Source organism: Mesorhizobium sp. M0139 (assembly GCF_040322455.1).
In the GTDB taxonomy this organism is placed as follows: Bacteria; Pseudomonadota; Alphaproteobacteria; order Rhizobiales; family Rhizobiaceae; genus Mesorhizobium.
Genome location: NZ_JAMYTN010000002.1, coordinates 224392 through 279489, shown reverse-complemented (window position 1 = coordinate 279489; position 55098 = coordinate 224392). Strand labels below are relative to the sequence as shown.

At 62.5% G+C, this 55098-nt stretch carries 56 protein-coding genes, 2 tRNA genes and 1 pseudogene; 30 read left to right on the top strand and 29 right to left on the bottom strand.

The genetic code is table 11. The annotated features are described in order from the left end of the window. Positions 1-114: 114 nt before the first annotated feature. The 4 genes from NKJ58_RS03880 to NKJ58_RS03865 form a co-directional block, all read right to left on the bottom strand. Complete coding sequence (locus NKJ58_RS03880) at positions 115-414, bottom strand: DUF1236 domain-containing protein (RefSeq protein ID WP_023669226.1); 300 nt, start codon at positions 412-414, stop codon at positions 115-117. Positions 415-797: 383 nt separating this feature from the next. Beyond that, the gene (locus tag NKJ58_RS03875) at positions 798-1064 is read right to left on the bottom strand and encodes a hypothetical protein (RefSeq protein WP_198020701.1); all 267 of its coding nucleotides are present in this window, start codon (positions 1062-1064) and stop codon (positions 798-800) included. A gap of 643 nt (positions 1065-1707) precedes the next feature. Beyond that, a complete protein-coding gene (locus NKJ58_RS03870) occupies positions 1708-1938 on the bottom strand; it encodes a hypothetical protein (protein WP_023751432.1) in 231 nt (76 codons plus the stop codon). Between the two features lie 403 nt (positions 1939-2341). Next, on the bottom strand, positions 2342-2518 hold the full coding sequence (locus tag NKJ58_RS03865) for a hypothetical protein (protein WP_023708898.1): 177 nt from the start codon (positions 2516-2518) through the stop codon (positions 2342-2344). A gap of 881 nt (positions 2519-3399) precedes the next feature. Between NKJ58_RS03865 and NKJ58_RS03860 the strand changes: the two genes are divergently transcribed. Together NKJ58_RS03860 and NKJ58_RS03855 are read left to right on the top strand one after the other, a co-directional pair. Further along, positions 3400-3690 (top strand): hypothetical protein, encoded by a 291-nt coding sequence (locus NKJ58_RS03860; RefSeq protein WP_352852788.1) that lies wholly within the window; start codon positions 3400-3402, stop codon positions 3688-3690. Beyond that, positions 3683-4870 (top strand): site-specific integrase, encoded by a 1188-nt coding sequence (locus NKJ58_RS03855; RefSeq protein ID WP_352852787.1) that lies wholly within the window; start codon positions 3683-3685, stop codon positions 4868-4870. Before NKJ58_RS03860 ends, NKJ58_RS03855 begins: the two co-directional genes overlap by 8 nt. A gap of 45 nt (positions 4871-4915) precedes the next feature. Here the strand turns inward: NKJ58_RS03855 and NKJ58_RS03850 are convergent. Next, a tRNA-Asp gene (locus NKJ58_RS03850) sits at positions 4916-4992 on the bottom strand. Between the two features lie 218 nt (positions 4993-5210). On the opposite strand from NKJ58_RS03850, the gene NKJ58_RS03845 reads away from it, so the two are divergent. Further along, positions 5211-5286 (top strand) — tRNA-Val (locus NKJ58_RS03845). A 42-nt stretch (positions 5287-5328) separates the two neighbouring features. On the opposite strand, the gene NKJ58_RS03840 is transcribed toward NKJ58_RS03845, so the two are convergent. After that, positions 5329-6189, bottom strand: a complete 861-nt coding sequence (locus NKJ58_RS03840) for a toll/interleukin-1 receptor domain-containing protein (protein WP_352852786.1) — start codon at positions 6187-6189, stop codon at positions 5329-5331. 530 nt (positions 6190-6719) lie between these two features. Next, the gene (locus NKJ58_RS03835; protein ID WP_031203220.1) at positions 6720-7283 is read right to left on the bottom strand and encodes a hypothetical protein; all 564 of its coding nucleotides are present in this window, start codon (positions 7281-7283) and stop codon (positions 6720-6722) included. A gap of 87 nt (positions 7284-7370) precedes the next feature. Here NKJ58_RS03835 and NKJ58_RS03830 point away from each other — a divergent pair, with 87 nt between their 5' ends. After that, a complete protein-coding gene (locus tag NKJ58_RS03830; protein WP_352852785.1) occupies positions 7371-8192 on the top strand; it encodes a M15 family metallopeptidase in 822 nt (273 codons plus the stop codon). Here the strand turns inward: NKJ58_RS03830 and NKJ58_RS03825 are convergent, their stop codons facing one another. From NKJ58_RS03825 to NKJ58_RS03805, 5 genes are all read right to left on the bottom strand, one after another. Then, on the bottom strand, positions 8193-8963 hold the full coding sequence (locus NKJ58_RS03825) for an SDR family oxidoreductase (RefSeq protein ID WP_352596281.1): 771 nt from the start codon (positions 8961-8963) through the stop codon (positions 8193-8195). A 12-nt stretch (positions 8964-8975) separates the two neighbouring features. Further along, positions 8976-9971: an ABC transporter permease gene (locus NKJ58_RS03820; protein ID WP_023697543.1), complete on the bottom strand. Its 996-nt coding sequence runs from the start codon at positions 9969-9971 to the stop codon at positions 8976-8978. 158 nt (positions 9972-10129) lie between these two features. Beyond that, on the bottom strand, positions 10130-11170 hold the full coding sequence (locus NKJ58_RS03815) for a sugar ABC transporter substrate-binding protein (protein WP_352498171.1): 1041 nt from the start codon (positions 11168-11170) through the stop codon (positions 10130-10132). 41 nt (positions 11171-11211) lie between these two features. After that, positions 11212-11976 carry an ATP-binding cassette domain-containing protein gene (locus NKJ58_RS03810; protein ID WP_352498172.1) on the bottom strand — a complete coding sequence of 255 codons (765 nt, stop codon included), beginning with the start codon at positions 11974-11976 and terminating at the stop codon, positions 11212-11214. After that, the gene (locus tag NKJ58_RS03805; RefSeq protein ID WP_023694099.1) at positions 11973-13139 is read right to left on the bottom strand and encodes an ROK family transcriptional regulator; all 1167 of its coding nucleotides are present in this window, start codon (positions 13137-13139) and stop codon (positions 11973-11975) included. Before NKJ58_RS03805 ends, NKJ58_RS03810 begins: the two co-directional genes overlap by 4 nt. A gap of 212 nt (positions 13140-13351) precedes the next feature. Here NKJ58_RS03805 and NKJ58_RS03800 point away from each other — a divergent pair, with 212 nt between their 5' ends. Then, positions 13352-14533: a M24 family metallopeptidase gene (locus NKJ58_RS03800; RefSeq protein ID WP_023748552.1), complete on the top strand. Its 1182-nt coding sequence runs from the start codon at positions 13352-13354 to the stop codon at positions 14531-14533. A gap of 47 nt (positions 14534-14580) precedes the next feature. Here the strand turns inward: NKJ58_RS03800 and NKJ58_RS03795 are convergent. From NKJ58_RS03795 to NKJ58_RS03785, 3 genes and pseudogenes are all read right to left on the bottom strand, one after another. Further along, a pseudogene (locus tag NKJ58_RS03795) lies at positions 14581-14838 on the bottom strand (ABC transporter permease); the annotation flags it as partial. A gap of 93 nt (positions 14839-14931) precedes the next feature. Further along, entirely contained in the window at positions 14932-16215 is a 1284-nt protein-coding gene (locus NKJ58_RS03790; protein WP_023690221.1) for a M23 family metallopeptidase, read from the bottom strand. 165 nt (positions 16216-16380) lie between these two features. Then, positions 16381-16848 carry a peroxiredoxin gene (locus NKJ58_RS03785; RefSeq protein ID WP_023706427.1) on the bottom strand — a complete coding sequence of 156 codons (468 nt, stop codon included), beginning with the start codon at positions 16846-16848 and terminating at the stop codon, positions 16381-16383. Positions 16849-17032: 184 nt separating this feature from the next. Here NKJ58_RS03785 and NKJ58_RS03780 point away from each other — a divergent pair, with 184 nt between their 5' ends. Continuing rightward, positions 17033-20419: a YhdP family protein gene (locus NKJ58_RS03780; protein WP_352764993.1), complete on the top strand. Its 3387-nt coding sequence runs from the start codon at positions 17033-17035 to the stop codon at positions 20417-20419. 17 nt (positions 20420-20436) lie between these two features. Here NKJ58_RS03780 and tyrS read toward each other — a convergent pair whose 3' ends face one another. Further along, positions 20437-21690: a tyrosine--tRNA ligase gene (tyrS, locus tag NKJ58_RS03775; RefSeq protein ID WP_352811652.1), complete on the bottom strand. Its 1254-nt coding sequence runs from the start codon at positions 21688-21690 to the stop codon at positions 20437-20439. 254 nt (positions 21691-21944) lie between these two features. Between tyrS and NKJ58_RS03770 the strand changes: the two genes are divergently transcribed. The 4 genes from NKJ58_RS03770 (at position 21945) to NKJ58_RS03755 (ending at position 25623) form a co-directional block, all read left to right on the top strand. Further along, a complete protein-coding gene (locus NKJ58_RS03770) occupies positions 21945-22679 on the top strand; it encodes a glycosyltransferase family 2 protein (protein ID WP_023694104.1) in 735 nt (244 codons plus the stop codon). Next, complete coding sequence (locus NKJ58_RS03765) at positions 22672-23004, top strand: lipid-A-disaccharide synthase N-terminal domain-containing protein (RefSeq protein WP_023669132.1); 333 nt, start codon at positions 22672-22674, stop codon at positions 23002-23004. Before NKJ58_RS03770 ends, NKJ58_RS03765 begins: the two co-directional genes overlap by 8 nt. Positions 23005-23043: 39 nt before the next feature. Then, entirely contained in the window at positions 23044-24687 is a 1644-nt protein-coding gene (locus NKJ58_RS03760; RefSeq protein ID WP_352852784.1) for an ArnT family glycosyltransferase, read from the top strand. Positions 24688-24753: 66 nt separating this feature from the next. After that, positions 24754-25623 (top strand): phosphatase PAP2 family protein, encoded by an 870-nt coding sequence (locus tag NKJ58_RS03755; protein ID WP_352852783.1) that lies wholly within the window; start codon positions 24754-24756, stop codon positions 25621-25623. Between the two features lie 30 nt (positions 25624-25653). Here the strand turns inward: NKJ58_RS03755 and NKJ58_RS03750 are convergent, their stop codons facing one another. Next, positions 25654-26301: an FMN-binding negative transcriptional regulator gene (locus tag NKJ58_RS03750; RefSeq protein ID WP_023690215.1), complete on the bottom strand. Its 648-nt coding sequence runs from the start codon at positions 26299-26301 to the stop codon at positions 25654-25656. Positions 26302-26511: 210 nt separating this feature from the next. Further along, complete coding sequence (locus NKJ58_RS03745) at positions 26512-27186, bottom strand: alpha/beta hydrolase (protein ID WP_023669128.1); 675 nt, start codon at positions 27184-27186, stop codon at positions 26512-26514. Positions 27187-27442: 256 nt separating this feature from the next. On the opposite strand from NKJ58_RS03745, the gene NKJ58_RS03740 reads away from it, so the two are divergent. The 9 genes from NKJ58_RS03740 to sufA all read left to right on the top strand — a co-directional run bounded on the left by NKJ58_RS03740 (position 27443) and on the right by sufA (position 35108). Then, positions 27443-28606, top strand: a complete 1164-nt coding sequence (locus NKJ58_RS03740; protein WP_352852782.1) for a cysteine desulfurase family protein — start codon at positions 27443-27445, stop codon at positions 28604-28606. Between the two features lie 187 nt (positions 28607-28793). Next, positions 28794-30311, top strand: a complete 1518-nt coding sequence (gene sufB, locus NKJ58_RS03735; RefSeq protein ID WP_352852781.1) for a Fe-S cluster assembly protein SufB — start codon at positions 28794-28796, stop codon at positions 30309-30311. Then, positions 30308-30508 (top strand): hypothetical protein, encoded by a 201-nt coding sequence (locus tag NKJ58_RS03730; RefSeq protein ID WP_352518848.1) that lies wholly within the window; start codon positions 30308-30310, stop codon positions 30506-30508. The genes sufB and NKJ58_RS03730 overlap by 4 nt, the downstream gene beginning before the upstream one ends. Before the next feature lie 58 nt (positions 30509-30566). Beyond that, complete coding sequence (locus NKJ58_RS03725; RefSeq protein ID WP_352518847.1) at positions 30567-30716, top strand: hypothetical protein; 150 nt, start codon at positions 30567-30569, stop codon at positions 30714-30716. A gap of 54 nt (positions 30717-30770) precedes the next feature. Continuing rightward, a complete protein-coding gene (gene sufC, locus NKJ58_RS03720) occupies positions 30771-31526 on the top strand; it encodes a Fe-S cluster assembly ATPase SufC (protein WP_023748559.1) in 756 nt (251 codons plus the stop codon). Positions 31527-31566: 40 nt separating this feature from the next. Then, positions 31567-32835 carry a Fe-S cluster assembly protein SufD gene (gene sufD, locus NKJ58_RS03715; protein ID WP_352852780.1) on the top strand — a complete coding sequence of 423 codons (1269 nt, stop codon included), beginning with the start codon at positions 31567-31569 and terminating at the stop codon, positions 32833-32835. 137 nt (positions 32836-32972) lie between these two features. Then, positions 32973-34214 (top strand): cysteine desulfurase, encoded by a 1242-nt coding sequence (locus NKJ58_RS03710; RefSeq protein WP_352518845.1) that lies wholly within the window; start codon positions 32973-32975, stop codon positions 34212-34214. 21 nt (positions 34215-34235) lie between these two features. After that, positions 34236-34622 (top strand): SUF system Fe-S cluster assembly protein, encoded by a 387-nt coding sequence (locus NKJ58_RS03705; protein ID WP_023709315.1) that lies wholly within the window; start codon positions 34236-34238, stop codon positions 34620-34622. Between the two features lie 105 nt (positions 34623-34727). Further along, positions 34728-35108, top strand: coding sequence for a Fe-S cluster assembly scaffold SufA (sufA, locus tag NKJ58_RS03700; RefSeq protein ID WP_013532156.1), 381 nt, complete (start codon positions 34728-34730; stop codon positions 35106-35108). A 143-nt stretch (positions 35109-35251) separates the two neighbouring features. Here sufA and NKJ58_RS03695 read toward each other — a convergent pair whose 3' ends face one another. Continuing rightward, a complete protein-coding gene (locus NKJ58_RS03695; protein WP_352518844.1) occupies positions 35252-35749 on the bottom strand; it encodes a GFA family protein in 498 nt (165 codons plus the stop codon). Positions 35750-35832: 83 nt separating this feature from the next. Between NKJ58_RS03695 and NKJ58_RS03690 the strand changes: the two genes are divergently transcribed. Continuing rightward, complete coding sequence (locus tag NKJ58_RS03690) at positions 35833-36156, top strand: TfoX/Sxy family protein (protein WP_023669120.1); 324 nt, start codon at positions 35833-35835, stop codon at positions 36154-36156. 203 nt (positions 36157-36359) lie between these two features. On the opposite strand, the gene NKJ58_RS03685 is transcribed toward NKJ58_RS03690, so the two are convergent. After that, positions 36360-37277, bottom strand: a complete 918-nt coding sequence (locus NKJ58_RS03685; RefSeq protein WP_023834174.1) for a pseudouridine-5'-phosphate glycosidase — start codon at positions 37275-37277, stop codon at positions 36360-36362. Between the two features lie 70 nt (positions 37278-37347). Continuing rightward, positions 37348-38292 (bottom strand): carbohydrate kinase family protein, encoded by a 945-nt coding sequence (locus tag NKJ58_RS03680; RefSeq protein ID WP_352560700.1) that lies wholly within the window; start codon positions 38290-38292, stop codon positions 37348-37350. Between the two features lie 282 nt (positions 38293-38574). Here NKJ58_RS03680 and recA point away from each other — a divergent pair, with 282 nt between their 5' ends. Together recA and alaS are read left to right on the top strand one after the other, a co-directional pair. Continuing rightward, positions 38575-39678 carry a recombinase RecA gene (recA, locus tag NKJ58_RS03675; RefSeq protein WP_023669117.1) on the top strand — a complete coding sequence of 368 codons (1104 nt, stop codon included), beginning with the start codon at positions 38575-38577 and terminating at the stop codon, positions 39676-39678. Between the two features lie 261 nt (positions 39679-39939). Beyond that, positions 39940-42606: an alanine--tRNA ligase gene (gene alaS / locus NKJ58_RS03670; RefSeq protein WP_352511283.1), complete on the top strand. Its 2667-nt coding sequence runs from the start codon at positions 39940-39942 to the stop codon at positions 42604-42606. A 99-nt stretch (positions 42607-42705) separates the two neighbouring features. On the opposite strand, the gene NKJ58_RS03665 is transcribed toward alaS, so the two are convergent. From NKJ58_RS03665 to NKJ58_RS03655, 3 genes are read right to left on the bottom strand one after another with little or no spacing between them, the layout of a single operon-like run. Beyond that, positions 42706-43308, bottom strand: coding sequence for a demethoxyubiquinone hydroxylase family protein (locus NKJ58_RS03665; protein WP_352518842.1), 603 nt, complete (start codon positions 43306-43308; stop codon positions 42706-42708). Positions 43309-43322: 14 nt separating this feature from the next. Beyond that, positions 43323-43937, bottom strand: a complete 615-nt coding sequence (locus NKJ58_RS03660; protein WP_023684871.1) for a glutathione S-transferase family protein — start codon at positions 43935-43937, stop codon at positions 43323-43325. A gap of 10 nt (positions 43938-43947) precedes the next feature. After that, positions 43948-45159, bottom strand: coding sequence for an NADP-dependent isocitrate dehydrogenase (locus tag NKJ58_RS03655; RefSeq protein ID WP_023669114.1), 1212 nt, complete (start codon positions 45157-45159; stop codon positions 43948-43950). 217 nt (positions 45160-45376) lie between these two features. Between NKJ58_RS03655 and NKJ58_RS03650 the strand changes: the two genes are divergently transcribed. The 3 genes from NKJ58_RS03650 (at position 45377) to murI (ending at position 47849) form a co-directional block, all read left to right on the top strand. Then, positions 45377-46225: an RNA methyltransferase gene (locus NKJ58_RS03650; protein ID WP_023684872.1), complete on the top strand. Its 849-nt coding sequence runs from the start codon at positions 45377-45379 to the stop codon at positions 46223-46225. Positions 46226-46306: 81 nt separating this feature from the next. Next, on the top strand, positions 46307-46915 hold the full coding sequence (locus tag NKJ58_RS03645; protein WP_023822398.1) for a DUF805 domain-containing protein: 609 nt from the start codon (positions 46307-46309) through the stop codon (positions 46913-46915). A gap of 145 nt (positions 46916-47060) precedes the next feature. Further along, positions 47061-47849 (top strand): glutamate racemase, encoded by a 789-nt coding sequence (gene murI / locus NKJ58_RS03640; RefSeq protein ID WP_023684874.1) that lies wholly within the window; start codon positions 47061-47063, stop codon positions 47847-47849. Between the two features lie 84 nt (positions 47850-47933). Here the strand turns inward: murI and NKJ58_RS03635 are convergent, their stop codons facing one another. Further along, the gene (locus NKJ58_RS03635; protein WP_352560858.1) at positions 47934-48197 is read right to left on the bottom strand and encodes a hypothetical protein; all 264 of its coding nucleotides are present in this window, start codon (positions 48195-48197) and stop codon (positions 47934-47936) included. Then, the gene (locus tag NKJ58_RS03630; RefSeq protein ID WP_352560696.1) at positions 48197-49315 is read right to left on the bottom strand and encodes a ribonuclease catalytic domain-containing protein; all 1119 of its coding nucleotides are present in this window, start codon (positions 49313-49315) and stop codon (positions 48197-48199) included. The genes NKJ58_RS03635 and NKJ58_RS03630 overlap by 1 nt, the downstream gene beginning before the upstream one ends. Before the next feature lie 160 nt (positions 49316-49475). Here NKJ58_RS03630 and NKJ58_RS03625 point away from each other — a divergent pair, with 160 nt between their 5' ends. Next, on the top strand, positions 49476-49664 hold the full coding sequence (locus NKJ58_RS03625) for a DUF3008 family protein (protein WP_023684876.1): 189 nt from the start codon (positions 49476-49478) through the stop codon (positions 49662-49664). 83 nt (positions 49665-49747) lie between these two features. Here the strand turns inward: NKJ58_RS03625 and NKJ58_RS03620 are convergent, their stop codons facing one another. Further along, entirely contained in the window at positions 49748-49948 is a 201-nt protein-coding gene (locus NKJ58_RS03620) for a hypothetical protein (RefSeq protein ID WP_023690200.1), read from the bottom strand. Between the two features lie 386 nt (positions 49949-50334). On the opposite strand from NKJ58_RS03620, the gene rpsD reads away from it, so the two are divergent. The 4 genes from rpsD (at position 50335) to NKJ58_RS03600 (ending at position 53257) form a co-directional block, all read left to right on the top strand. After that, positions 50335-50952, top strand: a complete 618-nt coding sequence (gene rpsD / locus NKJ58_RS03615; protein ID WP_023669107.1) for a 30S ribosomal protein S4 — start codon at positions 50335-50337, stop codon at positions 50950-50952. Positions 50953-51059: 107 nt separating this feature from the next. Continuing rightward, the gene (gene ttcA, locus NKJ58_RS03610; protein WP_023739392.1) at positions 51060-51947 is read left to right on the top strand and encodes a tRNA 2-thiocytidine(32) synthetase TtcA; all 888 of its coding nucleotides are present in this window, start codon (positions 51060-51062) and stop codon (positions 51945-51947) included. Further along, positions 51937-52764, top strand: coding sequence for an inositol monophosphatase family protein (locus NKJ58_RS03605; protein ID WP_023726924.1), 828 nt, complete (start codon positions 51937-51939; stop codon positions 52762-52764). The genes ttcA and NKJ58_RS03605 overlap by 11 nt, the downstream gene beginning before the upstream one ends. An 85-nt stretch (positions 52765-52849) precedes the next feature. After that, the gene (locus NKJ58_RS03600) at positions 52850-53257 is read left to right on the top strand and encodes a UCP034077 family protein (RefSeq protein ID WP_352852779.1); all 408 of its coding nucleotides are present in this window, start codon (positions 52850-52852) and stop codon (positions 53255-53257) included. 63 nt (positions 53258-53320) lie between these two features. Here the strand turns inward: NKJ58_RS03600 and NKJ58_RS03595 are convergent, their stop codons facing one another. Both NKJ58_RS03595 and grxD read right to left on the bottom strand, forming a co-directional pair. Next, positions 53321-54589, bottom strand: a complete 1269-nt coding sequence (locus NKJ58_RS03595; protein WP_023697568.1) for a multidrug effflux MFS transporter — start codon at positions 54587-54589, stop codon at positions 53321-53323. Positions 54590-54707: 118 nt separating this feature from the next. Beyond that, positions 54708-55043, bottom strand: coding sequence for a Grx4 family monothiol glutaredoxin (gene grxD, locus NKJ58_RS03590; RefSeq protein ID WP_023669102.1), 336 nt, complete (start codon positions 55041-55043; stop codon positions 54708-54710). Positions 55044-55098 lie beyond the last annotated feature (55 nt).

Sequence of the window (55098 nt, the reverse complement as noted above, 5' to 3'; positions counted from 1 at the left end):
GGTTCGTCATGTTCATTGTCCAGCTGAGTGGCAATTTGAATTTGTCCGGCTGAGTAGCGTTTGAATGCACACACTCGCCACCCAAGGGTGGCGAGCGTGGGTTCGTTCGAAATCTCAGTCGTAAACTTTCACGATCTTGCGGGTGCCCGGATCGACCAGGACCGTGCGGTTGTCGACCACCACGTAACGGTATTTGACGTTCGGGACCTCGTGGATCTCCACAGTTTCCGGCAGAGCTGTCCCGACGTTCAATTCCACGCCGGGAAGGTTCACCGAAGCTAAGGGCTGCTTCTTGACATACTCACGGATGACCGTGTCCTGTTCCGGCTGGATGATAATGTCGTCAGCGGCGGCGGAGCCGATCCCCGCCAAGAGCAACATGGCTGCGGCGGTGTTCACAAAGTGCATCTTCATATCTTCTCTCCTGCAAGGACCGGCACACGACGATCATCGTCCCGCACTGCCCGGCAACCAACTTTGAACCGGGGTAAACGTTCCCGCCTACGCACCTTTGTCTAATCCGATTGGTCTAAAGTCCGACCGTACAACGCAATGGTCTTACCTTTGGACTAGGCGGAACGGATTAGGGCTTCAGGTTGTTGGTTCTCCACAATGGGAGAGCACAAATGGATCAAAGTGTTGGCCAGGCGCGATGGTTGCTCGCACCGATTTTTGCAACGGCCGTTACCTTTCTGGTAATGGCGGTCGTCCTTAGCTGACATGTCTTGGATCGGCGCAGCCAGGTCCCTTCCTGCGCTGATAGGATTCGCGAGTTGCTTGAGCGGCTGGCGAAACCTCTATTTTACCGTGCGCTGGGCCTGCTCCTTCAGCAGGCGGGGCGCTTCGTTCATCTCATGTAAGTTGGGAGGTTTACTATGGATCGGCGATCCTTTTTGACAGCGATATTTGGCGTTGCAGGGGCAGCAGCCTTTGCAGGCGCGGTCCGGCCTATCAACGCATTGGCCGGTGTTCCAGCGGCCAAAAGCGGCATTCTCGAAGAACTCGACGCGCCAGACGCCTTCGACAACGAAGGTACTCACGCGGAAGTGGAGCCGGTCAACCATCGGCGCTACTACGACCAAGATTACGACCCAGACTACGACCCAGATTACTACCACCGGCGCCGCCGCCGCCGGCGGGGCTGGAGAAGAGTCTGCCGTAGTTACTGGCGACACGGGCGCCGTCGGGTCCGGTGCTATCGCCGACGTGGTCCTTCGGTCGTCTTGCGATTTTAGCTAGTCGGCTGCTTCTGCCCATGGCCCGTTCCGGCTGACGTGCTGAGAACGGGCCGGTACGATTCCTTTTTCGTGGCAAACGCAATCCATCTGAGGGCACTCATCAGCAGCGCCGATGGACCTGACTTACAGCTTGGTGGTGTCGCTGTGGTGCGCCAGGAGCGGTCTGACGATCCCTCTTGTGCAGCCCTTCGGCTGCCGCCAGCCTGGGAAAGCTTTTCGGAACGTTTGGTTCTGGCCGTTAGGCCACGGGGCCAAGCTCAGCCATCAGGACACCCCGCAAGCGATGAGCAGCGGGGCCTGGTAAGGCCCGGCGACCTCCTTTTGACATACGGGGAGAAACCAAGAAGGGCGCCGAGCCTTACCGGCGCTGCTTTGAGGCAGACGACGCCGGACGAGATGAGAGTAGGCGATCATGCTAATTTCTGCGGACCATGCGAATGAGGGAAAGCCGTGTGCGATTCTTCGCTATCTAGCCACGAACCTCTGCCTTTCGGACATGGCGGTCCGTCGCTCGATCGATGATGAAGAACGCCTGATGTAGCTGCTCGACTTCGTAGAGCCCGACCCGGATCTCGAACCCTGTCTGGCCAGTGGCATCGAAGTCACCGGGACCAATGACAGGGAAGGCGACGACGATGGCGAAGCGGACGACGAGCGCGATGCCAACGATGCCGATTATGGCTCCATAGAGGGAGGGCAAGGCCTATAATTGTCCGGTCGAGAATGAATATTCCGCTGCCTCACGGTGGACTGGCTTCAGTTTTTGTGCGGCACGATGTAGCGACTGCTCACCGCACCCGCCCCTGTGCCCCGCGTGACGACAATCGTGCTATACCCGGCTGGAACGGAACCTGTAGCGGAGGGGTCGATCGAACTGCATCGCCCGACGACCCGTTGGGAGCGCCCTCGAGCCTCACGGCTAACGCCAACTGGCATGTGTCAAGGATCCGAACATGGCCGGTGATGTATCGAGTGGCTTGCAGACTCCCTGGGCGGGACTGCAAGAAAGCAAAATCATCACAGCTGCAGTTGCCGGATCCATTCGTGAAGCTCCGTTGTTCGACGAGCCTCAACGCAGAATAGCGAGCTTTGTTTCGTCGGTGCTAAAATACGAGTTTTCTGGTCTGGCTCACGGTGGCGGGCTTTTCATTGTCACAGCTTTCGCCTCTCAATTGTCCCGATCCCGAACGGTAAAACAGCCATCCGACGAGACACACCGAGGGGATTGCAATGGCCAGAAGGATGCCGCCGGCAATGTTCACCATCAACATGAAATCCATCGGACCTCTCCCTCTTATATGCCGACAGTCGGAAACTCGTGAAATCAACATGGGTGAACAGGTTGCGAACATGCTGCTACGGTTTTTGCAGAGCCACGACATGAGACGAGACGGACCAGCAGGACAGGGACTAGCTCTCGTCGCAACAAATTGACAGACAAGGACTGGACGGAGTCGAACGGCAAGGGCAGGGACGCCATCAAGCGAATTTCAAAACAGATGCCTTGGCCGACGGGTAATCGCTGATAAGATCAAGGTATGCCCTGAGGTGACGTCACAAGGCAGTGTGCTTGGGTGTCGATCGGGCGGGCGGGTCGGAGAGGAACGGCAAATTCGGTGATGTCGCAATCGTCGGCATCACGAGCCCGCTGTATGGCGCTTAGAGCTTCGAACTCCCGCTTCGGCGCGGTGTCCATTTCATTGCCGGAGCAAGTTCGTGACCTTGAGAACAGCTAATCGGGCGTCGAAAGAGCGTCAGCATGGCGACGCCGCAGGCTGGACGCGCCGCCGCCCCAAGCGAGGATGCTGTCTAAAGGCTGGTGATTTCGCCAGTGCACAGGGCGGGGATTCTGGCTACGCACAACTCAGACGCTGTCATGACGCATACCGGGTTGGCCGGGCGTAGCGGCTTCGAGGCCGCCGATTATAAGTATTCTCGCCCTGTGGCTGCCGATTCTGCGATTAAAGGACTGGAGGAATGGGCATGGGGGAGAAAGGCCGCTATTCTAAGCCTCATTGACGCTCGATGCAGGAATAACGAGATCACGGAGTAGGAACATCGCATGCTCTGCGGCGGAGGCTGACATTGGCGAAATTCACACCCACTCAACGACAAGCGCCCATCCGCTGTCCCGATGGACGGTGGATAGAGTTTTGGTGCCATGAGCCAAACCCACACATTACAACCGTCATCTATCCGCTTCCCGGTACAGCCGCGGCTCGTGCCGGCGATCAAGGCGGCGCGTTATCTCCACCTGACGCTACGGGAATTCATGGAATTGCTGCCCGCGTTGCAGGATCAAGGCTTTCCCAAGGCCTGCCCAATCACCGGCAACTACGACATGGTTGCGATCGGCGCCTGGCTCGATCGACGCTCGGGTCTTGCAGGATCGGGATCGGGCGCGCAGTCTAGCATTGACATTGCAAGAGCGAGGCTGGCGACCCTTGGGTAAGATCAAGTTGAAGCACTACGTCATCCGTAAGGGCAAATACGGCTACTGGCTGCCGACGCCGACAATGATCGAAGCTGGATTCAGATGCATTTCCTGTGGAATCGACGGGCCTGAGGCCTGGACGATAGCCCGGGAGTGGGAAGACCGCTGGCAGGAACTCCGCAAGGGCAGGGAGCCGTCGCGCCTGCATGTATGGCCAAAGGATTCCATCGGCGACGCCTTTGCACGCTACCGCCGCATGGATGCATGGAAGCGCAAGCCACCGCGCACCCGCGAGGATTGGGAGCGCGGCTGGACCTTCATCGAGCCGTACTTCGCCGACCTGCCGCCAGCCGACATCACCCTCGAGCTGCTCGACGACTGGTATGGCCGTCTGCTGCGGGTCAAAGGTGTCGACATCGCCTACCGTGCCGTAAAGACGTGGCGTTCGCTCTACAATGTCATGGCCGGCATGAAGCTATGCCCGCCCGGCTCCGACCCATCGCAGGCGATCCGCCGCCAGACGCCACCACCGCGCCACCAGACCTGGACGGCAGGCGAGGCGGTGCGCATGGTCAAGTGCGCCTGGCGCGCCGGCTACCGCGGACTGGCCTGCATCATCGCCGTTGCGTGGGACACGAGCTTCTCACCCCTCGACGTGCGCACGCTCACACCGGCGCAGGCAATGCAGACAGCGCAGGAATGGGGTTTCCTGATTGCACGCAGCAAGAGTGGCGAGGCGGCTTTCGGCACGCTGTCGTTACGCACGCAACGCCTGGTGCTGGCCTATGTCGAATCACTAGGCGTCACCCTGCTCGACGATGCGCCGATCTTTCGCTCGCGCGGTTTCGCGCCGGGCCCGAAGGGCGGCCGGCCGCGCGCCGGCGTGCCTTACACGAAGGATTCTCTGGTCGACGACTTTGCCGATCTGCGCACGCTGGTGTTCGGGACATCGGAGAAGCGGCGGCTGATGGACATGCGGCGTTCCGGCGCGGTCGAGGCGAATGCCGGAGGCGCGTCGGTCGAGGCAATCTCGGCCAAGATGGGCAATTCGATCGACGGGAACAAGGCGCTGCAGAAGACCTATATGCCGGTCAATCTGGCCGCCGTCCGCTCAGCTGACGCCAGCCGCCGCAAGGGCAGAACGCTGCTTGGCCTGGAACGGAACGAATACAGAAAGTTGAAACTCTCCGGAGAATGAGAGTTGAAACTTTTCAAGGGGCGGTAGCTAACCCCTTGAAATTAATGGCGCGAGTGACGGGGCTCGAACCCGCGACCTCCGGCGTGACAGGCCGGCACTCTAACCAACTGAGCTACACCCGCGCATTGGACGAGCACGTGTCAGCTGTGTTCGTCGTTGGGGCGGTGGATAAGGGGTTCGCCACCGGGTGTCAAGCGCAGCTGGACAGCATAAACGCAAACAGGAGAAGGTTTTTTGACGGGCGGCACTTTGCCCGCGAAAACCACTGTGCGGCTAAGCTCGCAGCTGTTCATTTGGCCTTGCGAAGCCGGTTGCGACCGCTTAAAGGTCCGGCCGGAGCGGGCGATTAGCTCAGTTGGTAGAGCGCTTCGTTTACACCGAAGATGTCGGCGGTTCGAGCCCGTCATCGCCCACCACTCAATTTCTTGATAAATCGGTGCTTGCCCGGAGTTACGGTCTCATATCCGGTTGTATGCGTTGTCGGCATTCTGCTTCCTGGCCTTGTCGCGTTCGAAAGGGGTGACGCAGACCAAGTCGCTCTCGAACGCTTCACGCCAGACGTAGCCGTCGCGGCAGGTGCTGTCGCCGTAAGGTCCGCCGGTCGGCGAACGATTGTTGCGGGCATTGGCATTCTGCGCCTGCACCTCGCCGTAGTCGGCAGGACTCACGCACACGCTGTCGCCGAAGATCGCCGATCGCCAGACGAATCCTTCCTTGCACCCTTTGGCCTCGATCGCTGCGGGCTCGATAGGCGACGGCAAAGGGGAGGGCCTCGGCCACAACGCCACCGTTGTCCCGCCGATGCCGAGCGCGATCATCGCGACCAGCCCGTACAGCAGCCAGAGCCTCGGCCGCCGCGCCGCTGGCTTCGCTATCGCCGACGCAATCGCCGCCATATCGTCGTTGAAGCGCTCGTGGCGGACCTCCATGGCTTGACGCTTGGCCAGGTCCTGCAGATCGGGTGGCAAGGCGCTTTTCTTTGGCATGCTGGCGCCGTTGACGAGCACGGGGATGACGCGCACCCCAGCCTGGAGTGCCGTACGGATCTCCTTGCGCACGAAGTCGTCGGGGGACTCCAGCCGAACCTGGCCCTGCTCATCGGTAAGCGCGGCCCACTGCGGCCCCACGATCGCCAGCATGATTTTGCAGCTGGCCAAACTGCGGGCAAGCGCCACCTCAAAGTCATCGCCGGGGTTGAGCTTGTCGACGTCCATGAAGATGGATGCATCAGGAAGCGCGCGGTTCAGATTATCGTAGACGCGGCCCGCCACGCCGGAATCGGTCTGCCGTCGGTAGTTGATGAATACGTCGCCAAGCAAGGCCTGCCTCTTCCCACATCAACGAGAAGGCCCCAAAATAGCATGAGCGGTGACCTCGCAGCTAGTCTGGCGATAGACTGGCCATTACTGCGGGTGCAGTCCGTTTCATGTCTCGCCAGAGGACACATGCACCGGCCCTTCGCGTCGCACGGTGGACTAAGTACAAGAGGCCATTACGGCGCGTCGCCAAAGCGGAATATGCACAAATGTCTTCCGTCTGGATGGCAGCTGCAGAGCAAGTTCGACCCACGCCCGCGACGATCGGCTCCGCCACTTCTTCCTGTTTCGGCTCGCAGATGCGGGCAAGCGTGTACTTGTCGACGTTGTTCGCATACGGCTTCGATATCGGCGTAGGTGCCGTGTCACCGTGCCGCGATAAGGGTTCACAGCGGTCGAGTTGACGATAGCGTTCTCAGCGAAGATGTCGGCGGTTCGAGCCCGTCATCGCCCACCATATCCGGCCCGCATATCCCGAATACCGGGCGCGGCCGCAATGAGCCGCACCCGCCGTTCTTTCCTGGCGCGCTAGTCTATCGCTTGACGTAGCAGTTCTTCTTCACGCGGCGGATGGGATCCTCGCCAAAGGCGTCGACGCTGCATGTGACGCCGTTCCTGAATACGCCCTGGACGTACTGGCCACGCGCCCCGTATCTCACCACTTTGCGGCCACGGAACTCGCAGAACCGCCCCTCCGAGGCGCAGGCCACCCATCTGCCGCGGCCCTGGCCGTAATCATTATCGCCGTAATTGTCATCATTGCCGTAATTGTCGTCGTCGTTGTCACCATAATCATTACCGCTATCGCGCCTCGCAATATAGCAGGCTTTGTCGCGGCCGGGCGCCGGGTCGCCGAAGACGCGATTCGAGCAAGGCACGGAACGACGATCGAAGAAGCGGGAGGTGGTCTGGCCGCGCGCGCCGTAGACCACTTCCGAGGGGTAGGGCAGGCGGCACGTGCCGCCTTCATCGGCGCATTTCTGCATGCGCTGGGCCGACGCGGTGGCGGGGAAAAGGATAGAAACTGACGAGGCCAGGCCGACCAGGCAAATGAATGTAAACGTCATCCGGATCAAAGCAGTGAAGGTTTTTGACATGATTTTGTCTCCCGTTCGATTCGACCAGCATGGTACAGCTGCCTTGTTAAATGCACGATGAATGAAAGCCCTCGCGGAGGCAGCACAATGATCGACCATCCACGGCGGCTGATGTTACAGCTGCTATTGGCATTGGCAATCTCTGGTATTGGGCGCTTCGCCTATGCGGGGAATGTGGGCGACGGCGTCGACCAGCCCGCCGCCAAGGCAGCCTTGCTCAAGGCCTATCCCGGCCTTTTCACCATTTCGGGCAATGTCCTGACCTGGACCGACGGCACCACCATGGTGTGGAACGACGGCAAGGCGCGCGACGCCGACGCGCTGCTTGAGAGCCCCGACATCGAAGACATGTTTCGCTACGTCTATCCCAGAGCAGCCGAGGGCGCGCTGGTCCCGGCGGAGGATTTCGATCCCGGCCGTATCCGCAATGAACCTTTCTTCGAGAAGCTCTACGGGGCAAGTGCCGCCGAGGTGGGCAAGCACATCGCCAACGTCAAATGGTTGCCGAAGCTCGGCAAGAAGACCGTGCAGGTTACCAAGGTGTTTGGCATCAACGACCGGCTGGGCAAGGTCTCCGCTGCGCTTGAGGCGATGCCCGCGGAGCTGAGCCGTTACGGGCTCAAGCCCGGCGGCGGCTTTGTCTGGCGGCCCATCGCCGGCACGGACCGGTTGAGCGTCCACTCCTTCGGGGCGGCCTTCGATATCAATGTCGGCTTCTCCGACTACTGGTACAACAACAGGAACAAAACCAACCCGAAGGCCCCCATTCCCTTCAAGAACCGGATCCCGCTGGAAATCGTGGAACTGTTCGAGAAAAATGGCTTCATCTGGGGCGGGCGCTGGTATCACTACGACACCATGCATTTCGAGTACCGGCCTGAATTGCTGCTTTACAAGAAATCCGGCTGATCACGGCGGCAGCAGCCGGAAATCCTTGCCTTCGGGCAGCAACTGGCCGCCGTCGACGACGATGGTCGTGCCGGTGATGTAGCTGGCATCGTCCGAGGCGAGGAACAGGAAGGCGTTGGCGACGTCGCGCGGGCTGCCGAGGCGTCCGAGCGGGATCGAATCCTCCATGTTCTTGATGTAGGCGGCGCCCCGATGCAGCTCGATCGCTTCGGTCAGGATGTTACCGGGCTCGACGCCGTTGACGGTGATGCCGTAGCCGGAAAACTCCAGCGCCGCGGATCGGATGAAGCCGTTGATGCCGGCCTTGCTGGCGGCGTAATGGCCGTGGCCGGGGCTGGTGACGTGCGGACCGGTGATCGACGAGGTGTAGAGCATGCGCCCGTAGCCCTGCGCCTTCATCGGCGCCAGCGCTGCCAGCGTGGCGTTGAAGGTGCCGCGCAGATTGACGGCCATCACCCGGTCCCAGTCGTCCGGGCTGGTGTTCTCGATGAGCTGCCAGGGATAGATGCCGGCATTCTGCACGATGATGTCGAGACGACCGTGGCGGCTCAGCGCCAGCGCAACCGCGGCTTCTGCGTCGGCAATTTGCGAAATGTCGGTTCGGATGAAGGCAGCGCCGAGTTCGTCCGCGGTCGCCTGGCCGGCCTCGGCCTCGCTGTCGGCCAGGACCAGCTTGGCACCTTCCTCGGCAAAGCGCTGCGCAATGCCTTTGCCGATGCCGCGTGCGCTGCCGACGATAAGCGCGACCTTGTTCTCAAGCCGTCCTGTCATGCCAGCCGTCTCCTATGCCAGTCTTTGGCGAATGGTTTGCTTGAAGGCGTCGAGCAGCACGGCGGCGAGCACCAAAAGGCCATGGATCACCTGGGTGAAATTCGCCGGCAGGCCCATCAGGTTGATTGCCGTGTTGATGGAGGAGAGCAGCAGCACGCCGGCATAGACGCCGGGCAAGGTGCCGACACCGCCTTTCAAGCTGACGCCGCCGATGACGACCGCGGCAAAGGCGTTGAACAACAGCCCGGTGCCGAGATTGGCGGTGGCGCCCGAGGTGCGGATGGCGAGCAGCCAGCCGGCGAGGCCGGCAATGGCGCCGGCAAGTACGAAGGCGATGATCAGATTGCGGTTGACGCGGATGCCGGCGCGGAAGGTCGCTGTCTCGTTGCCGCCGATCATCACGAGGTGGCGGCCGAACGGCGTCTTGGCCATGATCAGCGAGAACAGGACGAAACAGGCGACGGCGATCCAGGCGGTTAGCGGCAGGCCGGCCAGCCGCTGGATGCCGAACCAGCGGATGGCCGGCGCCAGATCCTGTGCCGAGCGGCCGCCGGAAATCACCAGCACCAGGCCGCGCACCCAGATGTAGGACGCCAGCGTAATGATAAAGGCGCTCATCTTCACCTTGACCACCAGATAGCCGTTGAAGGCGCCGATGAGGCCGCCGACGGCGAGCGCAACCAGCAGCGAAACCGGAACCATCAGCCACTGCGGATTGAGCTGTATGCCCATGCCGATGCCCGACGAGCAGAACAGGATGCCGACGGTCATGGCGCTGAGTGCGGCCACCGATTCTACCGACAGGTCCATATGGCCGGCAATGATGACCAGCGACAGGCCGATCGACATCACGCCGAGAACGCTCGAGGCCTCGATGATGTTGGCGAAGATGCCGAGCTGGAAATAGTTGGGGACGAAGATGGAAAAGACAACCAGCACAAAGATCAGCATGAACCAGACGAGGTTGTCGAGGACGAACTCCAGGGCTTTGCGGCTGCGCGGGTTCATGGGCTGATCCGGTTGGCGCCCCCGAGAAAATCAGGCTGAGAAATCAACTCGATTTCGTCGGGTTCAGGCGCGGGTTTAGGTTCGCCACGGCGTCCTGGACGCGGCGTCGTGAAGGGCAGGCTCCGGGCCGCAATGGCCCGGAGCGCTTCGCTAGGCGACTATTCGACAGACTTGATCGTGTCCGTCGGCGGCTTCTGGTTGCCCCAGAAGGCCGGATTGTCGACGTTTTCCTTGGTGATGGCGGCGCCCGGGATCTTGATGTTGGGGCCCCAGCTCTCCTTGGTCACGGTCGACTTCAAGCCGAGCACGTCATACTCGCCAGGCTTGATTTCCTGCTTGCCGGCGATCTTGTCCATGAACATGGCGACGGCTGCGGCCTGCGCGTAGAGCGGTTGCTCGACTTCGACATTGAGCCAGCCCTTGCGGATCAGGTCGAGACCGACCGGAGCGCCGTTCGAGCTCATCAGCATGACGTCGCCCGGCTTCTTGCCGGCGGCCTCGAGCGAGGCGACGGCTGCAACCGAGAGGTGCGCGGCATGGCTGAAGATCAGGTCGATGTCGGGGTTGGCGAGCATCTGGTCGGCAACGATCGTGCCGGCGTTGCTGGCTTCCCATTGCATGGCCGGCAGCGAGATGATCTTGACGTCAGGAAACGCCTTCAACTTCTCCTCGAAACCCTTCTGGATGTCGAGCGTGTAGGGATCGCCGGGATCGCCCAGCACCTGCAGAATCTTGCCCTTCACCGAGCCGTTCTTGGCGGTCAGAAGCTTTTGCGCCTGGTCGGCGGCGACGTAGCCGATCTCGACCGTGCCCGCGACCGACGTGAAGTCGGACGGGGTCGAGGTGATCTGGCGGTCGAACTCGACCACCGGGATGCCGGCCGCGCGGGCGGCTTCGATAGACGGCTTCAAGGCGTTGAAATCGACGGCGGCCAGGATGATCGCCGCCGGCTTCAGCGCGATGACGTCGTTCATCTGCGATTGCTGCGCGTCGGTCTTGTTGTCGGCGTTGAGTGTTTTCACCTCATAGCCGACCTGCTTGAGGAACAGCTCCAGCGCGCTCACCGAGCCGGTCTGGAATTCATCGAGCAGGGTCGGAACCATATAATAGACGATGCCCTTGGTCTGGGCCAATGCCGGCGTGAGCGAGGCAAGAGCCAGTGCCAGGATACCGAAGACAAGAACCAGTATTCGCTTCATGTCGTTCGCTCCTCTTTTATACCGGACCCCTCTTTTGTCCCTCAACTTGCCGGTCCGGCACCGGCAAGCGTCTCACCGGTGATCATGTTGATCACCGCATCGGGACTTGTTTTGTTGCGTGCGACATCGCCGGCCACGACGCCTTGCCGGATCACCACGATCCGGTCGGCGACCTGGAAGGCCTGTTGCATGATGTGGGTGATGATCACGACGCCGATGCCCTGGTTGGCCACCTGGCGGATCATCTCGAGGCCGCGCCTGGTCTGCTCGACGCCGAGTGCCGCGAACGGCTCGTCCAGCAGCACCAGCTTGCCGCCCCAGTGCACGAAGCGGTTGAGCTCGATGGCCTGGCGTTGGCCGCCCGAGAGATGCTCGACATTGGTGCGCAGCGACGGGATGCGGGTGCCGGCACTTGCCAGCGCCTTGCCGACCACGGCCTCCATGGCGCGCTCGTCGAGGATGGGGACACCGAGAACCTTGCGGGTGATTTCGCGGCCCATGAAGAAATTGGCGACGACGTCGACATTGGTGCAGAGCGACAGGTCCTGGTAGACGGTCTCGATGCCGGCAGCCTTGGCCTCGGCCGGCGTTTTCGCCAGGAATTCCTTGCCCTCGAACAGCATGCGGCCGGAACTGGGTTCGAGGCCGCCGGCGATGATCTTGACCAGCGTCGACTTGCCGGCGCCATTGTCGCCGAGCAGCGCCACGACTTCGCCCTTGCCGATCGAGAAGCTGATGCCTCTCAGCGCATGGATGGCGCCGTAATTCTTGGTGACGTTTTCGAGTACCAGCAGCGGTTCGGTCATGCCGCCACTCCCTTGCTGTGCATGAGGTCGGACCGGCGCTCGCGCTCGGCGATGAACATCTGGCCGAAGCGCGGCGAAAGCACACCGGACACTGCAAGGGCGGCAGCGCCGCGCAGCACCGAATGCTTGCCGCCGGTCGCCACCGTCACGCGCGGTGTCTTGCGGTCGCGCCGCGCCGAGACCGAATTGGGAAGCTGTCCCGCCGCGCCGACCAGCTTTTCCAGGAGGTCGGTGGGGGCGAGCCCGCCGAGGATGACGGTTTCGGGGTCGAATACATTCTCGATTGTGACGATGGCGTTGCGGAAGATCGGCGCGATCTCGGCCACCCAGGCGGCGTCGCTGATGTTGCGGCGGCGACGTGCTTCTAGCGAGAGATACCGTTCGAGGCAGCCGCTGTTACCGCATGGGCAAGGCTCGCCACCGGGAACGGCAGGGATGTGTCCGATTTCGCCGGCATTGCCCCAGGCGCCGCGCATCACCGCGCCGTCATGCACGATGACGCCGCCGAGGCCGACGCCGAAATAGAGGTAGTAGTATTCGGAATAACCGGAGCCGAGACCGTAAAGCCGTTCGCCCATGGCCGCCGCCGCCATGTCGGTTTCGAAGAAGGCCGGCAGCCCGGTCGACGCCGCCAGCCGTTCCGGCAGCGCGACATCCTTCCAGCCGGCCATGGTCGTCGGGCCGACGAAGCTCATCGACTCCACGCCGAACGGTCCAGGCAGCGCCATGCCGATGCCGAGCACGCGTCCGCCGGGCCGCAGCGCGGTCAGCTCGGGCACCATCGCGCCGATCAGCTCGAAGGCATGGTCGGGCGTCGCATGCGGCGCCTCGCGATGCATGCTCTCGATGACATCGCCGCTGAGATTGATGAGCGCCGCGTCGATCCCCAGCGGGGTGAGGTGGACGCCGACGGCATAGCCGCCCTCGGGGTTGATCCTGAGCGTCGCCGGCGGCAACCCGCGTCCGCGCGGCTCTTCGCGCAGCGACAGCACATAGCCATGCTCTTCGAGTTCGCGAACGATGGTCGATACGGTCTGGACGGTGAGGCCAACGCGGCCGGCAATGTCGCCGCGAGCTATGGGACCGTGAAGGCGGATGGACTCCAGCACGATGCGCCGGTTGTAAGGCCGCCCGAACTCCTGATTGGTTCCCCGCAGTGCCATGTCCCGCGCCCTTTAGGAAGGCTAAGACTTGCACAGGCAATTTATTCAGTCAAATGGAATTCAAAAATAATTCGGAATGGTTCCCAGACGCGGTGCAGGACCTGTCCCATGCGCCGCGCTGGCCGATTGCAGCCGGGCTGAAACCACCGCAATGGTGAATGACGTCAGGCGGGCGCGGGGCTCGCCCGACCAGTGATCCAGCAGGAAAACCGATGATCGAATTGCCTTTTGCGCGCGATGAGTACCAGCGGCGGCTCAAGAAGATCCGCGCCGAGATGGCGGCGCGTGGGCTGGAACTGCTGGTCGTCAACGATGTCGCCAACCAGCATTACATCACCGGCTATGACGGCTGGTCGTTCTACACGCCGCAGGTCGTGCTTGTCCCGATCGAAAACGAGGCCGAGCCGGTCTGGATCGGCCGCGCCATGGATGCGGCAGGCGGCTTGCTGACGGCCTGGATGAAGCCGGAGAATGTGGTCGGCTTCCCCGAGGACCACGTGCAGCGCGCCGATCGCCATCCGATGGACTGGATAGCGGCCTGCATCGTCGCCAAGGGCTGGGGCGCGAGACATATCGGCATCGAGCTCGAAGCTTATTATTTCTCGCCGAAGGCGCATGCCCGGCTGGTCGCTGGCCTGCCCAATGCGAAATGGCACGACGCCGATCTCCTGGTGAACTGGATCCGCGCCGTGAAATCCGCTCCGGAAATTGCCTACCTGCGCAAGGCGTCGACCTTGGCTGAAGCAGCTGTTGCGCGGGCCTTCGAAGTCATCGCGCCAGGTGTGCGCGAATGCGATGCGATTGCCGCGATCCAGGCGGCGCAGATCGCCGGCAGCCCGGACTTCGCCGGCGACATCACGGCACTGCCGCCGACCATCCTCGGCGGCGAGAATGCATCGGCTCCGCACATCATGTGGAGTGACCGGCGGTTCGGAAAGGACGAGACGATTGCGCTCGAACTTGCCGGCGTCTGCCGCCGCTATGCCGCAGGCCTCGCCCGAACGATGCAGCTCGGCAAGACGCCGGCCCGTGTCGCCGACACCGCAAAGGCGGTGATCGAAGGCATGGATGCGGTGCTCGACGCGGTCAGGCCGGGGACCACAGCCGAAGCGGTCGAGGCCGCATGGCGCAAGGTTATCCAGCGCTACGGGCTGAAGAAGGAATCGCGCATCGGCTACTCCATTGGCGTCGCTTATCCCCCGGATTGGGGCGAGCACACGATCAGCCTGCGGCCCGGCGACAAGACCGCGCTGCAACCCGGCAACGTCCTGCACTCCATTCTTGGCATGTGGATGGATGGCTGGGGCATCGAGATCAGCGAGACCATTCTGGTGACCGAGACCGGCCATGAGACGCTGACCAAATTCCCGCGAGACATCCATGTCAAATCCTGACCGGTCAGCCACGACGGACGCCACCGCGACCCGCCTGACGCATCTGCTCAATATTGGATCGTCCGGCGCTCGATCAGCACCACAAGACAAAACAGGACGATCGACAGGCCCGATGACAGCACGATCGCCGCGTAGAGGCGGTCCGACTGGTAGTTGAAGGACGCCTGGATGATCAGCGCGCCAAGTCCTTGGTCGGAGCCGATCCATTCGCCGACAATGGCGCCGATCACGGCGGTGGCCGAGGCAATCCTCAGCGATGAGAACAGCATCGGCAAAGCGCGCGGCAGCCGCAGGCTCCAGAACGTGACGCCGGAGCACGCGATGTCGGATTGCCAAACAACAGGATAGTACAACGGGTGAAGGAGGCGGGGGCGTGCAACCAGCCGCCTGGCTTGACCCTACAGATACTGCTCGACCTTCTTGCCGACGGTCAGGAAGCGCAGCGGGTCGATGGCCTCGCCATTGTGGCGGACTTCGTAGTGCAGGTGCGGGCCGGTCGAACGGCCGCTGCTGCCGGTTTTGCCAATGATGTCGCCGGCTGCGAGTTTTTGGCCGACGGCAACGTCGATCTCGCTCAGATGGCCGTAGCGCGTGGCAAAGCCGTTGCCGTGATCGACCTCGACCATGCGGCCATAGCCGCCGTTCCAGCCGGCCTTGGTAACGATTCCGGCCGCCGTGACCTTGGCTGCCATGCCGACCGGCGCGCGGAAATCCATGCCCGAGTGCAGGGCAGCGGTGCCGAGGATGGGGTCAGTGCGCACGCCGAACGGGCTGGTGACGGAGTGGCCCGGCGCCGGGTTGGCGAGCGGCAGCCGCCGCGCCTCTTTCTTCAACTGGTCGAGCGTATCCAGCGCCTCGTCCAGTTCCTTGACCTTGCTGTCGAACATCATCGAGCTGTCAAGCGGGATCAGCGGTCCGCCGACATCGCTTTCGTTTTTGCCGAAATCACTGTCGACCGGCAGACCGGCCGCTTCCAGCGCCTGGGTGATGGCATCGGCGTTCTTGTAGGCGTTGTCGGCCAGGGTTTCGATGCGGGTGAGTTGCTGGCTTTCGATAGCCTTCAGTGAATCATTGATCGAGACGAACAATTTGTCGGCACGGTCCGCAGCCGTTTCGCTGGGCAGCGGATCGGAACGTGTCGACCACAGCGAGAATGGCCTGGTGTCGCCCGAACCAAGGCTGGCGACCGAATAGGCGAGTGGCTCGCCGCCAGTCAGTTCGGCATGTTCGTCGGGTTTTGTTGTCGCTGCGGCATCAGCGGTTGGCGGCGTCCCGACCTCGTTTTCGGCCCGCTCGAGAATCGGGCCGAGGCGGCCATGGCGCTGGCTGAGCTGGCTCTGCCGCTCGATCAATTCGCTGACCTTGGTCTCCATCAGTTTCTGGTCGAGAAGCTGGCGGCTGGTGATGCGGTCGACCTGCGCGCGAAGCGCCGAGATGCGATCCTCATAGGCCTGCTGCATGCGCGCCTGCCGGGCCGTGGTGGCGCCGATCAGATCGTCGCGCAGCACGAGATAGGAGGTCGCCAAGAGATAGCCGATGGCGATCGCCGCCAGTGCCGAGCCGAGAAAGGCGACGAGCCACGGCCGGATGGTGAAATGTCGTATTTCATTGCCCCGCGCAATGATGACCGTATGCGGCTCCTTGCGCCTGCCGAAGACCGCTGACTGACCGGTTAGGTTCACGGGACCAAGCTTTCGTTACGACACCAACGAAGCCCGATTACACATTATTAGGGTTAACAAAGTTTTGCCGTTCGCGGGCGCGCTAGTGACCAACGGTGTCAGCCAACCGCATATATGTCTTATGCCCCTAATGCACTGCGCGGCGTTGGCCAGATCGGTGGCGCCTCAGAGCGCGCGGACCGCCTCCAGCACTGCTTCGGCATGGCCTTTCACCCGGACCTTGCGCCAGATCCCGGCGATCCGCCCGTCCTTGCCGATCAGGAACGTCGCCCGCTCGACGCCCATATAGTTGCGGCCATACATCGTCTTTTCGACCCACAGATTGTAAGCCTCGATCACCTTGCGCTCCTCGTCGGCAACCAGGTCGACGGTGAGATCGTATTTGGTTTTGAACTTGTCGTGCTTCTTCACGCTGTCCGGCGACAGGCCGATCACCACGGCGCCGGCCTTTTCGAACTCCGGCTTCAGCTGCGAAAAGCTGATCGCCTCATTGGTACAACTTGTGGTGTCGTCCTGCGGATAGAAATAAAGTACAACGGGCTTCCCCCGCATCGAGGCAAGGCTGATCGAGCCGCCGCCGTCGCGCGGAAGATCGAATTGCGGCGCAACGTCGCCAACGTCGAGATCAGCCATATCGATGCCCTTGTTTGAGGTTACGCGGCCCTAAATCAAAGAGATAGAGCATGATGTCTGGACAAACGGAAACCGTTTGTCCGAGAAAACCGCCTCACACTTTTCGGCATCATGCTCTAGCCTGCGTCGTTATAGTGTCGGGCGGGGATTCGTCCACGATCGAATTCGCACAACGGAAAATTGCGTGGATCAGGAAGAACCGCAGCACGAGAAAATCCGGTTCAGGCGTGACGAGATCACCGACCTGGGGGCTTTCCCGTCCGCTTGCCGCGTGCCGCCGCTCGGCAAGGCACGGATCGGCCGCGGCTTTCGCATCCTTGCCCGGCTGTTTGCCGGCATTGGAGCCCTTGTGCTGCTGGCGGCGGCCGCCGTCTACGTCATCGGCGCCACCGGCATCGGCAGCGAACGGCTGCGGTTGGAAGCCGAAACGGCGATCGAGAAACTGGCCGGTTTCGACGTCAAAGTCGCCGTCGGTCCTGCCAGCCTGACACTTGACGGATCGAGCTTCATTGCGCTGCAGGTCAAGGATGTCAGCGTCGAGACGGCCGACGGCAAGCCGATGGCCGATGCCGGGCGCGTCCGCTTCGGCATCCGGCTGGTCCCGCTGCTTTCGGGCGAGGTTCGGCTGACCAGCGCCAGGATTTCCGACGCCCATATCGTCACCGCGGCAATGCCGTCGGGTGGTGACTGGATAGCGCGCCTGCGCAATCAAGACGGTCTCATCGATCCGGAAAAACTGGCCGCCGTCGTCTTCAGTGACGTCAATCGTGCACTCGATGCCGTGCGCGAGGATTCGATGCGCCGCATCGATCTTAGAAATGTCGCGTTCGAGCTGCCCGAGGCCGGATCGGTCAAGCTGGTCACGATCGCCAACGCCACGGTGCTGCAGTCAGGCCCCGGCAGCATGGAGTTCTCGTCCGAGGCGGATGTCGATGGCCGCGCGCTCACCGTCACGGCCACCGCCACCCGCGATACGAGCTCGATGCGCGTTACCGCCTTGAACGCCGCCATCGACATGGCGGATGTCGCGGAGACAACGCCGGCGGCCGGCGGGCGAACCGGCGCGATGGCTTTGAAGCTCACGGGATCCGAAGGCTCGGGCGAGACCGATTCGCGGCTGACGGGCTCGCTGTCGCTAACCGGCTCGGTGCTCGACCTCGGCACACGCGGGCTGTTGCCGGCCGATGTCGATGTCGACGCCGCCCTTGTCTCCGGCTCCAACAAGATCGATGTCGGCAGGCTGGTTCTAAAGACCGGGCGCTCGGCGTTCAATTTCGCCGGCTCGATCGGGCCAAAGCCGTCGACCGGCGCGGCCGGCGAGGAGCCTTCCTATCGTTACGACCTGACCAGCGACGGCTCGACGCTGGCGCCTTCGGAATCGCCCGAGCCGGCGCTGAATTTCTTCGCCCGCATCGCCGGCGTCTATCAGATCAAGAGCCGCAAGCTTGTCGCCGACCAGATCGGCATCAGGTCGGGATCGGGGAGCGAAGTGCTGGGAACCGCTGCGGTTTCCTTCATCGACAACGGACCGCCGGGTATCTCGGTGTCGCTCAACGTCCACGACATGGCGGTCTCGCACGTCAAGCAATTGTGGCCCTGGTTCTCGGCCAAGAACGCGCGGCTGTGGGTGCTGCAGAACCTGTTTGGCGGCCGCGTCGTCGATGCCAGCCTGCAGTTCCAGGTCGTGCCGGGGCGTCTCGGCAACGGCGTGCCGCTTTCGGCCGACGAGGTGTTCGGCCGCTTCCAGGTCGAGGGCTCGCGTTTCGACACCGCCGGCCGCATCCCGCCGATACGCGATGCCGTCGGCGTCGTTTCCTTCCACGGCAACGATGTCGACGTCGCGCTGTCGTCGGGCAGCGTCTATATGCCGAGCGGCCGCACCGTGGCGGCAAGCAATGGCACACTGTCGGTAAAGGCGGCAAACCACCCGCCGGTGATCGGCGCGCTCGACATCGACGTCGCCGGCGAGGCGCCGGCCATCGCCGAACTTGCCTCCTACGAACCGATCAACGCCATGCGCCATGTCGGCATCTTGCCGGACGACCTGTCGGGCACGGTGACCGGCCACGTCAAGGCCGACATTCCGTTGCAATCCGGCGTCGACACGTCGAAGCTCGATTGGCTGGTATCGCTCGACTACAAGGACCTGTCGCTCGCCAAGCCGTTCGAAGGCCAGATGGTGACCGATGCCGACGGCTCGATCGAAGTCGGGCCCGGCAAGGCGGTGATCTCTGCCAAGGCGCGGCTGAACGGCATTCCAGCCGAGCTCGATCTGGTTGAGCCGCTCAGGGATGGCGGGCCGCCGCGCAGCCGCAAGGTGGCGCTTGTGCTCGACGACAAGACGCGCGCCATCGCCATGCCTGGCCTGTCGCCGCTGATTTCCGGCACCATCAAGGTGACAATCGACAAGAGCGGCGAAGGCGGCAGCCAGAACGTCGACGTTGACCTGACGAGCGCCAGGCTGGACATTCCCTGGGCAGGCTGGAGCAAGGGGCCGGGCATTGCCGCCAATGCCACTTTTACAATGAGCAAGTCCGGCGATACCACGACGCTGTCTGACTTCGACCTCGACGGAAAGAGCTTTTCGGTCGAAGGCGATGTCGTCCTGGTCAAGGGCGCGCTGTCTTCGGCCCGCTTCAGCAAAGTCGCCTTGAACCGGGGCGACGATGTCGCCGTGACGGTGAAGCGGTCGGGCAAGGGCTTCGCAGTCGATGTCAGCGGCAACGCGCTCGATGCCCGCTCGCTGATCAAGCAGTTCACCTCCGATGTCGATACCGCCACCAAAACCACCGGCACGGACGCGGTTTCGGTTAGCGCCGACGTCAATTCGCTAAGCGGGTTCCATGACGAGGTCCTGTCCAATTTGAAGCTCGACTACAGTGCCGCCGGCTCCAGGGTGAACAGGCTCAAGGTCAGCGCCGCGGCAAGTTCCGGCGCCGCCATCACCATCAGCAATACGGCAGGCAATGGTGCTCGCGCGCTCACCATGAAGTCGGCCGACGCAGGCGCCATATTGCGCTTCCTCAACATCTACGAGCATATGGAAGGCGGATCGATCACGCTGGCGCTCAGTGGCGCAGCCGACGGCCCGATGCGGGGACAGGTCGATTCGAGCAACTTCTTCATCGTCAATGAACCGAAGCTTGCGTCCATCGTATCGACTACGCCAGCCGGCGACAGCCGCAGCCTGAACGAAGCGGTCAAGGGCAAGATCGACACTTCGCGGGTAAAGTTCGAGCGCGGCTTTACCGAGATCGACAAGGGGTCGGGCTATTTGAAATTGGCGAATGGCGTGCTGCGCGGCCCGCGCATCGGCACCACCTTCCAAGGCACGCTCTACGACCAGAACAACAATATGGACATGACCGGAACCTTCATGCCGGCCTATGGCCTCAACCGCATCTTCGGCGAGTTGCCGTTGGTCGGCGTTCTGCTCGGCAACGGCCGCGACCGAGGCCTGATCGGCGTCACCTACCGGCTTAAGGGCAACGCCAACAAGCCGGTGCTGGACATCAACCCGCTATCGGTAATCGCGCCGGGCATTTTCCGGTCGATCTTCGAGTATCGCTGAGGATCCCAGAAGACGGCTCAGGCAGGCCGCACAAGCACGTGCTTTTTCTTGCCCACTGAAAGCTTTGCGACGTTTTCCGGACTCAAATCCTGAGGCGTCACCATCCGCCGGTCGTCCGCCACCGGCTGGTCGTTGAGGCGCACGGCGCCGCCCTGGATATGCCGGCGCGCCTCGCCGTTCGACCCGGCAAGGCCCGCGGTGACCAGCAGCGACAGGATGCCGATGCCAGCTTCCAGCGCTGCGCCATCCACCTCGACGCTCGGCAGGGTTTCGGCCGTCACGCCTTCCTCGAACGTCTTGCGCGCGGTTTCCTCGGCCGCGAGCGCCGCCTCGCGGCCGTGCACGATGGCCGTGGTTTCGGTGGCCAGCACCTTCTTGGCCTCGTTGATCTCCGAGCCGCCAAGGGCGGCCAACCGCGCGATCTCCGAAAGCGGCAGCCGGGTGAAGATCTTCAGGAAGCGCTCGACGTCGGCATCCTCGGTGTTGCGCCAGTATTGCCAGAAATCATAGGGCGAGAAGAGGTCGCCGTTCAGCCACACCGCGCCCTTGGCCGATTTGCCCATCTTGGCGCCCGACGATGTCGTCAGCAGCGGCGTGGTCAGCGCATAAAGCTGCGGCGTGCCCATGCGGTGGCCGAGATCGACGCCGTTGATGATGTTGCCCCACTGGTCCGAACCGCCCATCTGCAGCCGGCAGTCGTGGCGGCGGCTGAGCTCGACGAAATCATAGCCTTGCAGGATCATGTAGTTGAATTCGAGGAAGGACAGCGACTGTTCGCGCTCGAGCCGCAGCCTGACGCTGTCGAAGGTCAGCATCCGGTTGACCGAAAAGTGGCGGCCGACATCGCGCAGGAACTCGACATAGTTGAGCTTCATCAGCCAGTCGGCATTGTTGACCATGATGGCGTCGCTGCCAGTGTCGCCGAAGCGCAGGATGCGGCCAAAAATTCGCTTGATGCCCTCGATGTTGGTGGCGATCGCCTCGGGCGTCAAAAGGCTGCGCTGGTCGTCACGGAAGGACGGGTCGCCGATCATCGAGGTGCCGCCGCCCATCAGTGCGATCGGCCGGTGGCCGGTCTCCTGCATCCAGTAGAGCATGGTCGCCGATATCAGATTGCCGATGTGCAGGCTGGTCGCCGTGGCGTCGTAGCCGACATAGGCGGTCACGGTTTCCTTCGCGAAAAGTTGATCCAGCCCGGTCTCATCCGAAATCTGGTGGATGAAGCCGCGCTCGCTCATGACGCGCAGGAAATCGGACTTGAAGGCGGGCATTGTTTCTTCCTGAAAGCGCCGGGTCCGAACGGCCCGGCATGGCCTGAACGCGGGCGTTTAGCATCCAAGCGCGTCAAGCAAAAGTGGTTTCCGATTTTGCGCCGGCATGGACAGCCTATTCTGCACTGCCGCGCATGCTTGCTTCATCCTGTCGGCTGGCGTAATGAGGCGCCGCGCCAACGGGTTCGATCCGCTGGAACGGCACCGCACGGCATCCACCGAATGCCATATCTTGTGACAGAGCCCGACGCGATATGCCGGACGCATTGATATCCATCGTCATTCCCTGCCGCAACGAGGCGGCGAACCTGCCGCTGCTGATCGACGAGATCGAGGCGGCGATGACCGGGCGCGACTTCGAAATCATCGTTGTCAATGACGGTTCGACTGACGACACCGCTTCGGTGCTTGCCGCTGAAGCCGCCACACGTCCGTTTCCGCTTCGGCAGCTTCGGCACGAAAAATCCGCCGGCCAGTCGCTTTCGGTGCGCTCGGGCGCCTGGGCGGCGCGCGGCTCGATAATCGCCACCATCGACGGCGACGGCCAGAACGACCCGCAATATATCCCCGTGCTGGTCGATGCGCTGCGTCGGGCAGGGCCCGATTTCGGCGCCGCGCAGGGGCAGCGATTGAAGCGCCGCGACAGCAAGATCAAGCAATTGGCATCGCGTTTCGCCAACTGGCTGCGCGGCGCGATCCTGCATGACGACACCCGCGACACCGGTTGCGGCCTGAAGGCCATCCACACCGATATTTTGCGCAAACTGCCGTTTTTCGACGGCACGCATCGTTTCGTTCCGGCGCTGGTCATCCAGGAAGGCTACCGCGTCGTCCATTGCGACGTCGTCGACCGCTCCCGCCGCCACGGCAAGTCGAATTACGGCATCTTCGATCGCGGCCTGCAGGGCGCGCTCGATCTCGCCGGCGTCTGGTGGCTTCGGCGCCGGCGCCGCAGAATGCCAAAGGTAGAGGAAATCACGCATGGCTAACGTGTTTCAGGAATTGGCGACCTGGCTGCACCAGGTTTTCGTCAAGCAGTTCGACGCCTGGGTTCTGCTCGGCTTCGTTGCCCAGTTCTTCTTCACCATGCGCTTCCTGGTGCAGTGGATCGCTTCGGAAAAGGCCAAGCGCAGCGTCGTGCCGATCGCTTTCTGGTTCTTCTCGCTGTTCGGCGGCGGGCTGCTGCTGGTCTATGCCATCCAGCGTGAGGATCCGGTGTTCATCGCCGGCCAGGCCATGGGCATGGTGATCTATGTCAGAAATTTATGGCTCATCGCCAATGAGCGCAAGGCGGCGATGACCAAGGTCGACTGAGCCACCAGTCCCGCCGAATTTAGTCTGTCCGGTGTCGAAATGAGCAGGAACTACATCTTTCTCTTCCTGTTCAGCCTGATGATGACGGCGTCGGGACTGGCCTCTATGCCGCCGCTCGACCGCGACGAGCCGCGCTTCGTCCAGGCGACCAAGCAGATGACGGAGACCGGCGACTATGTCGACATCCGCTTCCAGGACGCGTCGCGCTACCAGAAGCCGATCGGCATCTACTGGCTGCAATCGGCGGCGGTGACGCTGAGCGGCCAGGGGGCACAGGCGCCGATCTGGATCTACCGGCTGATCTCGGCGCTGGGCATCGCCATCGCCGTCGTCGCAATCGCCTGGACCGGGGCCAATCTGTTCGGCGCCAATGCCGGTCTTGCCGCCGGCCTGGTCATGGCGGCGATTTTCGCCACCGCCTTCGAAGGCCGCGACGCCAAGACCGACGCGATGCTGCTTGCCTGCTGCGTTCTGGCGCAAGGCGCGCTGGCGCAGATTTATCTGGCATCGCGCCGCGACGAGCCGGTCGCCGGCCATCTGCCGTGGATTTTCTGGGCGGCGCAGGGGGCGGCGATCCTCATCAAGGGGCCGATTGCACCGCTGCTGTCGGCGCTGACGGTGCTCACGCTGGTTGCCTTCGAGCGCGATTGGCGCTGGCTGGCAAAGCTGAAAGCGGCGCGAGGGCTGGCTCTGGTTCTGCTCATCGTGCTGCCCTGGCTCGCCCTTATCACCTGGAAGAGCAACGGCGCCTTCCTGCAGCAGGCCGTCGGCAAGGATATGCTCGGCAAGGTCGCGCAAGGCGAGGAGTCGCACGGCGTTCCGCCGGGCTTCTACGTGCTGACCTATTGCCTGTTCATGTGGCCGTTCGGCCTTGTGGCGCTCGGCGCCGGACTGCAGGCGCTCAACCGATTGCGCGACGATCCGCGCCTGCGTTTCTGCCTCGCCTGGTACATTCCGTTCTGGCTGGTCTTCGAATTGATCCCGACGAAACTGCCGCATTATGTGCTGCCGGCCTATCCCGGCATGGCCCTGCTCATCGGCTGGCTTTTGACGCTGACACCGCAAGAGGCAAATGCGCCGCTCAGGCGCTGGCAGACATGGCTGTGGTGGGCGACCGCATTCGGCACCGTTCTGGTGACAGTCGGTCTCGCCGTGCTTTGCGTCGGTGCGCCGATCTATCTCATGAAGACATTTTTATGGTGGAGCGTTCCGGCCGCCGCGGCAGCATTGGGCGCCGGCTACCTCGCTGTTTCGCGCCAGACGCTGGTGCCGCTGGTCCGCATCGGCGGGGCTGCGGTTTGCGCCGGTATAACCTACGCCCTGCTGTTCGGTGTCACCGTGCCGTCACTGAAACCGATTTGGATGAGCCGGGAAATCGAGGCGGCGGTTCGCGCCTATCGTCCCTGTGAGATGAGCGTGCTCGCCTCCGCGCAATATCACGAACCGAGCCTGGTATTTCTGGTGGGCACAAAGACGGTACTGACCGATGTCGACGGGGTTGCGCAACATCTGCTTGGCGATCCGGCCTGCGCGCTGGGCCTGGCGCCGGTCGGCGATCAAAAACGGCTGGATGACCTTCTGGCAGGGCAAGGCAAGAAGGCCAGCCGCGTCGCCGAGATCGACGGCATCAACTATTCGTCAGGTGATAAATTGTCGCTCGGCCTGTACCGTGTGGCGAACTGATATCTCTTCGATGATCGCGCCGAGCTCCGCATGTTGACGAAGTCGCCATCACCGGCGCGTGCCGCTATGCCTGCCATGCTCCGGCAGTCTGTCGATAATTTCCGCGATACTTTCGGGATTGTACGGCATCGCCTGGCGACGCGCCCGGCGCGCTACCCGAAAATCCTGTGGTCGGTCTGGGTGGTGGCCTGGCTTTTGCTGACGGTCGCGGTGTCGCTCCGTTTCGACCATCTTGCGGGCACCATGGCGAGGCAGTGGGCTTCAGGCTCGACCAATGTCTTTCGCATCGCCGCGTTTTTTACCTTCTTCGGCCTAGGCGGCTGGTATCTTGTCCCGTCGGTACTGGTGCTGATTGCGGCGAATCTGGCGGATTGGCGCAGCCTTTCCCGGCGCGCGCGGATGACCTTCTACAACTGGACCTGCTTTGCTTTCATGGTGCTGGGTTCGATCGCACTCTCGGCCATGGTCGTCAACGTGCTGAAATATGGCGTGGGCAGAGCCAGGCCGATGAATTTCGACAAGCTCGGCGATCTGTCGCTGCATCCTTTTTCCTTGGAGGCGCGCTTTGCCAGCTTCCCGTCCGGCCATGCCACGACCATGGGCGTCATTTTCGGCATTGCACTGCTGTTGTTGCCCCAGCGCAGATGGGTGCTGCTGGCTGCAACCTTGTCGGTCGCATCGACCCGGATCTTTATCGGCGCGCACTATCCGAGCGACACTGTCGCCGGCTTCGGCCTTGGCTGTGCTGTTGCCATCGTTTGCGCGATGGTGCTTGGCCGGCTGGGATGTATCTTCCGCTACACGGCGTCGGGGTTGCCGGTGGCAAAAACTACGTTCCGCCTATTCCGTCGGGCTCGCAAACCAAACCAAAACGATGCGCCGAGACAAGACGAATTTCCGCATTGGAGCAGCGCCGGCAAGCAACTGAATTGCTGACGCCTTTGGAACCATCTAAGACCACCCCAGCTAGCTGTCGATGCCACCCCAGCTCCGCACCAGCCGAGCCATGTCAGGCGCGCTGGCGGCTTCCTTCTCCAGCCCTTCGGCGACACCGACGCGGTCGGCGACAGGCCGGTTCTGGCTGACTTTCCACTTGCCGCTGATTTCGGCGATCTCGATCTCAAGCCCGACAATGCCCTTGATTTGCGACTGGATGAAGGTCGGCGGCGCATCGGTCACCGCCCAGGGTGCCTCGCGGGCGCCTTCCTGCGACAGCGTCAGCTCGGTGATCTGCTGTGCGATCCAGGCGGAATCCTCGATCACTCTGACGGTTCCTCGCACCTGGACAATGGCGTAGTTCCAGGTCGGCACGACCTTGCCGGTCTCGCGCTTGGTCTCGTACCAGGACGGCGTCACGTAGGCGTCGGCGCCCTGGAAGACGACCAGCACCGGCGATGTCGGATTGTCGGCCAGCTGACGCCATTGCGGGTTGGCCCTGGCCAGATGGGCGCGCAGCCGGCCATTCGGCCCAACCTCTGCATCAAGCAGGAAGGGAATGGCATTGGCGACCGGGCCATCGGTGCCGTTGGAGATCAGCAACCCCAGCGGATGCGTCCGGATCAGCCCGTGCAGGACGTCCGGCCGCGTTTCCTGGAAATGGGGAGGCTGGTACATGATCGGTCATGCTCTTCCGCTGGCTGAACCGGCATTGTGCACCGTTCAGCCGAGCCGCGCCACATGTCAGGCGGGCTTCACCGTTTGGATCAGCCGAAATGGCATTGTCGCGCCCGTCATGGGCACGACTGTGCACGGCATCGGACCGGGAGTTTTTGCTTTGACGCAATTCCGGACGGAAAACCCGTTACACTTTTCCTGGAATTGCTCTTAGCGCAGCCGCTTCGGCCGCGGATCGGACAATTCGCCGGCCAGCCGCCGGTCGAGATAGTCGGCGCATTCCTCGAGCAGCAGATCGGCGTCGTTGGCGAAGAAGTGGTTGGCGCCGGGCAAGGTCTTCTGCGTGATTGTGATGCCCTTTTGCGTGTGCAGCTTGTCGACCAGGCCCTGCACATCCTTGGGCGGCGCCACCTTGTCGGCATCGCCATGGATGATCAGACCCGATGACGGGCAGGGCGCCAGGAAGGAGAAATCATAGGTGTTGGGCTGCGGCGCGATCGAGATGAAGCCCTCGATCTCGGGCCGGCGCATCAGAAGCTGCATGCCGATCCAGGAGCCGAAGGAATAACCGGCCACCCAGCAGCTCTTGGAATCCGGATGCAGCGACTGCACCCAGTCGAGCGCTGCGGCGGCATCCGACAATTCGCCGGTGCCGTGGTCGAATTCGCCCTGGCTGCGGCCGATGCCGCGGAAGTTGAAGCGAAGCGTGGTGAAATCGCGCTTCTGGAACATGTAGAAGAGGTCATAGACGATCTTGTTGTTCATCGTGCCGCCGAATTGCGGATGCGGATGCAACACGATGGCTATCGGCGCGCTCTTCTCCTTGGAAGGCTGGTAGCGGCCCTCCAGGCGGCCGGCCGGACCGGTGAAAATGACCTCAGGCATGAACTACTCCAAATGGCATACGAATGCGCGGCGCCCGGAACAACTCTTTACTCTAGCCCCAGCCCTTCCGGGCCTTGACGCAGGGCAAGCGTCTTCTTAGAAGCTAGTTTAGAATTGTTCAAAACTGGATAGCCAGCCGTGACGGCCCGGCCATCCTCGCCGCAAGCCGCGTAAATAGGACGTCTTGCCTTGCAATTTCAAGGAAATAACGCGCTATCCTTGCGGAAAGGGTCTTGACGGGATCGATTGGGTGAAAATGGCCGCAGCACGCGCCTATCTCGACTACAATGCCAGCGCGCCGCTCATTACCGAGGCGCGCGAGGCGATGATTGCCGCGCTCGATCTCGTCGCCAATCCGTCGTCGGTGCATGCCGAGGGGCGCGCGGCGCGGCGCCTGATCGACACTGCCCGGCGCGATGTGGCGGCACTTGTCGGCGCCAAGGCCGAGCATGTCGTCTTCACCTCGGGCGCGACGGAAGCCGCATCGACGCTGCTGACGCCGGATTGGCGGATGGGCCGTGGCACGGTGCGCATGAGCCGGCTCTATGTGTGCGAGGCCGACCACCCTTGCCTGTTGAACGGCGGCCGCTTCCCGGCAACACAGGTTTCGCGGATCGGCGTCGACGCCGATGGCATTGCCGACCTCGCTCAGCTGACAGCCGCTCTGGCCGCGCATGACAAGGCCGAAGGCCTGCCGTTGGTCGCGATCCATGCGGCCAACAACGAGACCGGCGTCATCCAGCCGATCGAGGCAATCGCTGCAATCGTCAAGGCGGCGGGCGGCATTCTGGTGGTCGACGCGGTGCAGGCTGCGGGCCGTGGTCCCATCGATATGTCAGCGGCTTACGCCGACTATTTGATTCTGTCTTCGCACAAGATCGGCGGCCCCAAGGGTGTCGGCGCCGTCGTTGCGGCAGCCGATCTGATGATGCCGAAGCCGCTGATCAATGGCGGCGGCCAGGAAAAGGGCCATCGCGGCGGCACCGAAAACCTGGCGGCCATCGCCGGCTTTGGCGCCGCGGCGCGGCAGGCTTTGGCTGGACTGAACCATGTCGATACGCTCGCGCACCGGCGCGGCGAGGTCGAAACCATCATCAAAACACTGGTGCCGGACGCAGAAATCTTCGGAACCGGCGCGCCAAGGCTTGCCAATACGACATTCTTCGCTATTCCCGGCATCAAGGCCGAGACGGCGCAGATCGCTTTCGATCTGGCTGGCGTTGCGCTGTCGGCGGGATCGGCCTGTTCGTCGGGCATGGTCGGGCCGAGCCATGTGCTGAAAGCCATGGGTTACGGCGACAGCCTGGGCGCTTTGCGCGTGTCCATCGGCCACGCAACGAGTGCCGGGGATATCGAACTGTTCCGTGCTGCGCTGGCCGGTATTGCCCAGCGCCGGGCGGGCAGGGAACAAGCCGCCTGAGGCGGCGACAAAGAATTCAGGCCTCGCGGCCTGGTAGAGCCGTGCGTTTGCAAGTGGCCGGGTGAATTCCCGGCCGAGACGCACTATATGAAACTTACGCCGCCTTCGGCGCCTCATGGGCAGCCCTCGGCGATGCCATAGTTTGAAAACTGTCGGGCCTTGACCCCGGCGTGGATGGAGAACGCTTATGCCTGCTGTGCAGGACACGATCGATCGGGTCCGAAAGATCGACGTCGACCAGTACAAATACGGATTCCAGACAGAGATCGCGATGGACAAGGCCCCCAAGGGCCTGAGCGAAGACATTATTCGCTTCATCTCGGCCAAGAAGGATGAACCGTCCTGGATGCTGGAATGGCGTCTGGAAGCCTATCGGCGCTGGCTGACGCTGGAAGAGCCGACCTGGGCGCGCGTCCATTATCCGAAGATCGACTTTCAGGACCTCTATTACTACGCGGCGCCCAAGAGCACGCCCGGCCCGACCTCGCTGAGGGACGTCGATCCCGAGCTGTTGAAGGTCTACGAGAAGCTCGGCATTCCGCTGCGGGAACAAGAAATCCTCGCTGGCGTGCAGAAGACCGACGTCTCCGATCTCGAGGAGCCCAGCGACAATGTCTACAAATCGGGCCGTGTCGCGGTCGACGCGGTGTTTGATTCCGTTTCCGTCGTCACCACGTTCAAGAAGGAACTGGCGCATGCCGGCGTCATCTTCTGCTCGATCTCGGAAGCCATCCGCGAGCATCCGGAGCTGGTGCAGAAATATCTCGGCTCGGTCGTGCCGACATCCGACAATTTCTACGCCACGCTGAATTCGGCTGTCTTCACCGACGGCTCGTTCGTCTTCGTGCCCAAGGGCGTGCGCTGCCCGATGGAGCTGTCGACCTATTTCCGCATGAACGAGAAGAACACCGGCCAGTTCGAGCGCACGCTGATCATCGCCGAGGAGGGGGCTTACGTCTCCTATCTCGAAGGCTGCACGGCGCCGCAGCGCGACGAGAACCAGCTGCATGCCGCCGTCGTCGAACTGGTGGCGCTCGACGATGCCGAGATCAAATATTCGACGGTGCAGAACTGGTACCCCGGCGATGCCGAGGGCAAGGGCGGCATCTACAATTTCGTCACCAAGCGCGGCGACTGCCGCGGCCACCGTTCGAAGATCTCGTGGACGCAGGTCGAGACCGGTTCGGCGATCACCTGGAAATATCCGAGCTGCATCCTGCGCGGCGATGATTCCTCCGGCGAGTTCTATTCGATCGCCGTGTCGAACGGCTACCAGCAGGTCGACAGCGGCACCAAGATGATCCATCTCGGCAAGAACACGTCGAGCCGCATCATCTCCAAGGGCATCGCCGCCGGCTTCTCGCAGAACACTTATCGCGGCCAGGTCTCGGCGCACCGCAAGGCGACCAACGCCCGCAACTTCACCAATTGCGATAGTCTCCTGATCGGCGACCAGTGCGGCGCGCACACCGTGCCCTACATGGAAGCCAAGAATTCGACGGCGCAGTTCGAGCATGAGGCGACGACCTCGAAGATTTCCGAGGACCAGAAGTTCTACGTCATGCAGCGCGGCATCCCGGAAGAGGAGGCGATCGCGCTGATCGTCAACGGCTTCGTCAAGGATGTCATCCAGCAATTGCCGATGGAGTTCGCGGTCGAAGCGCAGAAGCTGATCGGCATCAGCCTTGAGGGTAGCGTGGGGTGACAAAGACGCGCAAACGCAACTCTGGAGAAGAGCACGTTTATCTGCGGGATCGGATGGACAGCTGGTTTGGCGGTCTAGAGCTTGCGTTTTTGTTATGTGCGATGGGCGTTGCGCTGCTCGTCGCGGCCTATTCGCCGGATGGCTTTTGGCAGGGACTTTGGGAAGCCCTGATGCAGATGTGGAATAACTGGGCGTAGGCGCTCGGATGGGCACCTAAGAGGATTATTTTCAGAGAAAAGAACGATGCCTAGTTCGATGAAACGCAATCAGAAACTGATCGCCCTTGGGCTTGCCTGCTGGACGGCGGTCGCTGTGCTGGCTGGATACCTTGTCTGGCAAAAGCCGGAAACTCTGACGGTCGATGATGTGGGGCCTATTCATCAGTTCAAGGTCAGGATCAACTAAGATTTAGAGACGCAACGACCGCCGTATCGTTAGGTTAGTTAGAAAGAATAAAGAATGCTTGAGATCAAGAACCTGCATGCCCGCATCGTCGATGACGGCACCGAGATCATCCGCGGCCTGAACCTGACGGTGAAAAACGGCGAGGTCGCCGCCATTATGGGCCCGAACGGCTCGGGCAAATCGACGCTGTCCTATATCCTCGCCGGCCGCGAGGACTATGAGGTCACCGAAGGCGACATCCTCTATAACGGCCAGTCGATCCTCGAAATGGATCCGGCCGAGCGCGCCACCGCGGGCATCTTCCTCGCCTTCCAGTATCCGATGGAGATACCGGGTGTCGCGACCATGGAATTCCTGAAGGTGGCGATGAACGAGCAGCGCAAGGCGCGCGGCGAGGAGCCGCTAAAAATTCCGGAATTTTTGAAGCGGGTGAAAGAGGCGGCAGCCTCGCTCAACATGGACATGGCGATGCTGAAGCGGCCGCTCAATGTCGGCTTTTCCGGCGGCGAGAAGAAGCGGGCCGAGATCCTGCAGATGAAGCTGCTGGAGCCAAAGCTCTGCGTGCTCGACGAGACCGATTCGGGCCTAGACATCGATGCGCTGAAGATCGTCTCGGACGGCGTCAACGCGCTGCGTTCGCCCGACCGTGCCATCATCGTCATCACCCACTACCAGCGCCTGCTCGAGCACATCGTGCCGGATAGCGTGCATGTGCTTTACAAGGGCCAGGTGATCAAGTCCGGCGACAAGTCGCTGGCGCTCGATCTCGAAGCCAATGGCTATGCCGGCGTGATCGGCGAAGCCGCGTGAGATGCCAGGTCATTTTGTACCAAAAGACAGGGCCAAGCTTATGAACATGCATTCGACACCCCAGCGCACCCAGGCTGAAACGGCGTTGATCGACGCTTTCGGCGAGCGGCTGTCGCTGCTGCCGGGCGACGGTGCGGTGATGCTGAAGCGCGACGACGCCATCGAGGTGATCAAGCACGGCCTGCCGACGCGGCGCATCGAATCCTGGCATTACACTGACCTGCGCCGGCTGTTGACCGCGGTGCCGGCATTCGATCCGACGGCCGCCGCCAAAACGCTAACGCCCATCGTCGAAGGTTCCGCCGTGCTGGCGGTTCTGAACGGCGTCTCGAGTGCGAAATTCCCCGCGATCGAGGGCGTGACGATCCAGCGCCTGTCGGAAAAGCTGACCGACGGCTCGATTGCACCCGGCCTCGACCCCTATGGCAGCGATGACGCCATCGGCGCGCTGAACACTGCTTTCGTCGCCGACGGCTATTTCGTCGACATCGCCGATGGCGCAGCACTGGAAAAGCCGATCGAATTGCAGAACCTGCAAGCCGGCGGACAGACCCATGTGCGCTTTCCCGTGCGTGTCGGCGCCGGCGCCAAGGCTGCGATCGTCGAGCGTCAGGCGGGCGAGGGCGCGGCTCTGGCCAGCTCCGTCAGCCAGCTGGTGTTGGGCGAGGGCGCCGAGGTGACCTGGCTGATCATCCAGGAACAGCCGGAAACGGCCACCCATCTGGCGCAGTTCAAGGCGCATCTCGGCAAGAATTCGAAGCTGACGCTGTTCTTCATGAATGCCGGCGGCAAGCTTGTGCGCCAGGAGATCGTGGTGAAGACCACGGGCGAAGGCGCCGATTTCAAATTGCGCGGCATCAACCTTCTGGCCGGCGACACCCACACCGACGTGACCATGGTGCTCGACCATGCCGTGCCGCATACGACATCGACGGAAGTGATCCGCAATGTGGTGACCGGCAAGGCGCGCGGCGTCTTCCAGGGCCGCATCAACGTCCACCAATACGCGCAGAAGACCAACGCCAAGATGGCCTGCAACACGCTGCTTTTGTCGGATGATGGCGAGTTCTCGACCAAGCCGGAGCTGGAAATCTTCGCCGACGACGTCATCTGCGGCCACGGCGCGACCGTTACCGAGATCGACCACAACCATCTGTTCTACCTGATGGCGCGCGGCATCGACGAGAAGAGCGCCCGCGGCTTGCTGGTGAAGGCGTTCGTGGCCGAAGTGATCGAGGAACTGGACGACGAAACCATCGTCGAGGCCCTGGAAACAAGGCTGGACGACTGGTTCGTGGCGCACGGGTAAGCGCCTCTTTCCCTTCTCCCCTTGTGGGGTCCGAAGGACGGGCGAGGCAAGTGACTCACCCCGGGCGGTGGCCGAGCGAAGCTCGGTCGGATGAGGGGTGCGTGACGAAGTGAGGCGGTGCCTCAAGAGAGCTTGTAATGGACCAGAAGATCGAAACAGCCCCATACGACGTCGAGGCGATCCGCCGCGACTTCCCGATCCTGTCGCGCGAAGTCTACGGCAAACCGCTCGTCTATCTCGACAATGGCGCCTCGGCGCAGAAGCCGCAGGTGGTGCTGGATACGATCCAGCACGCCTATTCCCAGGAATACGCCAACGTCCATCGCGGCCTGCATTTCCTGTCCAATGCCGCAACCGACGCCTATGAGAAGGCGCGCGAGGCGGTGCGTCGCTTCCTCAACGCGCCAAGCACCGACAACATCGTCTTCACCTCCAACACGACAGCCGCCATCAACACCGTCGCTTACGGCTATGGCATGCCCAATATCGGCGCGGGCGACGAGATCGTGCTGTCGATCATGGAGCACCACTCCAACATCGTGCCGTGGCATTTCATCCGGGAACGGCAGGGCGCCAAGCTGGTCTGGGTGCCGGTCGACGATCTCGGCATCTTCCACATCGAGGAATTCGAAAAGCGCCTGACCGACAAGACCAAGCTCGTCGCCATCACGCATATGTCGAACGCGCTGGGCACGGTAACCCCGATCAAGGAGATCGTGCGCATCGCGCATTCGCGTGGAATTCCCGTACTTGTCGACGGCAGCCAGAGCGCCGTGCACATGCCGATCGACGTCCAGGACCTCGATTGCGATTTCTTCGTCTTCACCGGCCACAAGGTCTACGGGCCCTCCGGCATCGGCGTGCTCTACGGCAAGAAGGATATTCTCTCGGCCATGCGCCCTTTCATGGGCGGCGGCGAGATGATCGAGGAAGTGACGGAAGACGTCGTCACCTACAACGAGCCGCCGCACCGCTTCGAGGCCGGCACGCCGCCGATCGTCCAGGCGATCGGGCTGGGTGCAGCATTGGAATACATGGAAAAGATCGGCCGCGAGCGCATCGCCGCGCACGAGGCCGACCTCAAGACCTACGCGCACGAGCGGCTGCGCGCCATCAACTCGCTGCGCATCTTCGGCGACGCGCCGGACAAGGGCGCCATCATTTCCTTCGAGTTGCAGGGCATTCATGCCCATGACGTGTCGATGGTGATAGACAGGCAGGGTGTTGCCGTCCGCGCGGGCACCCATTGCGCCCAGCCGCTGTTGAAACGCTTTGGCGTAACCTCCACATGCAGGGCATCGTTCGGCATGTATAATACCAGGGCCGAAGTCGACGCTTTGGCCGATGCGCTGGAAAAAGCGCGCAAGTTCTTCGGGTGACAGGTTCTTTGGATGACGACCATGGATGATGCGAGCCACACCACCGCGCCGGAAGCAGCCATCAATCCGCTGGTTTCCGCCTCGGCCATTCCCGCCGACGAGCTGGCGCGGCTGACCGACGACATCGTCTCGGCGCTGAAGACGGTCTACGACCCGGAAATCCCCGCCGACATCTACGAGCTCGGCCTCATCTACAAGATCGACATCGAGGACAACCGCGCGGTCAAGATCGACATGACGCTGACCGCACCCGGCTGTCCGGTGGCCGGCGAAATGCCAGGCTGGGTGGAAAACGCCGTCGGCGCCGTCGAAGGCGTCTCCGGCGTCGAGGTCAACATGACCTTCGACCCGCCCTGGTCGCCCGACCGCATGTCGGAAGAGGCGCAGGTGGCGGTGGGCTGGTACTAGGTTGACTGAGGTTGGTGCACTTGCACCAGTGGTAAAACTTCACCATTTTAGGTGAGGAATCATTCGGCAGGCCTTGAACCTGCATGGAATGGAAGAGGAAAAAGAATGGGACGTTTCGCCGTCATCACGATGACCGAAAAGGCCGCCGACCGGGTGCGCGAGATCGTCGCCACGCGCGACAATGCGCATGGCATTCGCCTCGGCATCAAGAAGGGCGGTTGCGCCGGCATGGAATATACGGTGGACCTGGTGACCGAGCCCAACACCAAGGACGACCATATCGAACGCGACGGCGCGCATGTCTATGTCGCGCCCGAGGCTGCCCTTTTCCTGTTCGGCACCGAGATGGATTTCGAGCAGACGACGCTGCGCACCGGCTTCACCTTCCACAACCCGAACCAGAGTTCGGCCTGTGGCTGCGGCGAATCCGTCGAACTGAAGCCCGCCGACCTGAAGGCGCTGGCTGAGGCGCGCGCTTCGGCCTGATCTTCCTTCTCCCCGTTCACGGGGAGGTGAGGAATGGTCCGCGCAGCGGGCGAAAAGCCAATTGCTTGGCTTTTCGAATGACGAACGGCCCGAAGGGCCGGGTGAGGGGCAGCGCCAACCATCGGAAGTCGCGCTCCGAGCCCTCACTTCACCCACATCTTCGTCCGCTTGTGCCAGTCGGCGATCGATTCCTCGGGATAGACGTCGAACGCCTTGTCCTTTTTGCCGATCACCGGCTCGACCCAACTCGCCTTGTATTTCAACATCAGATGCACCTTCTCCGGCGGCTTCGGCAACTCGCTGTCGATTGCCGAGGCGAACGGGTGCACCAGTTCCGGCCAGGTCGGATCGTAGAGCCAGAGCGCCGAACCGCACTTCTTGCAGAAATTGCGCTCGCCGGTCGAAATCTCGCAGTTTGGATGCTCGTCGTCCGCGATCTCGGCCTGGTAGACGCCGAGATTGCGCTTGCCCTTGATTTTCAGCGTCTTGTAATCGGCGCCGAGATTGATGGCGAAGCCGCCGCCGCCCTGCTGCTTGCGGCAGATCGAGCAGTAGCACAGCATGAACGGCACCGGCGTGTTGCTCTCCACCTCGAAATGGACGGCATCGCAGCGGCAGGATCCCTTGAGCAGCAGCGGCATGACAGAACTCCGACGGATGGCTCTCAACTTGCCAGCATGGTTTTTGGTTGCAGCTGTGGCAAGCCCGGTGACATGATTGCGGCATGGACAATGAACGCATCGAAGAACTGTTCGAAGGCCTCGGCCCGGTCAGTATCCGAAAACTGTTCGGCGGCAAGGGTATCTATTTCGACGGCGTCATCGTCGCTATCGTGCTGCGCGGCGAATTGCTGCTCAAGGCTGACGAGCAAAGCGCGCCCGACTTCGAAGCCGCCGGCTGCAAGCAATGGACCTATACCGGCACCCGCCACGGCAAGCTGGTCGCGATGCCGTACTGGAGCATTCCCGACGACGCGTTTGATGATCCTGACGAGATGAGGGTGTGGGCGCGTCGGGCTTATGAGGCGGGACGAAGGGCGGGGAAGTGAACCGGGACCGCCGCGTTTCTTCCCACCCCCCTCTGTCCTGCCGGACATCTCCCCCGCAAGGGGGGAGATCAGTTGTCACATTGGCCTTCGCCAATCACCAACGTTGAAAATGGGAGCCTGCGGCTAAGCTGTTAATCTCCCTCCTTGCGGGGGAGATGGCCGGCAGGCCAGAGGGGGGTGCTGTCCCGCCGACGTAGGCGATCCTACAGCGCCTTCGCAATCCTCGCCGCCAACCGCGCATTGTTCTCGACCAGCGCGATGTTGGTCTTCAAGCTCCGGCCGCCGGTCAGGTCGAGGATTTTGCCCAGCAGGAACGGCGTCACCGCCTTACCGGTCACATTCTGCGCCTCGGCCGCCTTCTGCGCGGCCTCGATATAGCCGGCCATCTCGTCGGCCGGGATTTCATCGTCCTGCGGCACCGGGTTGGCGATCAGCATGCCGCCGACCAGGCCAAGTGCCGCCCTGGTCTTGTAGAAATGCGCGATCTCTTCCGGTCTGTGCAGGGTCAGCGGCGCGCGGAACGGGGAATGCCGCGACCAGAAGGCCGGCATCGTCTCGCAGCCATGGCCAATCACCGGCACGCCGCGCGTCTCCAGCACTTCCAGCGTCTTTTCGATGTCGAGGATCGCCTTGGCGCCGGCCGAGACGACGATGACCGGCGTGCGCGCCAACTCGTCGAGATCGGCCGAGATGTCGAAGCTCTTTTCCGCGCCCTTGTGGACGCCGCCAATGCCGCCGGTGGCGAACACCTTGATCCCGACCATGTCGGCCGCGATCATGGTGGCGGCGACCGTGGTGCCGCCGGTGCGGCCTTGCGCCACCGCAAAGCCGAGATCGGCGCGCGACAGCTTCATGGCGTCGCCGGTCATCGCCAGCGACTCGCGCTCGCCGTCGGACAGCCCGATCTTGATGCGGCCGGCAACCACGGCGATCGTCGCCGGCACCGCGCCATTGTCGAGGATGATCTTTTCGACATTGGCGGCCATGGCGCCATTGTCGGGGTAAGGCATGCCATGGGTGATGATGGTGCTTTCCAGCGCCACGACGGGGCGGCCAGCGGCGAGCGCCTCGGCCACGGGCGCGTGGATGTCGATGAAGGGGCGGGCGCTTTGCGGTGTCATGATGGTCTCCGATCCGGAGATCCGCGCGTCCGCTTGGACGTCGCGCTCCGGCAATGGCAATTGGCCGCCCTCATGCCATTTCCTGTGCGTCGGGCACAAGAGCCAGTGCCTCGGTGAAGGTCGCGGCGGTGAAGGCCGGCACGGCATCCGAACTTTCGATGGCGAGCGTCGCCGCGGCAACGCCTTCGCGGAGGGCCTGGCGCAATGCCAGGCCGCGCAGCAGGGCAGCGATGGTGGCGCCGGCCAGCGCGTCGCCGGCGCCGGTGACGTCGGCGACTTTTCTCGGCGCCGGCGGCAGGATAGAGAAGGCGCCGGCTTCGTCGAATCCCAGCACCAGGCCGTCGCCCGCCGTCACCACGCCACTGGTGAGGCCGCTGCAGCGCAGTCCGTCGACGGTCTCGCGCTCGGTGGCATTGGCATCGACGCCGGCCAGCACCATGGCCTCGCGCCGGTTCATGAAGACCTGTGCGAGTTCCTTCAGCACCGGTATCAGCCGCACCACCTTGGCCGGCGAAATGGCGATGGCGAACACCGGCTTGCCGGCGGCGACCCCCACCAGCCGCTCCAGCGCCGTTGATGGCAGATTGGCGTCGCAGAGCACCGCATCGACCTCGGCGACCACCTCGCGCACCTTGGAGCGGCGGATCTGCTTGGGGAACGCCAAATCGTAGAGCGCCATGTCGGCAAAGCCGGTGATCAGCTCGCCATCCCTGTCGATCAGCGCGGTGTAGCTCGGCGTCGTGCGGTCGAGGAAAACCGCCGACAGGTCGGCAATGCCGGAGTCGGCGATGGCGCGCGCAACCGTCTCGGCCGAGGCATCGCCGCCGCGCACCGACAAAAGCGAGGCCGAGACGCCGCGCCGCACCAGGCTGCGCAGCGCGTTGAAGACGCCGCCGCCGACATCCTCGCGCATCGTGCCGGGGTTGGACGCCGCGGGCACGTACGTGCCCGACACCTGGCCGCGGCGATCGATATGGGCGCCGCCCACCGCCAGTATCTTTGCTGATTTCACCATGCCGGCGATATGACCTTTGTTTTTCGAACCGGACAAGCGCTAGGCTGTGCGACGGAGCTTCGCAGGCGAGCCGGCGATTCGGCCGATCGAAACAGCCGGAGCATCTGGCCCAATGGTGGATACATCCGGAAACGAAACCATGAGACAAAAAAAGAACAGATCCGGATAAAGATTGCTTTTCAGATATTTGACCCCTCTTGCCAAACGAGAACAAAAGTAGTACAAAATGGGCAGGGATTACGGATTGTCCGGCCTTCATTGACGACCAAGGGGTGATGTATCATGGCTCAGAATTCTTTGCGGCTTGTAGAGGACAAAGCGGTGGACAAATCAAAGGCTCTGGACGCGGCGCTGTCGCAAATCGAGCGCGCCTTCGGCAAGGGCTCGATCATGCGGCTTGGCGCCAACGAGCAGGTCGTCGAGATCGAAACCGTGCCGACCGGATCGCTGGGCCTCGACATCGCGCTTGGCGTCGGCGGCCTGCCGCGCGGCCGTATCGTCGAGATCTACGGGCCGGAAAGCTCGGGCAAGACGACACTGGCGCTGCACACAGTTGCCGAAGCCCAGAAGAAAGGCGGTATCTGCGCCTTCGTCGATGCCGAGCACGCACTCGATCCGGTCTATGCCCGCAAGCTCGGCGTCGATCTGGAAAACCTCTTGATCTCGCAGCCGGACACCGGCGAGCAGGCGCTGGAAATATGCGACACGCTGGTGCGTTCAGGCGCCATCGACGTGCTGGTCGTCGATTCGGTGGCGGCGCTGACGCCGCGCGCCGAAATCGAAGGCGAGATGGGCGATTCTCTGCCCGGTCTTCAGGCGCGTCTGATGAGCCAGGCGCTGCGCAAGCTGACCGCCTCGATCTCGCGCTCCAACACCATGGTCATCTTCATCAACCAGATCCGCATGAAGATCGGCGTCATGTTCGGTTCGCCCGAAACCACGACCGGCGGCAACGCGCTGAAATTCTACGCTTCGGTGCGCCTCGACATCCGCCGCATCGGCTCGGTCAAGGACCGCGACGAGGTCGTCGGCAACCAGACCCGGGTCAAGGTGGTCAAGAACAAGCTGGCGCCGCCCTTCAAGGTGGTCGAGTTCGACATCATGTATGGCGAGGGCGTCTCCAAGACCGGCGAACTGGTCGATCTCGGCGTCAAGGCCGGCGTGGTCGAGAAGTCCGGCGCCTGGTTCTCCTACAATTCGCAGCGTCTCGGCCAAGGTCGCGAAAACGCCAAACTGTTCCTGCGCGACAATCCCGACACGGCGCGCGAGATCGAACTTGCGCTGCGGCAGAATGCCGGGCTGATCGCCGAGAAATTTCTTGAAAATGGCGGCCCCGAGCGCGGCGAAAGCGACGACGGCTTCGAGGAAGAATCCGGCGCTATGTAGGGCACGGCCATAAATCCGGTCTATTACCCGATGCTTAAGTAACCGAGTTCTTTAGTATTGCGTTTCAAACCGCCGGCCTTCGCGCCGGCGGTTTTCGTTTTTGGGGAGCGTGAAGCCGGCTTGGCAGTTGCCGGGATGGCCCAATTCCGTGTTTCTGGACAGGGTGGGGCGTGCCCGCTAAAAGGCCAAGTCAATCTTCTAAAAAAGCAGAGACCAGTGTCCGCCGGCCGTGCCGGCGGTTTTCGCGAAAAGGCAGCAGTCATGAGTGGCGTGAACGAGATCCGGTCGACATTCCTCGACTATTTCCGCAAGGAGGGCCACGAGGTCGTGGCCTCGAGCCCGCTGGTGCCGCGCAACGACCCGACGCTGATGTTCACCAATGCTGGCATGGTGCAGTTCAAGAACGTCTTCACCGGCCTGGAGAAGCGGTCCTATTCGCGTGCCACCACTGCGCAGAAAAGCGTGCGCGCCGGCGGCAAGCACAACGACCTCGACAATGTCGGCTACACCGCGCGCCATCTGACCTTCTTCGAAATGCTCGGCAATTTCTCCTTCGGCGACTATTTCAAGGAGCGCGCCATCGAACTGGCCTGGAACCTGATCACCAAGGAGTTCGGGCTGAACAAGGACAAGCTGCTGGTCACCGTCTATCACACCGATGACGAGGCGGCCGGCTTCTGGAAGAAGATCGCCGGTTTCTCCGATGACCGCATCATCCGCATCCCGACCTCCGACAATTTCTGGGCTATGGGCGACACCGGACCGTGCGGGCCGTGCTCGGAAATCTTCATCGACCGTGGCGAGCACATCTGGGGCGGCCCTCCCGGCAGCCCGGAGGAGGACGGCGACCGCTTCCTTGAATTCTGGAACCTGGTGTTCATGCAATATGAGCAGGTCACCAAGGATGAGCGCATCGACCTGCCGCGGCCGTCGATCGACACCGGCATGGGCCTGGAGCGCATGGCCTCCATCCTGCAAGGGGTGGAGAGCGTCTTCGAGACCGACCTGTTCCGTCATCTGATCGATGCGGCCTCGTCGGCGCTCGGGCAGGGACCCGACAAGGAGACGGTTGCCTCCTTCCGCGTCATTGCCGATCATCTGCGCTCGTCCTCTTTCCTGGTTGCCGACGGCGTGCTGCCGTCGAACGAAGGCCGCGGCTATGTGCTGCGCCGCATCATGCGCCGCGCCATGCGCCATGCGCAGTTGCTCGGCGCCAAGGAGCCGTTGATGTGGAAGCTGGTGCCGGCGCTAGTGCGTGAGATGGGCCAGGCCTATCCCGAACTGCTGCGCGGCGAACAGCTGATTACCGAGACGCTGAAGCTCGAAGAGACCAGGTTCCGCAAGACGCTGGTGCGCGGCCTCGGCCTGCTCTCGGAGGCGACGGATACGCTGCACGCCGGCGATATGCTGGATGGCGAGACGGCGTTCAAGCTCTATGACACGTACGGCTTCCCGCTCGATCTGACGCAGGACGCACTGCGCCAGCGCAACATCTCGGTCGACCTTGCCGGCTTCACCCATGCGATGGAGCAGCAGAAGGCCGAAGCGCGCAAGCATTGGGCTGGCTCCGGCGACGCGGCCACCGAGACCATCTGGTTTTCTGTACGCGAGAAGGCCGGCGCCACCGAATTCCTCGGCTACGAGACCGAACAGGCGGAAGGCCTCATCCAGGCCCTGGTCAAGGACGGCAAGACAGTCGATAGCGCCGGCAAGGGCGACGTGGTGGCGGTGGTCGTCAACCAGACGCCGTTCTATGGCGAGTCGGGCGGCCAGATGGGCGACACCGGCATCATCTCCGGCGAAGGTTTCTCGATCGAGGTTTCCGACACGCAGAAAAAGGCCGACGGCCTGTTCGTGCATCTGGGCAAGGTGACGAACGGCACGGTCAAGCCAGGTGCAGCCGTCGAGCTGAAGGTTGACCATGCGCGCCGCACCCGGCTGCGTGCCAACCATTCGGCAACGCATCTGATCCATGAGGCGCTGCGCGAGGTGCTGGGCACCCATGTCGCGCAGAAAGGATCGCTGGTCGCGCCCGAGCGCCTGCGCTTCGACATCTCGCACAACAAGCCGATCTCGGCCGAAGATCTCGAAGAGGTCGAGCGCATGGCCAACGAAATCGTCGTCCAGAACAGCCCGGTGACGACGCGGCTGATGTCGGTCGACGACGCCATCGCCGAAGGCGCCATGGCGCTGTTCGGCGAAAAATACGGCGACGAGGTGCGTGTCGTCTCGATGGGCACCGGCGTGCATGGCGCCAAGGCCAATAGACCCTATTCCGTCGAACTTTGTGGCGGCACCCATGTCCGGGCGACCGGCGATATCGGCCTGGTCCGTGTCGTCTCCGACAGCGCAGTCGCCGCCGGCGTGCGCCGCATCGAGGCGCTGACCGGCGAAGCCGCACGAAAATATCTCGACGAGCAGGACAGGCGCCTGAAGGCGACGGCGGCTGTGCTGAAGATCTCGCCGGCCGACGTGCCGGCGCGTGTCGAGACGCTGCTCGAGGAGCGCAAGAAGCTCGAGAAGGAGCTGAGCGAAGCGCGCAAGAAACTCGCGCTGGGCGGTGGTGCCGCGGCCGATGCTCCGGCCACCACCGAAACCGTCGCCGGTATCGGCTTCCTCGGCAAAGCGGTTTCCGGCGTGTCGCCGAAGGATTTGAAGCCGCTGGCCGATGCCGGCAAGACTTCGCTCGGCTCAGGCGTCGTCGTCTTCGTCGGTGCGGGCGAAGACAACAAGGCAAGCGTCGTGGTCGCCGTGACGGACGATCTCGTCGGCCGCTTCAGCGCTGTCGATCTTGTGCGCGTTGCCTCGGCCGCATTGGGCGGGCAGGGCGGTGGCGGACGGCCCGACATGGCGCAAGCCGGCGGCCCGGACGCCTCGAAGGCCAATGATGCGATCGCCGCGGTGAGGGCGGCGCTGGAGGCAGCCTGAAAGCCACCCTATGTCGTATCTGGTTCGTGTGCGGCTTTCCGGCCTTCGCCGCCGTGCTTGCCATTCTGTGGCTGATAGTGGCAAGCCGGCAATCAGCTCTTAGACGGTCCGTCTAGCTAGTCCAGTTCTTTTCGCCGCCTTCAGGGCGCGCGTCATTCTGCTGGAATCGCCCCAGGTGGACAGCCAGATCAGCACGTCCGTGGCGATCGAAATCAGCGACCGTAAAAAGTTCAGCGCCGGGCCGGGCGATTTCAGCTGCTCTTCGGCGTGATGGAGATGGGCGAGCTCTTCCTCGCGGATCGCCAGGATGATGCCTTGCAAGTCGTGGTCGCGATTGGCGAGGAAAAACAGCTGATCGTCCAGATGGCGATGCACCGCCGCTTCAACCGCCGCCGTGCAGGCCCAGATGCCTTGCGGACCGAGCAGGGCGGTGACAGAACCCAGCAGCCAGCCACCCCAGCTCCAGAATTGCATCACCCGGCACGGTCGCGCCTTCCGCGCCGGCATGGCGGCACGGAAGGCGGCGCAATGCGTGCGCTCGTGCCCGAGCATCTCCGACAAGGATGGCACGCAATCCGGCCAGAAGCGCCTGGCGACAAGAATCTGCGCCGAATAGATCCTGATCGCACCGAACTCACCGGCGTGGTTGACCCTGACAATTCTGGCGATGGTGAGCGCGTCCTGGCGAGATGGGTCAGCCATGGCCCGAACCCATATCAGCCCGCCGCCAGGCTCGGACGTTTTGCGATGCCGTCCCACCAGGCCTGGATGTCGGCGAACGCCGCAAGCAGCTTTTGCCCGTCGGCGACCTTGACGAAATAGGCGATGATGGATGCCGCATGCAGGTCGGCCAGCGTCAGCTGGTCGCCGAGCAGCCACGGCCCGGGAGGCTTGAGTGCGGTGAGCACCCGCAGCACCGTTTCCGCCTGGCGCAGCCCGTTGGCGACCAGTGCCTCGTCTGGCGCTTCCTTCTCAAGCCGCTCGACGGCGACGTCCCAGACCATCGATCTGTAGGCATAGGCGTCGAGCATGCCGATGATCTGGTTCATCGTTGCGCGGGTGCGGGCGTCTTTTGGCTGCAGTGCCGGGCCGTCGAACGCCTCGTCGACATAGCGGGCGATTGCGCTGGTTTCGAACAGGCGAAACCCGTCATGCTCGACGGCCGGAATGCGGCCGAAAGGGTGATGCTCGAAGTACCAGGCGGGAGTGCCCTCGGCGGCAAAGACATCGACCGGCACAAGGTCGTAGTCGATGCCTTTTTCCGCCAGCACGAGGCGGACGATGCGCACATAGACGCTGTAGTCCGCCCCGTAGACGACCGGCTTGGCCATGGCTGCCGGCTTACGCCATCGCCTTCTGCAAATTCTCGTCGATCTTGTCGAGGAAGCCGGTGGTCGACAGCCATGGTTGGTCGGGACCGATCAAGAGCGACAGGTCCTTGGTCATGAAGCCGCTCTCAACCGTCTGGATGCAGACCTTCTCCAGCGTGTCGGCAAATCGCTTCAACTCGGCATTATCGTCGAGCTTGGCGCGGTGGGCGAGGCCGCGCGTCCAGGCGAAGATCGAGGCGATCGAATTGGTCGAGGTTTCCTCGCCCTTCTGGTGCTGGCGATAGTGGCGCGTCACGGTGCCGTGCGCGGCCTCCGCTTCCACCGTCTTGCCGTCCGGCGTCATCAGCACGGAGGTCATCAGGCCAAGCGAGCCAAAACCTTGCGCCACCGTGTCGGACTGGACGTCGCCGTCATAATTCTTGCAGGCCCAGACGTAGCCGCCAGACCATTTCAGGGCGGAGGCCACCATGTCGTCGATCAGCCGGTGCTCGTACCACAGCTTCTTCGCCTTGAACTCGGCCTCGAATTCAGCCTCGTAGACCTCCTGGAAAATGTCCTTGAAGCGGCCATCATAGGCTTTGAGGATGGTGTTCTTGGTCGAGAGATAAACCGGATAATTGCGCAGCAGGCCGTAATTCAGCGAGGCGCGGGCGAATTCGCGGATGGAGTCGTCGAGATTGTACATCGCCATGGCAACACCGGCGCCGGGTGCGTCGTACACGTCGTGCTCGATCACCTTGCCGTCCTCGCCGACGAACTTGATGGTCAGCTTGCCCTTGCCGGGGAAGCGGAAGTCGGTGGCGCGATACTGGTCGCCGAAGGCATGACGGCCGACGATGATCGGCTTGGTCCATCCCGGCACGAGACGCGGCACGTTCTTCATGATGATCGGTTCGCGGAAAATGGTACCGCCGAGAATGTTACGGATGGTGCCGTTGGGCGACTTCCACATCTTCTTCAGCTTGAATTCCTCGACGCGCTGCTCGTCGGGCGTGATCGTCGCGCATTTCACACCGACGCCCCATTTCTTGATGGCATTGGCCGAATCGATGGTCACCTGGTCGTTGGTGGCGTCGCGGTGCTCGACGCCGAGGTCGTAATATTCGAGCTTCAGGTCGAGATAAGGGTGAATCAGCTTGTCCTTGATGAACTGCCAGATGATGCGGGTCATCTCGTCGCCGTCGAGCTCGACGACCGGGTTCGCCACCTTGATCTTCGCCATGAAAAGAATGCCTCGCTTTTGGGGAACTAAACGGCCTTGCCCGCATGGCTTCGGCCGGGGATGCGGAGCGTATATCAAAGCCTATTTGGCCGCGCAAACGCCGATCCGTGCAGAATGGGTCGTCTGTGCCGCGACCGGTGTTTTGCAAAAGCTTCATTTTGCCGAGCGGATGTGGCAGGGAACGCTGAAATGCCGCAAACAGCAGTTCATTGAGATCATGTCCGCCGTCGATCATCCTGAAATCGCATCCGCCGCCGGGCCGGCGATCATCCTGGTCGAGCCGCAGCTCGGCGAGAATATCGGCATGGTTGCGCGCGCCATGGCCAATTTCGGCCTTGCCGAACTGAGACTGGTCAACCCGCGTGACGGCTGGCCGAGCGAGAAGGCGCGCGCCGCCGCCAGCCGCGCCGACCATGTCATCGATGCCGTAACAGTGTTCGGCGACCTGGCGTCCGCCGTCGCCGACCTCAACTTCGTCTTCGCCACCACGGCGCGGGAGCGCGACGGCTTCAAACCCGTGCGTGGTCCGGTCGAAGCGGGCAGGGCGCTGAGGGCGCGTCAGATGGCCGGCCTGCGCACCGGCATCTTGTTCGGCCGCGAGCGTTTTGGGCTCTACAATGACGAGGTCGGGCTGGCCGACGAGATCGTCACCTTCCCGGTGGATCCCGGCTTTTCGTCGCTCAACATCGCCCAGGCCGTGCTGTTGATGTCCTATGAATGGATGAAGTCGGGCCTGGAAGACGAGACGGCGACCAATTTCTCCAGCCCTGAAATGAAGCCGGCAAGCAAGGAAGAGTTGCACGGGCTGTTTGCCTATCTCGAAGGCGCGCTCGAAGCGCGCGGCTATTTCCGCCCGGCGCCCAAGAAACCCAAGATGGTCGACAATCTGCGCGCCGTCTTGACGCGCGCCGGTTTCGCCGAGCCGGAACTGAAAGTGCTGCGTGGCATCATCTCGTCGCTCGACCGGTTTTCGCCGGCCATGCCGCGCGGTGACGGCTCGCCGGGAGACGATCCAAGGCGTTTGCCGGCCGCTGCGCGAAAACGCCAGGCAGACAAAGAAGATTAGAAATCGCTAAGCTTCGAACGGCTGAACTAACCGAATTTTATTTGCCTCTCGTCCATTGTTGTCAAAACGGTGGGGTGGCAAATGTTCACGTCCAAAATCGGCCGTATGCGCTTCTTCTTCTATTCGCTCGGCGTAGCCCTGCTCGAGGCCGTTCTTGCCGTGCTGTGCATCGTTGGCACGATCGGCTTTGAGGGGCTGGTCAACTCGGCGCCCGGTCCATCGCGGCAAGGCATGGCAGGCGCGGTTCTGGTCGTTTCCCTCCTGGCCGTGGTCATGCGTGCCAACATCGCCTGGCGACGCAGCCGCGACGCCAACGGCAAAGCCTGGATCCTGTGGTCCTACATCGTGTTCTGCGCCATCTACGCCTTTCTGCAGGCAGGCACGCTGCTGGTCATCGATTTCAAGAACCCGGAAAGCACGTCCAGCGGTTTGAACCTGCTGGCGCTGTCGATCTTTGGCCTTTGGTGCACGATCCTGGTGGCTAAGCCGGTGGCGGGCATCAATATCGACGAACTGACATCGGTTTTCGATTTCGATGGCGATACGCCCATGCCTGCGGGATCCGGTCGGATGGCCAGCAGCATGGCACAGTCTTCCATGCGCAACGCCACACCGGCCACGCGCTCGGTGCCGTCCGCCCAGCCTAAGGGCCGCCCGAGGCCCGCCGGCTTCGGCAAGCGCGGGCTCTAGCCCGAGGCAAGGTCGTCTTCGCCGGCTTTGCATAGAACTTGCTGACATTCGCCACTTCAAGACCATGATGGTTGCAGATAGAAGAACGGCATTGGCCAATGACCGCCAAGCCTTCTGATCCAGCCTCTTTCATGGTCCGATATCAATGAGCCACCGTCCGATCCTGATGTTCGATTCCGGCGTTGGCGGATTGACCGTGCTGCGCGAAGCGCGCGTGCTGATGCCCGACCGGCGCTTCGTCTACGTCGCCGATGACAAGGCCTTTCCCTACGGCGCGTGGGAAGAGCCGGCGCTGCAGGCCCATATAGTCGAGCTCTTCGCCAAGCTGCTCGACCGTTTTGATCCGGAAATTTCGGTCGTCGCCTGCAATACCGCTTCGACGCTGGTGATCGATGCCTTGCGGGAAAAATTCCCTGGCCATCCCTTTGTCGGCACGGTGCCGGCAATCAAGCCGGCTGCCGAGCGCACCCGGTCCGGGCTGGTCTCGGTGCTGGCGACGCCGGGCACGGTGAAGCGCCAGTACACGCGCGACCTGATCGGCAAATGGGCGCAGAAATGCCATGTCCGGCTGGTCGGCAGCAACAATCTCGCCGGACTGGCCGAGGCCTACATGCGCGAGGGCTTTGTCGACGAGGAGGCCGTGCGTGCCGAGATCGCACCGTGTTTTGTCCAGCATGACGATTTGCGCACGGACATCGTCGTGCTCGCCTGCACGCACTATCCGTTCCTGGCCAATCGCATGCGCAAGACCGCGCCCTGGCCGGTCGACTGGATCGACCCGGCCGAGGCGATTGCGCGGCGCGCTCTGTCGCTGCTTCCGGCTGTCGACGGGCCATTGCCGCAAAGCGAGCCCGACATCGCCGTCTTTACCTCGGGAAAGGCGGACTTCGCCATCAGCCGGCTGATGCAGGGTTTTGGATTGAGCGCACGCTAATGCATGTCGCCCAAAAGTGCGCAGCGGTTTTGGGACAAGGACATGCATAAAAACAAAAAAACTAAAGCGCGTCGCCGACGCGCTTTAGACAGGTTCGAAGACAATGACGCGCCGATCCGGATCGGCCGAAACAAGCCTTAGCGTCAGGCCATCGCCCTGCCTGAACCCTGAGGCCTTCACATTCGCAACGACAGGCATGTCCGAGAGCTGAACGCGCGCACGCTGATCACCGACGTCGGTGACGACGGCCTTGAATGTTTCACCCACGCGCCCCCTCAGCATCACCGCCTCGGCAAGGTCGATGGCCGCGTGGTTGATTTGCGAGGCGCGGGCGCCTGCGCGGCCCATCACCTTCGGCAGTCTGGAAAACGCCTCGTTAACACTTGCGGCACCGGCTGGCCGTTGACGATGGCCAGCACGCAGCGCACGACATAGCGATCGGCCAGCCGCCTCAGGGGTGCGGTGGCGTGGGCATAGGTCGCGGCCATCGCCTCGTGCCAGGGGACAACGCCTTCCTCATAGGGCTGGTAGGACGCACCGGAGCCGGCGCGGCGGATTTCCAGCATCAGCGCTGCCTGTTGCATGTTGGCAGGATCGAGGGTTCGCTGATAGTCGGGCAGGCTGGTCGAAGGAGGCCAGGACAGGCCTAAGGCCCGTGCCGCGCTGCGCAGTCTTTGCACTTTGGAAGCATCGGGCGGCGCCATCACCCGGAACAAGCCGGTCCGGTGTGCCAGCATGGCGTCGGCAATCGCCATGTTGGCGGCCAGCGAAAGTGCTGCGTTGTCTTGCTCGGATTGCAGCAGCGGTCTGAACGCAAGCTGGAACGTGCCATCGGCAAGCTGTTCCACCTCCTGCTCGGGCGGGTCGACGCGCGAAGCGCCGCGACGGTCTTCGGCCGCCGCCATGCGCCGCGCGATTTCGGCGAAGCCGACTGGGACGTCGGCGGCCTGCACGCTGTCATAGGCGAGCTTGGCGCGGCTTTGAATGATTGCCCGCTCCGCGCCATCCAGCCTTACCGCTCCGTCGTCGACGATCCGGACCGTGAAGATGACAGCCGGACGCGGACCGCCGGGTAGCAAGCTCGCGGCGCCCTCGGCAAGCACCCGGGGATAGAGCCCGGCCTTGCCGTCCGGCAAATACAGGGTTTCGCCTCGCGCCCAGGCTTCGCGATCCACCGCGTCGCCGTCCGCGACGAACCAGGCTACGTCGGCAATCGCATAGTGCAACAGAAGGTCGCTACCGCTCGCTTCGATCGAAAACGCTTGGTCAAGATCGGTGGAAGCCGCGGGATCGAGCGTCACGAAGGGCATCGCCGTGCGGTCGGCATGCTGGTCGGGCACGCGCCTGGCCGCCGTCTGTGCCATGGCCATTACATCAGGGGGAAATGCCTCCGGCACATGGAACTCGGTGCGGATTTTCGCGAGGCCGGTAGCGAGTGCCTGCGAGGGATCGTTCAACGATTTCATGGCGCCGTCCTACACCGGCGTTGCGGGCACGGGAAGGTGGTTTTGCCGGCAGTTGGCCGACCATGGGCAGGCATGAGCGCGGAACGGAAGTTGACCGCCAGCGCTGGAACCGTCGCCGGAGCGCAACGTTTCTTCCTCTGTCAGCAAAGGAGGTGCCGATATGCCTGCAACCTCAAAAGCACAGCAAAAGGCCGCTGGAGCAGCCCTGTCGGCCAAGCGCGGCGAGACCAGGAAGAGCGAACTTCAAGGCGCGTCGAAGTCGATGTACAATTCGATGAGCGAAAAACAGCTCGAGGAATTCGCAGAGACCAAGCGCAAAGGCCTGCCGGAGAAGAAATCGGCAGACTGAAACCTTGAACCGAGTCGATAAACAAAGCCCGTGGCCGAAACCACGGGCTTCTTCGGTTCAGGCCAAGCCCGAAACCCCTGACGTCACCAGCAGCGCTTCACCTTGTAGCGGATGACCTTCTTGTGGCCATGCCGCCAGATGACCTTCTTCTTCACCACGACATGGCAGGTCTGACGATGCTTGTGGCCCTGCCAATGCTTGGCCATCGCTGGCTCGGGCACGGCGATCGACATCGTCCCGGCCAGGACGGCTGCACCGACCAACGAGAGGAAAAACTTCTTCATGCGACTTCGGGCTCCTTTGGCTCCAGTCCCTTCCTAAATGCCGTCGGCGCAACAACCTCCCGCCGCATCCGGCACGGCACTCAACGCCAAAGACGTGATATGGTTGCCGGGCCCAACGCCAGCGACGCGCTTGACTCTGCTCAAATCTCCGTTTAACGAGCGCACCAACACCGGGCCGCAATGCCCGGTTGTTTCTTTTGCATGGCAAGCGCGGGAAAGCAGGTTTATCGTTTCCTGGGTTTTGTCTAGACTGACGTGTCCCGTGGGTTTTCCGCCGCGTTGCGTGGGAAAACCCTGTCAGGCCTCGAAAACGGAGGCCAGAGGAGGGCGCGTTTCCTTCACCCGGACCATGAGGCTCCGGGTGGTTTGTTTTGAAAGGGAATGCGATGAGCAAGCGCGAATCCGCGAAGTACAAGATCGACCGCCGTCTCGGCGAAAACATCTGGGGCCGCCCGAAGTCCCCGGTCAACAAGCGTGAATACGGCCCCGGCCAGCACGGCCAGCGCCGCAAGGGCAAGCTTTCCGATTTCGGCCTGCAGCTGCGCGCCAAGCAGAAGCTGAAGGGTCACTATGGTGATGTCTCCGAAAAGCAGTTCCGCAAAGTCTATGAAGAGGCTGATCGCCGCAAGGGCGACACCTCCGAGAACCTGATCGGCCTGCTCGAGTCGCGTCTCGACGCGGTCGTCTACCGCTCCAAGTTCGTGCCGACCATTTTCGCGGCTCGCCAGTTCGTCAACCACGGCCACGTCAACGTCAACGGCAAGCGCGTCAACATCGGGTCGTACCGTTGCAAGCCGGGCGATGTCGTCGAAGTGCGGGAAAAGTCGAAGCAGCTGGTCATCGTGCTGGAAGCGGTCGGCCTCGCCGAGCGCGACGTGCCGGACTATATCGAAGTCGATCACAACAAGATGGTCGCGACCTTCTCGCGCATCCCCGGCCTGGCCGATGTTCCGTTCGCCGTGCAGATGGAGCCGAACCTGGTCGTCGAATTCTATTCGCGCTAAGCGATCGCTTTTCTGCGATACTGGAAAGGGCCGCCCGTCGAGGCGGCCTTTTCTTTGTCGGCCATGTCCGCTAATCCGGCACTCTCGGCTATGGAAAGCGACAAGCCATGAACATGCTGGCAGACATCGAAACAGTTGAACCGATTGCTGAAGGCGGCTTCCATCCGCTGTTTGCCGACGTGCCGTCTTCCGTCGAGTTCAACAAACTGCGCAAGCGGCTGTTGCGGTTGACCCGTCAGGCGGTCGAGGATTTCGCCATGGCGAGGCCCGGCGACCGCTGGCTGGTGGCCTTGTCCGGCGGCAAGGATTCCTACGGGCTGCTGGCCGTGCTGCTCGATCTCAAATGGCGCGGGCTGCTGCCGGTCGAGCTGCTGGCCTGCAATCTCGACCAGGGCCAGCCGAACTTTCCGAAGCACATTTTGCCCGACTACCTCGATGCGCATGGCATTGCCCATCGCATCGAGTATCAGGACACCTATTCGGTGGTCACCGACAAGCTGCCTCAGGGCAGCACCTATTGTTCGCTGTGCTCGCGGCTGCGGCGCGGCCATCTCTATCGCATCGCGCGCGAGGAGGGCTGTTCGGCGCTGGTGCTCGGCCACCACCGCGAGGACATTCTCGAAACCTTCTTCATGAATCTAATCCATGGCGGCCGCCTTGCCGCCATGCCGCCAAAGCTGCTCAACGACGACGGCGACGTCATGGTGCTGCGGCCGCTGAGCTACTGCGCCGAGGTCGATCTGGAAAAATTCGCCGCCGCGATGAAATTCCCGATCATTCCCTGCGATCTCTGCGGCAGCCAGGAAGGCCTGCAGCGCAACGCCATGAAGGCGATGCTGGACGATATGGAAAAGCGCATGCCGGGCCGCAAGGATACGATGCTGCGCGCGCTGTCCAACACCAGGCCGTCGCATCTGCTCGACAGAAAGCTGTTCGACTTTGCCGCCCTCAATGGCAGCCTCAGCACAGGACAAGACATTTCCGATGATATTTGACGACCAAGCGATCGACTGGCTGGCCGAGCTTCTCGCCGATGCAGCCAAGGCCGAAATCATGCCACGCTTTCGCCGGCTGGGCGAGGGCGACATCAGACAGAAGACCTCGGCTGCCGACCTGGTGACCGAGGCCGACATCAACGCCGAGCGGCTGATCACGGCCAGGCTGCGCGAGCGCTATCCCACGGCGATGATCGTCGGCGAGGAAGCCTGTTCCGACAATCCGGCGCTGCTTCAGGGGCTCGGTGATGCCGACCTCGCCTTCGTCGTCGACCCGGTCGACGGCACCTTCAACTTCGCCTCCGGCGTGCCGCTCTTCGGCGTCATGCTGAGCGTCGTCGTCAAGGGCGAAACCGTCGCCGGTATCATCCATGACCCCGTAGGCCGGGACTGGCTGATCGGCGCCAAGGGCGCCGGCAGCCATATCCGCCATGCGCATGGCGCGCTGGAGACGGTGCATGTCGCCGATGCCGTGCCGATCTCGCAGATGACCGGCTCCGTCTCCTGGCAATATCTGGCGGAACCGCAACGCTCGCTCTTGGCGCGCAACCAGACCAAGACCCTATCGCAGTTCGGCTATCGCTGCGCGGCACATGAATACCGTCTTCTGGCCAGCGGCCATGCCCATTTCGTCGTCTACAACAAACTGATGCCGTGGGACCATCTGGTCGGTGTGCTGATCCACGCCGAGGCCGGCGGCTACACCGCGCGGATCGACGGTAGCGCCTATCTGCCCTCGCATATCGACGGCGGCATTCTTGTCGCCCCGGACAAGGAAAGCTGGCAGGAGTTGCGCAGGGAACTCTGGGCGCAATAGTCGGTCCAACTGCCGGTAGACGCTTTCGTCAAGTATATTGGCTCTGTTATAGTGGTCCAATCGCTCGCGAAGCCGGAGCCGCGAAATGAAACATCGGTCCGCAATTGTCGCAACGGCACTTGCACTTGCCCTGGTCGCCTGCGCCACTGAGGCACGATCGCAGGAGCGCGCGTGTCGTAGCCCCGATCCCATCGACACCATCGACGAAATGTTCGACGCGATCTTTGCCTGTTGGCAGCCGCCGCCTGGAAGTGCTGGCCTGACCCTGACGCTGAGTTTTTCAATTCGCAAAAACGGCACGCTGATGGGCAAACCGCGCGCCACTTTCTCCCATATGGGAGATGATGCCTCGCTCAACCGGGTCTTTGTGTCATCCATGCTCGAAGCTCTCGACAAGGCTCTGCCGATGCCTCTTTCGGACAGCATGGGTGGCGCCATCGCAGGGCGCCCGCTGTTCCCTCGTTTCATGGCAGTGATTGGCGGCGCATCCTGAAACGCGTCGCTTGAAGGTGGCTGCGGTCTGAGACAAATAAAACTCGTAGCGCAGAACAGTTGCTCAATGCAGGTCGGTGACGTGCCCTGAAATGGGTGGGTTGTGCGGCTGGAACATCTTGCCGCGCTCGGCGATCAGGATCATCAGGAGGGCCGCGACCGAGACGCTGCAGAAGCCGGCGGCAAGCGGCGTCACCGTGCCGTTGAAGGCCTGGCCGATCAGCGTGCCGAGGATGCCGCCGAGAAAAGTCTGCATGAAGCCCAGGATGGACGACGCGGTGCCCGCCAGTTGGCCGAGCGGCTCCATCGCGAGCGCGTTGAAATTGGCGCCGAGCGCGCCGAACGGGAGCATCGCGCTGGCGAAGAAGGTGATGAACAGCCAGAGTGGCATCTTCATTTGAAGCGACACGGTGAGCCAGGCAAGGCTGATCACCAGGAACAACAGCAGTGCGCTCTGCGACAGGCGGCGCATGCCGATGCGGCCGACCAGGCGCGAGTTGAGGTAGTTCGAAAAAGCGAGAACGCCGGCGACACCCGCGAAGATGACAGGAAACAATTCGCCGACATGAAAAATGTCGACATAGATCTGCTGTGCGGAGGCGATGAAGCCGAACATGGCGGCGAAAATAAAGGTGCTGGCAAAGGCGTAGCAAAGCGCCATGCGGTTGGTGAGCACGATGCGGAAACCACCGACGACGGATGAGACTGTCAGCGGCCGGCGGTACTCCGGATGCAGCGTCTCCGGCAGCCGCAGCAGCGACCACGCCGACACGATCAGCGCTCCGACGGCCATGGTGACGAAGATCCAGTGCCATGTTGCGAACAGCATGATGACCTGGCCGATCCCGGGCGCGATCACCGGGATGGCCATGAACACCATGAAGATCAGAGACATCACCTCGGCCATGCGCCGACCGTCGAACGTGTCGCGCACGATCGAGACGGCGATGACGCGGGTCGCCGCCGCACCGATGCCTTGCACCAGCCGGCACAGCAGCAGGACGGCGAATGACGGGGCGATGGCGGCAGCTGCCGCCGCCACGACATAGATCGCCAGCCCGGCAACGAGCGGCGCGCGGCGCCCGAACCGGTCCGAGATCGGTCCGAAGAAAAGCTGTCCGCCACCGAAGCCCAATATATAGGCGGTGATCACATACTGGCGGTGGTTTTCATTCTCAACGCCAAGCGTGGCGCCGATTTGCTGCAGTGCCGGCAGCATGATGTCAATGGCCAGCGAGTTCAACGCCATCAGTGCCGCGCACAGCGCGATGAATTCCCAGCGCGGAATAGGCAATTTGCGTGCCTGTTGCGGCGCTTTTGCTGGCTGGTCCACGGCGGGTCCGATCTTCAAAACGAATATGCGCCGGCATGCCGGCGCATAAGTTCGTCCTCACTCCGATAGGGGGAGGTAACATTTTGCCGGGGCGGGGCTGCCCCGTCTCAACTCAGAATCAGGCTGTCGCTTTGACGCTGACGCCCTTGTCGACGAGCAACGTCTGCAACTCGCCTGCCTGGAACATTTCGCGGATGATGTCGCAGCCGCCGACGAATTCGCCCTTGACGTAAAGCTGCGGGATCGTCGGCCAGTTCGAATATTCCTTGATGCCTTGGCGCAGTTCGGCCGAGGTCAGCACGTCGACGCCCTTGTAGTCGGCGCCGATGTAATCGAGGATCTGGACGACCTGGCCGGAAAAGCCGCACTGCGGAAAACCGGGCGTGCCCTTCATGAAAAGGACGACGTCGTTGCCCTTCACTTCGCTGTCGATGTAGTCGTTGATGCCGCTCATGAGATATCCTTTCACGCCTGTGGGAGTCAGGCTCGAAGCATAGCCATCAAATAAA

Excerpts from the sequence above, each read along its gene's own strand:
- NKJ58_RS03880 (WP_023669226.1), bottom strand. The coding sequence starts at position 414 with ATGAAGATGCACTTTGTGAACACCGCCGCAGCCATGTTGCTCTTGGCG.
- NKJ58_RS03875 (WP_198020701.1), bottom strand. The coding sequence starts at position 1,064 with ATGGTTGACCGGCTCCACTTCCGCGTGAGTACCTTCGTTGTCGAAGGC.
- NKJ58_RS03865 (WP_023708898.1), bottom strand. The coding sequence starts at position 2,518 with ATGGATTTCATGTTGATGGTGAACATTGCCGGCGGCATCCTTCTGGCC.
- NKJ58_RS03860 (WP_352852788.1), top strand. The coding sequence starts at position 3,400 with ATGAGCCAAACCCACACATTACAACCGTCATCTATCCGCTTCCCGGTA.
- NKJ58_RS03835 (WP_031203220.1), bottom strand. The coding sequence starts at position 7,283 with ATGTCAAAAACCTTCACTGCTTTGATCCGGATGACGTTTACATTCATT.
- NKJ58_RS03830 (WP_352852785.1), top strand. The coding sequence starts at position 7,371 with ATGATCGACCATCCACGGCGGCTGATGTTACAGCTGCTATTGGCATTG.
- NKJ58_RS03825 (WP_352596281.1), bottom strand. The coding sequence starts at position 8,963 with ATGACAGGACGGCTTGAGAACAAGGTCGCGCTTATCGTCGGCAGCGCA.
- NKJ58_RS03820 (WP_023697543.1), bottom strand. The coding sequence starts at position 9,971 with ATGAACCCGCGCAGCCGCAAAGCCCTGGAGTTCGTCCTCGACAACCTC.
- NKJ58_RS03815 (WP_352498171.1), bottom strand. The coding sequence starts at position 11,170 with ATGAAGCGAATACTGGTTCTTGTCTTCGGTATCCTGGCACTGGCTCTT.
- NKJ58_RS03810 (WP_352498172.1), bottom strand. The coding sequence starts at position 11,976 with ATGACCGAACCGCTGCTGGTACTCGAAAACGTCACCAAGAATTACGGC.
- NKJ58_RS03805 (WP_023694099.1), bottom strand. The coding sequence starts at position 13,139 with ATGGCACTGCGGGGAACCAATCAGGAGTTCGGGCGGCCTTACAACCGG.
- NKJ58_RS03800 (WP_023748552.1), top strand. The coding sequence starts at position 13,352 with ATGATCGAATTGCCTTTTGCGCGCGATGAGTACCAGCGGCGGCTCAAG.
- NKJ58_RS03785 (WP_023706427.1), bottom strand. The coding sequence starts at position 16,848 with ATGGCTGATCTCGACGTTGGCGACGTTGCGCCGCAATTCGATCTTCCG.
- tyrS (WP_352811652.1), bottom strand. The coding sequence starts at position 21,690 with ATGCCCGCCTTCAAGTCCGATTTCCTGCGCGTCATGAGCGAGCGCGGC.
- NKJ58_RS03770 (WP_023694104.1), top strand. The coding sequence starts at position 21,945 with ATGCCGGACGCATTGATATCCATCGTCATTCCCTGCCGCAACGAGGCG.
- NKJ58_RS03765 (WP_023669132.1), top strand. The coding sequence starts at position 22,672 with ATGGCTAACGTGTTTCAGGAATTGGCGACCTGGCTGCACCAGGTTTTC.
- NKJ58_RS03760 (WP_352852784.1), top strand. The coding sequence starts at position 23,044 with ATGAGCAGGAACTACATCTTTCTCTTCCTGTTCAGCCTGATGATGACG.
- NKJ58_RS03755 (WP_352852783.1), top strand. The coding sequence starts at position 24,754 with ATGCCTGCCATGCTCCGGCAGTCTGTCGATAATTTCCGCGATACTTTC.
- NKJ58_RS03750 (WP_023690215.1), bottom strand. The coding sequence starts at position 26,301 with ATGTACCAGCCTCCCCATTTCCAGGAAACGCGGCCGGACGTCCTGCAC.
- NKJ58_RS03745 (WP_023669128.1), bottom strand. The coding sequence starts at position 27,186 with ATGCCTGAGGTCATTTTCACCGGTCCGGCCGGCCGCCTGGAGGGCCGC.
- NKJ58_RS03740 (WP_352852782.1), top strand. The coding sequence starts at position 27,443 with ATGGCCGCAGCACGCGCCTATCTCGACTACAATGCCAGCGCGCCGCTC.
- sufB (WP_352852781.1), top strand. The coding sequence starts at position 28,794 with ATGCCTGCTGTGCAGGACACGATCGATCGGGTCCGAAAGATCGACGTC.
- NKJ58_RS03725 (WP_352518847.1), top strand. The coding sequence starts at position 30,567 with ATGAAACGCAATCAGAAACTGATCGCCCTTGGGCTTGCCTGCTGGACG.
- sufC (WP_023748559.1), top strand. The coding sequence starts at position 30,771 with ATGCTTGAGATCAAGAACCTGCATGCCCGCATCGTCGATGACGGCACC.
- sufD (WP_352852780.1), top strand. The coding sequence starts at position 31,567 with ATGAACATGCATTCGACACCCCAGCGCACCCAGGCTGAAACGGCGTTG.
- NKJ58_RS03710 (WP_352518845.1), top strand. The coding sequence starts at position 32,973 with ATGGACCAGAAGATCGAAACAGCCCCATACGACGTCGAGGCGATCCGC.
- NKJ58_RS03705 (WP_023709315.1), top strand. The coding sequence starts at position 34,236 with ATGGATGATGCGAGCCACACCACCGCGCCGGAAGCAGCCATCAATCCG.
- sufA (WP_013532156.1), top strand. The coding sequence starts at position 34,728 with ATGGGACGTTTCGCCGTCATCACGATGACCGAAAAGGCCGCCGACCGG.
- NKJ58_RS03695 (WP_352518844.1), bottom strand. The coding sequence starts at position 35,749 with ATGCCGCTGCTGCTCAAGGGATCCTGCCGCTGCGATGCCGTCCATTTC.
- NKJ58_RS03690 (WP_023669120.1), top strand. The coding sequence starts at position 35,833 with ATGGACAATGAACGCATCGAAGAACTGTTCGAAGGCCTCGGCCCGGTC.
- NKJ58_RS03685 (WP_023834174.1), bottom strand. The coding sequence starts at position 37,277 with ATGACACCGCAAAGCGCCCGCCCCTTCATCGACATCCACGCGCCCGTG.
- NKJ58_RS03680 (WP_352560700.1), bottom strand. The coding sequence starts at position 38,292 with ATGGTGAAATCAGCAAAGATACTGGCGGTGGGCGGCGCCCATATCGAT.
- recA (WP_023669117.1), top strand. The coding sequence starts at position 38,575 with ATGGCTCAGAATTCTTTGCGGCTTGTAGAGGACAAAGCGGTGGACAAA.
- alaS (WP_352511283.1), top strand. The coding sequence starts at position 39,940 with ATGAGTGGCGTGAACGAGATCCGGTCGACATTCCTCGACTATTTCCGC.
- NKJ58_RS03665 (WP_352518842.1), bottom strand. The coding sequence starts at position 43,308 with ATGGCTGACCCATCTCGCCAGGACGCGCTCACCATCGCCAGAATTGTC.
- NKJ58_RS03660 (WP_023684871.1), bottom strand. The coding sequence starts at position 43,937 with ATGGCCAAGCCGGTCGTCTACGGGGCGGACTACAGCGTCTATGTGCGC.
- NKJ58_RS03655 (WP_023669114.1), bottom strand. The coding sequence starts at position 45,159 with ATGGCGAAGATCAAGGTGGCGAACCCGGTCGTCGAGCTCGACGGCGAC.
- NKJ58_RS03650 (WP_023684872.1), top strand. The coding sequence starts at position 45,377 with ATGTCCGCCGTCGATCATCCTGAAATCGCATCCGCCGCCGGGCCGGCG.
- NKJ58_RS03645 (WP_023822398.1), top strand. The coding sequence starts at position 46,307 with ATGTTCACGTCCAAAATCGGCCGTATGCGCTTCTTCTTCTATTCGCTC.
- murI (WP_023684874.1), top strand. The coding sequence starts at position 47,061 with ATGAGCCACCGTCCGATCCTGATGTTCGATTCCGGCGTTGGCGGATTG.
- NKJ58_RS03635 (WP_352560858.1), bottom strand. The coding sequence starts at position 48,197 with ATGGGCCGCGCAGGCGCCCGCGCCTCGCAAATCAACCACGCGGCCATC.
- NKJ58_RS03630 (WP_352560696.1), bottom strand. The coding sequence starts at position 49,315 with ATGAAATCGTTGAACGATCCCTCGCAGGCACTCGCTACCGGCCTCGCG.
- NKJ58_RS03625 (WP_023684876.1), top strand. The coding sequence starts at position 49,476 with ATGCCTGCAACCTCAAAAGCACAGCAAAAGGCCGCTGGAGCAGCCCTG.
- NKJ58_RS03620 (WP_023690200.1), bottom strand. The coding sequence starts at position 49,948 with ATGAAGAAGTTTTTCCTCTCGTTGGTCGGTGCAGCCGTCCTGGCCGGG.
- rpsD (WP_023669107.1), top strand. The coding sequence starts at position 50,335 with ATGAGCAAGCGCGAATCCGCGAAGTACAAGATCGACCGCCGTCTCGGC.
- ttcA (WP_023739392.1), top strand. The coding sequence starts at position 51,060 with ATGAACATGCTGGCAGACATCGAAACAGTTGAACCGATTGCTGAAGGC.
- NKJ58_RS03605 (WP_023726924.1), top strand. The coding sequence starts at position 51,937 with ATGATATTTGACGACCAAGCGATCGACTGGCTGGCCGAGCTTCTCGCC.
- NKJ58_RS03600 (WP_352852779.1), top strand. The coding sequence starts at position 52,850 with ATGAAACATCGGTCCGCAATTGTCGCAACGGCACTTGCACTTGCCCTG.
- grxD (WP_023669102.1), bottom strand. The coding sequence starts at position 55,043 with ATGAGCGGCATCAACGACTACATCGACAGCGAAGTGAAGGGCAACGAC.